The following is a 53,727-nucleotide window of genomic DNA, read 5'->3' as shown; positions in this document are numbered from 1 at the left end:
GCAGACCGCCTGGCTGAACACCGGCGTCCTCGCCGAGATCAACAGCTCGGCGACCGTGCAGGGCACGAAGGCCGTGCAGTACGCCACCGCGCAGATGGGCAAGCCGTATGTGTGGGGCGCCGAGGGCCCGGACTCCTTCGACTGCTCCGGGCTCACCTCCGAGGCCTGGAAGAGCGCCGGCCTGGTGATACCGCGCACCTCGCAGGAGCAGTGGAACCAGTTGCCGCACATCGCCGTCGCGGACATGCGCCCCGGCGACCTGATCATCTACTTCGACGACGCCAGCCACGTGGCGATGTACGTGGGCGACGGCCTGATCGTCCACGCCCCGCGCCCGGGCCGGACGGTCACCCTCGCGGGAGCGGGCTCGATGCCGATACTCGGGGTGGTACGACCGGACGCGTGACCTCGCCCACGTGACCCAAGGCACCCCGCCCGGCCTCCCAAACCCCGGGCGGACGTGACGTTCGTCATCCTCGCTCCGCTCCCGCCCTGCCCAACTGCGGTACGGAACGCGGCATATGACAGTGGCGAGAGATCAAGCCGCATGCTTCACGCCATTCCGTTGCGACGCCTTCTGCCGCTATGGTCCCGGTCGGTGGGTCGAGGTCCCTCGTCCCCGCCATGCCCTCGGGGGGAGGGAAGGAACCCAAGACGATGCCCGTACCCGTGCCGCGGCAGAGAGCGATCCCGGCCGTGGAGTGTGGTCAGGCGCAGGCCTCGCCCGCAGTCGACGGCCCCTCCAAGGACGAGACCGGTCGCAAGCAAGAAGCCAGTCGCCAGGAAGAAGCCGGTCGCAACGAGGCGACGACGGCCGAGAACGACACCACGCTCAACGCCACGCCCGCCGACGGCGTCCACCATGGCGTGAGCAGCACAGGCATGAGCGCCACCGCCACCGCCACCGGCACCGTCGGTGTGGGCGCGGGCGCGGGCGGTGTGAGCGCCACCGGTGTGGGCAATGCGCACATCACCCTCACCCTGCTGCTGATCGAGGACGACCCCACGGCCGCGCCGATCGTGCGTGACCTGCTCGACGCGGACGGCAAGCCGATCCGCGTGCGCACCGCGCGCAACCTCACCGAGGCCGAGCGGCTGCTCACCGACGACGTCCACTGCATCCTGCTGGACCTCGCGCTGCCCGCCCCGGGCCGGTCCTCGGCCACCGCCACCTCCGGTGACGAGCTCGCCGTCCTGCGGCATGTGCTCCGCCTCGCGCCCCGGCACGCCGTGCTCGCGCTCACCGCGTCCGGCGACGCCGAGCGCGGCGCCGAAGCGGTGCGCGTCGGCGCCCAGGACTACCTCTACAAGGACGAGCTGGACAGCCGGCTGCTGAGCCGCGCGATCCGTTACGCGGTGGAGCGGAAACGTTCCGACACGGCCGAACGGCGGCTCGCCGAGGGCAAGCTGCGCGCGCAGGAGAACGCCCGCCTGGAGCGCGGGCTGCTGCCCACGCCCCTTCTGGAGGGCTCCCCGCTGCGCTTCGCCGCCCGCTACCGCCCGGGCCGCTCGCGTGCGCTGCTCGGCGGCGACTTCTACGACACCGTCCGCACGCCCGACGGCACCGTGCACGCCATGATCGGCGACGTCTGCGGCCACGGCCCGGACGAGGCGGCGCTCGGCGTGGAGCTGCGCATCGCCTGGCGGGCGCTGACCCTGGCGGGGCTGTGCGGGGACGAACTGCTGAACACGCTCCAGCAGGTGCTGGAGCATGAGCGCGACGACGACGAGATCTTCGCGACGCTGTGCACGGTGGACATCGCGCCCGACGGCCGCCGGGCCGGCCTGTGCCTGGCCGGCCACCCGGCGCCGCTGATCGCCCGCCCGGACCGGCCCGCCAGGCTGCTGCCGTACGACAACAACGGCCCCGCCCTCGGCCTGCTGCCGGGCGCCCGCTGGCCGCGGATGCAGGTCGAGCTGGGCGCGGAGTGGAGCCTGATGCTGTACACCGACGGCCTGATCGAGGGGCGGATCGGCGAGGGCCGGGAGCGGCTGGGTCAGGACGGCATGCTGGAGATGATCCGTCGCCAGCTCTCCGAGGGGCTGGGCGGAGAGGCGTTGCTGCGGGCCGCGGTGAACGAGGTGCGGCAGCTGAACGGGGGCGAGCTGACGGACGACGTGGCGGTGGTGTTGCTGGATCGGGTTCCGTAGCGGTAGGCGTCTCTCGTCGCGCCCCTGCGGCCACCCGGCGTGGGGCATGCGTGGTCGGCCGACTGCGGGACCGCTGTGGCCGGTCGCGCAGTTCCCCGCGCCCCTGGGGGCTGCGCCCCAGGGGCAGTCGCGTTACTGGGAAAGTCGCGTTACTGGGCTCTGCCGGGAAGGCGCTAGCGGCCGCCGTTGTACGGGCCGTAGGGGCCGTCGCTGCTGCTGCCGCCTCGGCGGCCGGGCCAGCCTCCGCCGCCGCCCGAGACCTGCCTGAGGGCGGGGCGTACGTCCACGAAGAAGACGATCGTGGCGACGAGGCCCGCGAGCTGCAGGAAGAGCATCGGCACCAGCAGGTTCACCGCGACCGTGATGCCGAGGATGATCAGCCAGAAGCCCTTGTTCTTCTTGTCGGCGGCCCGGTAAGCGTCGTCACGGAACAGAGCGGCCATCACCAGCGCCGCCACGGCAAGGACCAGCATGGCTAGGTAGAGCAGCCACACCAGGCCCGCGAAGCCTTCCATCAGCACAACGTCCACCACCCGACTCGACGTGTCTCGACTCGCTCTTGCTTACGCGGTCACCGTACCCGCAACCGCGCTCCCCCTACCCGAACAACGGGCCGGGCACCCGATCAGTGCCCGGCCCGTGACTTTATGTCGCTGTCTGCCGTGTCCGTCCCGGCGGTCGATATCACTTGGCGGGCGGCGTCGGCTTCTTCGCGGTCGCGGTGCCGGTGCCGGTGCTGGTACCGGTGCTCTTGCGGGCGGCCGGCGCCTTCTTCGCGACGGGCTTCTTCGCCGCGGCGGGCTCGGACTTGGCCTCGGCCGCGGCGGGCTTCGGCGCCTCGGTCTCCTTGACCTCGACCGGCTCGGCCTTCGGCTCGACCGCGACCGCCAGCTCCTGGATCTCCTCGGCGGCCTCGCCGCGCCAGGTCTTCACGGCCTGCTCGCCGTGCTCGGCGACCTTCTCGTAGGTCTCACGGGCCTTGACGGCGTACTCGGCGGCGACGCCGACACCGCGCAGGGCGAGGTCCTGGGCGGACTCGCCGAGCTTCTTCAGGTCGGCGTCGAGGGTGCTGCCGAGCTTCTTGATGTCCCCGTCGAGGGTGCCGATGAAGTCGGTGACCTTGGCCTGGAGAGCTTCCTGCGCCTCCTTGGCCTTGGCGCTCGCCTCCTTGGCACGGGCGCCGGCCTTCTCCTGCACGGCCTTGGGGTCGGTGTTGCGGACGGCCTCGAAGCGGGCCGGGGCCTCGGTGCGCAGCTGCTCCACCAGACCCGGCACCTTCTTCGCCTGCTGGAGGGCCAGATCGGCGGTGCCTGCGGCGAAGTAGAAAGGAGTCGGGTCGCTGAAGGTCTTGCGCAGGTCGTCGGTGATGGCCATGGTGAAGGTCCTCCCGGATTCACGTTCGTCGTATGGGTCGTATGGGTCGTGTGAGTCGTACAGGTCGTGCGGTTCCTGTGCGCCGAGCACGTCGGCTTCGGCTGAGGGTCCTGCAGGTCCGCAGCGGGGCGGTCGGTCCCCTGGTCCGGTCAACCGGCCGTCTGCTGCGGATCGGCGTCGCTCTCCTGAGCCGTCTGCCGCGGATCGGCGTCGTTCCCGATCTCGATCCCGTTCTCCTTGCGGAAGGACTCGTAGATCTGGAGCAGCGCCGTCTTCTGCGCCTCGGTCAGCGTGGGATCGGCGAGGATGACCGCTCGGGTCTCGACCTCGTCCCGGTCCCGCTCCGCGTCGAGGATGCCGGCCCGCACGTACAGCGTCTCGGCGGAGATCCGCAGCGCCTTGGCGACCTGCTGCAGCACCTCCGCGCTCGGCTTGCGCAGCCCGCGCTCGATCTGACTGAGATACGGGTTGGACACGCCGGCGGCTTCGGCGAGCTGCCGGAGCGACAGCTGCGCGTTGCGCCGCTGCTCTCGCAGGTACTCACCGAGGTTGCCGACGTTGAGCGATGCCATGCCTTCACCATGCACCACCGCCGCTAACTATTGCAAGCACCTGCTTGCAATAGTGTGTCGCGCCACTCGCGACCGACGATGAGCCTGAGCACGATAGGTGTCCGTTCCCGGCCTATCTGCGATTTCCCACCGGGTCTGCAGTGTGAAGTGAACGGGTCCCGGACGACCTGCGCAGCGACCAGCCCACCAGAGCCGCCTGCCCGCGAGGGCAGTGCCCACCGCTCCGGCTGTCGGATGGCCTGGGAGATCACGACGGCCAGCGGGCGGACGCCCCACCTTGCCCGAATTGCCAGGAAGGTAGGGCGCCAGGCGCGCCCATTGGTTCGCCGGTTCAGCAGGCCTCTCCGCCCGCTCGTGGTTACCGAGGCTGGTAGGAGGTGGCCAGCACGGAGACGGTCACCCGACTGGGCAGGGAGCCGTGGCCGCTCAGGTCCGCGGGGGTCAGGTGGCGTGCGCTCGGTGTCATCCCCACCAGGTCGATGGCTTCTTGCCTGGTCAGGGGCGCGGTGTATTCGACGTGCTGGGTGCAGGCGGCCTCGAAGTAGGGGTCCAGCGCCTGGTGCAGGCGCTGTTCCTTGTCCGGGTCGATCGCGACCATCGCGGGGACCTGGCCCCGTAGCTCAGCCAGGTGCCGCTCGACGGGGCGCACCACGATCAACCGGCCGGTCGGACGGAGTACCCGGTGGAACTCAGCCGGGTTGCGCGGGGCGAACACGTCCAGCATCACGTCGACCGTCTGGTCGACCAAGGGGAAGGGGCGGAAGACATCCCAGCTCGCCGCAGCGGCTCGCGGATGGGCTCGGGCCGCCGAGCGCAAGGCGCGTACTGACGCGTCCAGCCCCAGGCCGCGGGCGCCGGGCAGTTGATCGAGTACGCCGGCCAGGTAGTAGCCGGTGCCGCATCCGATGTCCACGACCGTGCCTTGACCAGGCAGGACGTCGGCTGTCATACGGGTCAGGGTCCGGCGAATAGGGGCGTACCTGCCAGTGGACAAGAACTGGTTTCGGGCCTGAACCATGGCTGCGTCGTCACCGCTGGTGGCGCGGGCGCCCGTCAGGAGGCTGACGTAACCCTGACGGGCGATGTCGAAGGTGTGGCCCGACGGGCAGCGCAGTGAGCCACGATCGGATCGGAGACTGGTGCGGCACACCGGGCAGCGCAGCGAGTCGAGGAACGGTTCGAGGGCAGGGGGAAGCAACGCAGGCACAAGGCACTCCTGGCAACGGTGAAGGAAAGGGACCGTGCCTGTACGCGCTCTCAGAGGCCGCCGTCGTAAGAAGACGAGGCCCGGTAACCCGCCGCCTCGGTGCGGGCGGCGCAAGGAAGATGGATCACGTAGCAGGCACGCCAAGGAGGGCGACGCCCTACGGCATCGCCCTCAATACCTCGTGATCACAGAGCCTGGGTGTGCTGGGTCCACATGCCTACACCTTACGAGGCCTACCGAAAGCCTACGGATCGCGGCCACCTTCGTGCTTGCTGGTCTCCACGTCGAGACCAGCAGCCTGTTCCAGGGCACCCGCGGACAGCAGATCGCCGGCCGCTACACGGTCATCCCCTCCCGGCCCTTCAGCCACAAGAACCGCGCGGACAAGGAGCACTGGCAGGCCCTGGTAGTGACCATGGAAGACTCCCTGCGACTGCACGCACATCGTCCCGGCACCTTGGTCGCCATGACCGATTACCTCCACGACCGCACCGGCGGACTGATCGGCAGCCTCTCCCAGCTCATCCGAGAAGCCGTAGTCGACGCCATCGACACCGGCGCAGAAAAGATCACCAAGCGCATGCTCGACGCGATCGAGCTCGACCACGCCGTCCAGCAGCCCCAACCTGATCACCGCCGCGCCAAGCGCGCCCGCAAGCCGAAGGCAGCCTGAGCGATGGAGCCCTGGGAAGCTCCGGTCCGGCTCCTGCCGCTTCCTCTGCCACCGGTCCGCGGAGAAGTCTTCGGCTGGTATCTGCACCGCCCCGCCGATCTCCAGCTCTGCCGCCGACACGGCATCTGGGTCGACGGCAATCGCCACTACCGCGTCGGCCACCTCCCAGAGCTCATCACCGCTGAGCTCCGACACCGACGGATCGCCCGCCGTTTCCCCGACACCCTGGAAGCAGCGACGAAGGAAGCGCAGCACTTGGTCCGCTCCTGGCTCCTGAACAAGAACCAGCCTCATCTGCTCTCACGCTGGAATGACCGCCTCGCCCAGCTCCCTCCCAAGGAAGCCATCTACGGGAACATCATCAGGCGACGCGTCGACGAGCGGGAGTACATCGCCACCTACCCAGAGTTCGTCACGCTGCTGGGCATGGTGGCCGATCCTGCTTGGCGGGCCCTACGGGCACCTCGCCGATGGGCGAACCTCAGCCAGCACCGGCGCACCATCAACGCCGGGTACACAGAGGCCGAGCACCGGCTGAGCGTCCCCACCCTTCGCGAAAGGATCCACTCCCACACCTTCTCCAACGACGCCCTCTTCCGCTGGACCGACTCCTTGGGAAGGTCTCTGATGCTCGTAATGACACCGGAGGACCACGACGCCCTGCGGGATGAGTCCCAGCAGAACTGACAAGGCCCAGCTCAGAGACACCTCGCCCATTCAGATCATTTGGGAACGGACATCGGCAGAGGCTGTTCAGGGCCGGCTGATGCAGAAGGGGTGGCCCGCCGGATCGGTGAGAACCCTCGCCCTGTCCCCGTGCGGCTGGTGCTCCGGCTTGCCCGCGCCCAGCTCCAGCAGCCGGGCCTCGGCCACCTCCAGGTCCTCGTCGACCTTGAAGCAGATATGAAGCTGCTGGGGAACGGTCTGGCCGGGCCAGCTCGGAGCCCGGTAGTCGTCGACCCGCTGAAAACCGATGACGAGGCCGTGCTCACCGTTGAGAGCCGCGAAGTCGGCGTCCGACTTCGGGTGCGGTTCAAGGCCGGTGACCTGCTGGTAGAACGCTGCCAGAGCCGGCGGATCACCGCAGTCGAGGGTTATCGCAACCAGTTTCATCTGCAGGGACATGGCACCTCCGGGCCGACCAGTGGGACTTCCGCGAGAACACCCTAGAGACAGCTGCGGGTCAGAACCTCTCGCACGGCGCTAGCGTTGGGGCGCATGATCGTATGGCTCAACGGCACCCACGGCGCGGGCAAGACGACGACCAGTGCGCTCGTGCAGCAGCTGATCCCGGATTCACGGGTGTTCGACGCCGAGAAGGTCGGCGAGACGCTCATGGACATCACGCCGGGGCTGCCCACGACGGACAACTTCCAGCACTGGCCGCCGTGGCGGCCGCTCGTCGTCGAGACCGCCCGCCGCGTGCTCGACTACACCGGCGGCACTCTGGTGATCCCCATGACCGTCCTGGTCGAGCAGTACTGGCGCGAGATCAGCGCGGGCCTGGCCGAACACGCCGTCCCGGTACGGCACTTCGTCCTCCACGCCGACCAGGACACCCTCCGCGGACGCATCGCGGGCGACACCGTCCTCGGTCCCGACTCCCCGTTCCGGCTCAGATACCTCGAGCCCTACGCCGAAGCGGCCCGCACCTGGCTGCACGACGAGGCCGAGGTCGTCGACACCACGCATCTCACGCCCGCCCAGGCCGCCCAGCAGATCGCGGAGGCCGTCAGGAGCCGCGCGGGCGGGCCAGCGCGCCGCGGAGTTTGTTCCGGGAGTTGACGTCGAGCTTGGTGAACACCTTGTGCAGGTGCCATTCGACCGTGCGGGGGCTGATGAACAGCTCCGCGCCGATCTCGGAGTTCGTCTTGCCGTCGGCGGCCAGTCGGGCGATCTGCGCCTCCTGCGCGGTCAGGACCTCCCGTACGTCGACGGCGCGTTGCCGTACCGACTCGCCGGTGGCCAGGAGCTCGCGACGGGCGCGCTCGGCGAAGGCGCTCGCTCCGAAGCCGCGCAGCCGCTCGTAGGCGGTGCGCAGGTGCTCGCGCGCCTCGACGCGCCGGTTCTCGCGGCGGAGCCACTCGCCGTACACGAGGTGGGTGCGCGCGAGGTGGACGGCGATCCGGCTGCGTTCGAGGCGCTCGATGGCCTCGCGGTACAGGAGGTCGGCGGCCGGACCGTCGCTGAGCAGCGCTCTCGACCGGGCCACGACGCCCAGGCTCCAGTCGGTGCCGCTGGCCTCGGCCTGTTCCTCGAGCCGGCGCAGGGCCGCCGCGGCCGCCTCGGGGGCATCACTGCGAGCACCCGCCTCGACCAGCTCGAAGAGGGTGAACCCGAAACCCGCCAGCTCCTCGTGCTCCCATGCCCGTTCGGCCCTGGCCAGGGCCTCCTGGTAGCGGCCCAGGCCGTTGTACAGCACCGCGATCAGGTAATTGCCCTGCCCGATCGCCCGCCCCTCGCCCCAGGACGTCGCGTCCCGGACCCGGCCGTCGATCCACTCCGCCACCTGGACGTCGTCGCCACGCCAGACCAGGAGGAACGCCGTGGCGTACCCGAGGGGCGAGTTGCCGGTCACCTCCGTCATGGTGTCGGACTCGTCGATCAACGCCGAGGCGAGGTCGAACTCCCCGGCATGTACATGCTGGACGGCGCGGTAGCAGAGGGCCAGGGGAAGGAAATTGAGCGCGCCGGTCTCGCGAGCCGTCCGGACCGCGCCCGTGGCCAGTTCCTGGCATGCCTCGTCGTCCCACATGTCACCGGCGACCAGCCATGTCAGCCAGAGCCAGCGCATGACGTCGTCCTCGCCCCGTCCGGCGGCATTCCGGAACGCCCGCAGCGCGAGCTTCAACGGCGGCGCACCCTGGACGTAGCCTTCGGTGAACCGGGTCGCCAGGCCGTCCAGAAGGAGGTCTGTCAGCCGCGGAGGCTGCGGTGCGCGCGGTGCTGCACGGGCGGCCTCGGCCACCTCCCGCAATCCGGCGCGGCCGCTGAGCCGACCGGCGACGACCGCTGCTCCGATCGCCTCGAGATACGCCTCGCGCGCCTGCCCCGCGTCGACGCGTTCCAGTCGGCCGGCCGCGTCGAGCAGCAGCGGCAGGGCCTGACCGCCGCGTCTGCGCGCGAAGACGATCTGGCCGCGGAGCCGGATCAGCCGGGCCTGCTGGACTTCGTTCAGCGGGCCCAGCTCCGCGGCGGAGAGGAGTTCGAGCGCCGTGTCGGGGGCCCCTGCCTCGAAGGATGCCTGCGCCGCGGCCGCCGCCCTCGTTCCGCGTCTGGCCGGATCGGGCGTCAGCTCGGTCGCGCGTCTCAGGAACGCGGCCGCCGCCGCGAGACCGCCGCGCGCCTGGGCCCGGCCGGCCGAGCGCTCCAGCTCGCCCGCCACGGCCTCATCGGGCTCGACCGCCGCGTGGGCGCGATGCCAGGCCCGGCGGTCCGAGTCGAACTCGGGATCGGTCGCCTCGGCCAGCGCACGGTGCACATCCCGGCGGCCTCCGGGGTCGGCCGCTCGATAGGCCGCCGAACGCACCAGCGGATGACGGAACCGCACCTGCGCGCCGAACTCGATCAGCCCCGCCGCCTCGGCCTCCCCCGCGGCGTCCGGCGCGATGTCGAGCCGCTCGGCCACCCGCCGCAGCAACGGCACGTCCCCCACCGGCTCGGCGGCCGCCGCCAGCAGCAGCCGTTGCGCCGCATCCGGCAGCGAAACGATTCGCCGCAGAAAGCTCTGCTCGATCTGACTCGCCAGCGGCCGTGCGTCCGGCCGCCCGAACCCGCCGGCCAGCTCCGCCGCGGTCGCCCCGCGCGTCAGTTCCAGCAGGGCCAGCGGATTGCCGCGGGTCTCGGCGACGATCCGGTCCCGGACCCGCTCGTCCAGCCGCCCGGGGACCACCGAGTCCAGCAGCGCACACGCGTCGTCCTCGCGCAGTCCCCGGATCACGAGCTGCCGCAGCGGCACCCACTGGTCGTCCACCGCGGCAGGCGTCGACGTACGCACCGCGAACAGCAGCACCACCCGCTCCGCGAGCAGCCGACGCGCGACGAAGGCCAGCGTCTGCGCGGAGACCCGGTCGAGCCACTGGGCGTCGTCCACCACGCAGACGAGGGGCCGGCCCTCCGCCACCTCGGCCAGCAGGCTGAGCACGGCCAGTCCGACCATGAAACGGTCCGGCGCGCTCCCGGCACTCAGACCGAACGCGATGGCCAGGGCGTCACGCTGCGGCCCGGGCAGGCGCTCGAGCTGTCCCATCATCGGCATGCACAGCTGGTGCAGCCCGGCGAACGGCAGCTCCATCTCGGACTCGACACCGGCGGCCCGCAGGATCTGACATCCCGCCGCGCGCTCCACCAGGTACTCCACCAAGGCGGACTTGCCGACCCCGGGCTCGCCGCGCAGCACCAGCACCTGGCTCCGACCGGCCCTGGCGCCGGCCAGCATCTGATCGAGCGCCCCGCACTCGTCGATTCGGCCACGCAGCCCGCGCCGAGGAGCGCTGCTCGACATCCACCACCACCGCGCAGGTCAAGGGGCAGAACCAGACCCTGATCAACTCGGGTCGTCCCCATCATGCCCCGCGCGTGCGGCCCGGACAATCACCGGCCCATCAGCCGGACGGCCGGACGGCCAGGCAGCCGGACGGGGGACCATCAGGTCTGCGGCAGGGCGTGAGGTGCCCGCAGCCGATCGATGAGGTGCGGCATGTCGCCGGCCCGCGCCGCGTCGAGGAAGGCTTCGAGCAGACCGTCCCGCTGCGTCGGGTCGACCGGGTTGCGCCGTTGCCCGGCGAGATGCCTGCGCGCCCGGAACGCCAGTTGCCGGGCGTTGACCTCGCTGAGCTCGAGCAGTTCGGCGATCTCCCGGAACGGATACTCGAACGCCTCGCGAAGTACGTAGACGGCGCGTTCGACGGGCGTCAGCCGCTCCATCAGCAGCCCGACCGCGGACTCGATCGCCTCCCCGCGTTCGGCCTCCCCCTCCGGATCGACGGACGCGAGATCGTGTTCGCGACTCCATCCGCCGGCGCAGACCTCGCGCCGGGCATGGGCCGAGGTCGCCGCGTTCAGCGCGACCCGGGTGGTGACGGTCACGAGGAACGCGACCCGGTTGCGCACCTGTGCGCGGTCCGCGCCCTGCCAGCGCAGCCACACGTCCTGGACGACGTCCTCGGCGTCCACGGCGCGACCCAGCGTCTGGTAGGCGATCCTGAACAGCAGACAGCGGAGGCTCTCGAACTCCGCTGCCGCCTCGGGCCCGGAGCGAACGGCGGTCGCCGTCGCGCTCCCGGTCGTACCCGCTCCCGACGAGTCTCGCTCCGACCCGACGTCGATGCTGGACAAGCGCATGACGATCTTCCCCGATCCCGGTGGTCCGGATCGCCGGGGCCGGCTCATCGTGCGCCAGGACCCGGCTCAGTGACCCAGCCACCGTCGTCCGGCCCGGGCCCCGGGCGCGCCCGTGGAAACCCGGGTGTACCCCCGGGGTCGAGCGTGGCGCCACCGTGGCCCCGGGGCTTTCCACGGGGCGACCGACGCCTCAAGATCGTCTGATGGGCGGGCGTGGGACCATACCGGCCCAGCCGGTACATCGAGGGAGCCCATCAGTGTCGTCGCCGCCGCAGTCGCCTGCCGTGGGCCTGGTCCTGTCCAGCGGGGCGGCCCTCGGCGCCGCGCACGCGGGTGTGCTGCGGGCCCTCGAGGAGGCCGGGATCGAGATCTCCGTGGTGACCGGGGCCAGTGCGGGGGCGCTGATCGGCGGGGCCTGGGCGGCCGGGGCCGGCAGCGAGCGGATCACCTCGCGACTGCTGCGGGCGCAGTGGGCGGACTTCGGGTCCGCCGCGATCACCCCGCGCCTCGGGCTGCTGGACACCACGCCCATGGTCCGCAGCATCGAACAGATGCTCGGCGACCTGCTGATAGAGGAGCTGCCGACCCGGTTCGGCGCGGTGGTCACGGAGCTGCGTTCCACGACGCCCCGGCTGGTCTCCTCCGGCTCGCTGACCGCTGCCGTGCGGGCCAGCACCGCCGTGCCCGGCCTGTTCCCGCCGGTCCGGCTGGAGGAGGGCGGCGCGCTGTGCGTGGACGGCGCCGTGCTGTCGCCGTCCCCGGTCTGGGCCGCGCACCGGCTCGGCGCCGAACGGGTCATCGCCGTCGGCTTCGGACGCGGCAACACCCGCTGGCGCCGCTGGTTCGAGTCCCGTCCCGATCACCCGGGCCAGGGCCGACACGCCGACCTGGTCGTCACCATCGACACCGCCGGACACTCCTCCTGGTCGGCCGCCGGCGTCCCGGACCTGATCGACCGGGGGTATCTGGCGGCCCGGGAGGCGCTGGAGAGCTGGAACTGACCGGACCCCAGACGCCTTCTAGACCCAGACCCGCCCGATCCAGTCCTCGACCACCGCGAAGTCCCGCTCGGTGAGGCCGCGCCGCTGGTCGACGCGGTGCAGGAGAGCACGGCCGGGGTGATGGACGGTGACCCAGTCGCGGTCGGCGCGGCTGATCTCGTCGTCGAGCCAGACGAACGGGCGACCCGCGGCCCAGGCGACCAGAGCCGGCGTCTTCCAGTGCACACCACCGCCCGGCGGATCCCCCTCAGCCCCCTCCGTCTCATCCGTCTCATCCGTCTCCTCCGGCCACTCCACCACCGGCAGCGCGGGCAGGCCGAGCCATGGCGTGAGGACGGTGTTCGCGTCGTCCAGCCAGGTCGTCGCCCACACCAACTCGCAGCCCAGGGCGAGCAGTCGGGGGCCGAACGCCGGGTCGAGGCGGGGCAGCAGGGGGTGCGGGAGCGAGTGCGGGGGCGACGGTGGTCCGTACTGCGGGTAGGGGTCCGTGGCTCCGAACGGGATCAGCGTTCCGTCGACGTCGAGGAAGAGCAGCATCGCCGTACAGAATGCCCTGGCGGAAAGCGGCTCACCCCTCCCAGGGCAACTCCCGCTCGTGGACCACCTCCAGGGTCGACACCGCGCGGGTCAGCACCACGTAGAGGCGGTTCAGGCCGCGGTGCTCCGATTCCGCGACGGCCGCCGGTTCGACGGCGACGACGTGGTCGTACTCGAGGCCCTTGGCGAGGGTCGCGGGGACCAGTGTCACGCGGGCGGCCGGGTCGTCCGGGCCGGAGGTCGGGATGCCGGCCGTGGTCAGGGCCTCGCGGACGCCGTCGACCTGCGCGTCCGCGGCGATGACGCCGATCGAGCCCTCGCGGGTGAGGGCGTCGAGGACGGCGGCGGCGACCGCGGCACGGAGATCGCCGTCCGCCCGCCGGATGCGCAGTTCGCCGTCCCGGCGCAGGGAGTCGGCGCGTGGGACGTCGGCGTCGAGGCGGTCGAGGAGGCGGCCCGCGAGGGTGAGCACGGCGGCCGGGACGCGGAAGCCCATGGTCAGGGGGACGATCGTCGCCTCCGGCTTGCCCAGGTGGGTCAGCTGGACCGGCCAGGAGGCGGCCGCCCAGGGGGTGGTGCCCTGGGCCAGGTCTCCGAGGACCGTGAGCGAGCCGAAGGGGACCTGGCGGGCGACGGCCCGGCACTCCATCGGGGAGAGGTCCTGGGCCTCGTCGACGACGACATGACCGTATCCCCGGGGATGGCCGAGGAGGCCGGCCAGCTCGTCGAGGAGGACGAGGTCGGCGGCCGACCAGCGGGCCGACTTGAAGGAGCGGGGCGGGCACGGCCAGTGCAGAACGCGCTGTTCGTCGGGGTCCAGGACGCCGTCCGCCGAGCGCGCCAGCTCCTGCGGGTCCGTGAGGAGGCGGGCCAGCACCTCCTCCGGGCCGGTCTTCGGCCACACCGCTTCCACGCACGCGCTCACCGGCCGCGCGTGTGCGATCCGGCGGGTCCAGGCGGCGGGACGCGGCCCGCTCCGGCGTTCGGCCTGCTCCTGGATCCGGCGCACGATCCGGCTGCGCACCCGCTCCCGCCCGGTCTCGTACGGCAGTTCGTCGGCGAGCACTCCGGCGACGATCCGCGTCAGCTCATCGCCGGTGACGCGCCAGCGGTACGAGCCCTCCGGGACGGCGAGCGCCTCGACGCCCTCGGCGGTCACCCGGCGGTACAGCGCGCGGCGCAGCACCTCGGCCATCCGGGCGTCGTGCTTGAGGGCGGCGGTGCGGTCGGGGTCCGTTCCGGTGACCGGGTGGCGGCCGATCTCGTCGTGGAGGGTCGACTGCCGTACGCCGGTCTCGCCGAGGGAGGGCAGCACCTCCGCGATGTAGGAGAGGAAGGCGCGGTTGGGGCCGAGGATCAGCAGTCCGCCGCGTTGGATGCGCCGGGGGTGGGTGTAGAGGAGGTAGGCGGCCCGGTGCAGGCCCACGGCCGTCTTGCCGGTGCCGGGGGCGCCCTGCACGCACACGGACTCGGCGAGGCCCCCGCGTACGAGGTCGTCCTGCTCGGGCTGGATGGTGGCCGCGATGTCCCGCATGGGGCCGACGCGGGGGCGTTCGAGCTCACGGACGAGGAAGCCGCCGTCGCCGCTCTCGGACCGGCCGTCCGCCAGGGGTTCGTCCTCCATGCCGGTGAGGTCGGCGGAGTCGCCCCGGCTGCCGGGCGCCCAGCCGAACCGGCGCCGTACGGCCACGCCCTGGGGGTCGCGGGCGCTGGCCTGGTAGAAGGCGCGGGAGACGGGGGCGCGCCAGTCGACGACGAGGGGTGGGGCGGCCGGGTGCTCGCTGATGCGGAGCCGGCCGATGTGGTGGCCGGGTTCTCCGGTCAGGAAGTCCAGCCGGCCGAAGAACAGCGGGCCCTCGGGCAGTTCGTGCAGGGCCTTGGCGTGGCTGCGGAACTGGTATCCGAGGACCTCGGCGTCGGCGCCGGAGGCGGAGACGTCCTCGCCGGTGGCCACCTGGAGGTCGGCGCCCTCGACCATCGCGGCGAAGGCGGCTCGGCAGGCGTCGTGGTGGGCGCGTTCGTGGCGGAGGGCGGTGGCGAGGTCATCGCCTGCGGCGGGGTCGGCGGAGGGCGGCATGGGTCCAGGGTAACGAAAAATGCAACTGAGTCACATCTTTTACCGAGCCTCAAAGATCAGGTGAGCTGCGGCAGCCCGGCCCCCAGTACCGCGAAGGCCCGCTCCGCCGCCGCCACCGCGTCCGCCCGTACGTCCGCCACCGGCTCGCCCGCCGCGATCCGCCGCCAGTTCTCCTCGGCGAGGATCCGCCGGACGGCGACGATCTGGCCGGCCGCCAGCCGGGCGTCGAGCCCGCCGCCGAGGACTTCGGCGAGGGCCTCCTCCGAGCGTTCCAGGTAGCCGTACAGCCGGGCGACCAGCGAGGGCGTGCCGTAGAGGAGGTCGTAGAAGGCGCGGACCGCCGGGTGGTCGTTGAGGCCGGTGACGGGATCGTCGGCGGCCAGTCCGTCGAGGAAGTGCCGGCGCAGGGCGGGCAGCGGCGCGAGCCCCTCGGCCCGCCCCGCGGCGACGACCCGCGCCGCCTCCCCCTCGTGATCGGCGATCCGGTGCAGGACCAGGTCCTCCTTGGCCGGGAAGTACCGGAAGAGGGTCGGCTTGGAGATCTCGGCCGCGGCGGCGATCTCGGCGACGGACACCGCGTCGAAGCCGCGCTCCAGGAAGAGCCGGATGGCGACTTCCGACACGGCCTGGTACATCCGCTGCCGCTTGCGCTCACGCAGCCCGGTCTCACTCATGGGGCGAGCCTACGACCGAACCCGGTACCGGTTTCCTGAGCTAGGCCAGGGCGCGGGCGAGACAGGGGGTTGCCGTTGCCGGGACGGAGAGGCCCAGGGAGGCGGTGGCGGCTACGAGGGTTTCGGCGTAGGAGTCCACGGCACGGCGGACGTTGGGGGCGTCCAGGCCCGCCCCGGTCGTCAGGCGGTCGAGATCGATGTACGCGGAGCGGACGATCTCGATGCCGCGGTAGACGGTCCAGTCCTCCCGCCAGTTCCTCGTGTACTTCGGGGCCAGGCGCCGCTGCCACCGCAGGAACATCCGCTCCCTGATCTCGGGCTTCGTCTCCGTCAGGTGCATGTGCCGGACCAGGTCGTAGAGGGGATCGCCGACGAGGGCCATCTCCCAGTCGATGATCGTCAGGGCCAGCGTGTCGTTGCGGCGCACCAGGTTCCACGGGTTGAGGTCACCGTGCAGCAGGGCCGACGCCCGGTGGCTCACCCGGTGCCGGGACAGGATCTTCCACAGCCGTCGCTCGTCGGGCAGCCCCAGCAGGCGGGCCAGTTGCAACGACTCCTTGGGCAGGTCCCGCACCAGACCGACGAGCTGCTCCTTCAGCCACTCGTAGAAGTCGACGTCCCCGGCCTGTGGATCGATCCGCGTGTGGTTCACCCGGGTCAGTTCGCACAACTGGTCGACGAGCGCGTCCGCCTCGTGCGGGAGCAGTCCGTGCACCGGGTGGCTGGGCGGCTCGTCGATGTCCGTGCCCACGTAGGTGTGGATGCTGAAGCTGTCGTCCGGGTGGCTCACCCCCAGCGCGAGGACCTCCGGCGCCGCGACCCGGACGCGCGACTCCTGGATCGCCCGCAGGACGACGTGCTCGCTGAGGTACTTGGGCTCCCGGCGCGAGACGTCGGGCAGCTTGCGGCGCACGACCACGGGAGTCGCCACGTCCGGGAGCCGGACCACCGAGTTGAGGTGCGCGGTTCCCTTGAAGACCCGGTGCGCCGGGGCGGCTCCCTCCGCGAGGAGTGCGTCCCGCACGGCGGACGCCGGGAAGCCGGGGTTCTCGGGAAGACGCGGATCCGGCTCCCAGCCGAAGGCCTTCGCGATCCGGTCCCGGCCGCTGGTCTCCCCGTCGCCACGCGATGCCAGCCACCGGAAGAGAGCCCGCTCGATCTCGTCGTTCGCCGGAACGTTCCTGAGCCGCAGGGGCTCCGCCGCCGCCTGCAGAGCCCGGCTCACCTCGACCGTCGCCTCGTCCAGGCTCTTCTGCGTGAACGACTCCTGCACCGACCGCGCGGCCCGCATGACGTCGGGGTAGACGGACTGCGCCCGCTCGAAGTCCAGGTAGTGGGCCAGATCCTCGCCCAGGCCCTTGACCGCGCCGGGCCGAAAGCCCCGCATGGCCGTCTCCCACGCATCGATCACCTCGCTCCACTGGTGGTCCGGGTACCGCATGCGCACCAGGTGGGTGGCGAGGTCGTGCAGGGGGTCGCCGTAGGTCGCCAGTTCCCAGTCGACACAGCCGAGCGACGGGTCGCCGTCGTACGAGACGATCAGGTTGTCCCGGTGCAGGTCCGCGTGGAGCAGGCTGTACGGCCGCCGGTTCATCGCGGGCACCCGCTCGGCCAGCTGGACCAAGGCGTCGTCGGAGATGCCCAGCGCCTTGAACAGGCCCCCGAACTCACGCCAGTTGGGCTTGCGGATCTGTTCGTCGGCGAGATGCGCCAGGGTCTTCAGGAAGGCCTGGCTGTCGCTGTGGCAGGCGGGCCAGGAACTCGGCAGATCCGGCAGCGCCGCCCGGCGCACCTGCGTCATCTGCGCCAGCAGCCCGGTCAGCGCCTTCATCAGCAGGGTGTCGACAGGCTTGCCGTTTCCGCAGATGGCGGAGAGCGGTACGCCTTCCACGAAGCTGTGGATGGCGTAGTCCGGCGTCCGGACCAGGCACGCGGGCGCGTGGGGCAGCGCGCCCTGCACGGCGTCGAGGATCGCCGCCTCGTTCTGCCAGGTCCTGATCACCACGGGCAGCGCGTCCCGGCGCCGGATGCGCACGGTCACGGCCGTGCCGGCCTCGCGGCCCACCAGACGTGCCACCTCCGGCGTCAGCGGCAGCACATGGTTGCGATGGTGGTGGCCGCTGGACGCCTGCGTCGACTCGGCGGCCCCGACAAAGGCGCGCAGGACGTCGGACGTGTCCTCGGCGGCTCGTTCCCCGAGATGACGAAGGGGAACAAGGTGGTCGACCACTGGCCGCTCCGGATAGTCGCGCTGGGCTGGTTAGGGCAAACGGTAAGGGCCGCACGACCGGAGCGATGATCGAGTGAGCCAATGGGTGGTATGCCACTCGTCCACGTCAGGCCGTCCGAGACTGGCTGGTTCGCCGTCTCATACGTATGGACGGGAGCGATTGCTCGCGCGATTGGGGGGAATGCTAGCGCAGCCGCACCGGCTGTTCGGCGCGATCGGTCCGCTCGGCCTGCGGCCGGATGTGCGCGTCCGGCGACCCCGACGTGCTCAGAGCGTCCTGGCCGCCCACAGCACCGGCTCCAGCGAGTTCACGACCCGCGACGCGCCCGCGCCCCTCAGTACCTTCTCCTTGCGCTCGTTACGCGCGTAGCCCAGGAAAGGAACGCCGGCTGCCTGGGCGGCCAGGAAGTCCGAGGGGGTGTCGCCGATCATCAGGGCGGTGTCGGGCGCCGAGCCCATGGCGCGCAGGGCGCGGTTCAGGCAGTGCGGGTGGGGCTTGAGCTGGCGCAGTTCCTGTGTGCGGCCGTAGATGTGGGGGGCGAAGCAGGTGGTGAGGCCCCGGGTGCGCAGGTAGGTGTCGACGACCCGGGGGGAGTTGTTCGTGGTGATCGCCAGGCGCCGGTCGAGGGCCTTCAGGGTGCGTATCAGCGGGTCGGCGTAGGGCGTGGGCATCGCCGAGGCCGTGGCCTTCAGCTCCTCCTGGGTGAGACGTTCCTCCAGCTCCGCGACCAGGTCGCTGCCGGGGCGCCGACGGTCCACGGCGCGCAGCACGACGTGCGGGTCGAGCGACGCCCGCTCGGACTCCGTCAGCAGGTGGTGCAGGCCCCGCCCTTCGAGCCACTCCACCAGGCCGTCGGCCACCCCCTCCGCCGAGTGGCCGGCGAAGAGGCGACAGATCGGCCCGTCGAAGTCCCACAGGACGACCCGCGCGCGCGTGATCGCCTCCCGTAGCTCCGCGGTCCCGTTTCCCGTCTCGTTCTCGGTGTTGGCTGCCACCTGTTCAGTCTGCGTCGTCTCAGAGGTCACTAGGAGAGTGTCAGGTCCGTCGTGATGGTTTCCCAGAGGGCGTCGAACCACTTCTGGGATTCCTCCACGAACGCGGCATCGCGTTGACCGGCCGCCTTCTCGAAGGAGAAGAGCAGCGACTCGGTGCCGAGAACGTCGTACATGTCGAGGATTCCGGTGTCGGTGGGCTCCTCGCGGCGGGTCACCATGTAGTACGCGATCAGCGCCTCCTGCTCGTTGAGGAGGTACAGCTTCACCGGCGGGGTGAACGGCAGCGCGCGGAACGTGATGCTGACGTCGATGCCGTGCGAGCGCAGCGTCTGGAGGTTGTGCCGCAGCACATGCCCCTGCGCGTTGCGCATCGCCAGCCAGCGCCCATGGACGGCGTCGTCCTCGCCGCTCCCCTCGACCGGGACCGGGAAGGCGAGGCTGATGTCCCGGGAGGGCAGCAGGATGCGGACGTCGATCTTCTGGGGGCGCAGCCTGCCGCCGTAGATCAGCCGAAGGGGCTCGGCCAGGGCCGGGATGAGGCTCTCGGCGGTGAGACAGGCCGCGTCGATGCGCACGTGCGGGGCGGCGAAGGCCGCGGTCAGTCGTGGGGCGAGGCCGACCATCGTGGGCTGCGGCTCGTCACGGCCCGGCTCGGGCGGCTGTGCGATCCGGGGCGGGCTGCCCTTGCTCACGTTGGTGAGCAGTCCGTCCTCCTGCAGGATCCGCAGGGCCTGGCGTACGGTGCCGCGCTCCACGCCGAACTCGTCGGCGAGCTCGGCCTGGGTGGGCAGCCGGTCGCCCGCCTTGAGGTCCCCGGCGCGGATGCGCTCGCGCAGGACGTCGGCGATCTCCTGGGGCGAGGCCCTTCTGCTGCCGTTCACTACCACGTTCTCCGCCACGCTCTCCTGGGTCACAACCAAAACGCTACAACTTCCATCCATCTGACGGCAGTTGTTTGAAAGTTGTTTAGCAGTTGCTGCCAACTGGGGACAACATAATCATAGTTGGTTGCCAACTTAAGCGAGTTGGCGGAAGGTTTGCTTCCCACTACCAGCCTCCGAAGGGGGGAACCGCCATGCCCGTCCTCGTCCTTCTCAGTGCCGTGTTCGTCGTCGGCGTAGAGCAGACCATCCAGTGGAAGTACGGCACCGCCGGCGCCGTCGGTCTGCTTCTGCTCAGCATCGGCATCAAGGCCAAGAGCCCGGCCATCAGCTCGGTCGGCGCCGTGATCCTCGCCCTTCTCGCGACCGGGCCCGCCGTCAACTCGTGAGCACCAGCTCCGAGCTGATGGTCTCCCACAGTGCGTTGAACCACAGGTGGGACTGTTCCACGAACGTCGTGTCACGCGGTCCGGCGCCCTGTTCGAAGGCGAACAGCACCGACCGCGTGCCCTCGGCGTCGTACATCTCCAGGAGCTCCTGGTCGATCGTCTGCTCGCCCCGCATGACCGTGTAGTACGCGAACAGGGCTTCCGTCCCGTTGAGGAGATACAGCTTGACGGGCGGGGTGAAGGGCAGCGCGCGGAAGGTGACGCGCACATCGATGCCGTGCGTGGAGCGCAGGGTGAGCAGGTTGTGCCGCAGCACCTGACCCTGGGCGTTGCGATGGGCCAGCCAACGGCGCTGCAGCCGCCCGGTGGCCGAGACGTCCACCGGCGCCGGGAAAGCGAGGTCGATGTCCCGGGACGGCAACAGGACGCGGACGTCGATCTTGGCCGGTTTCAGATGCCCCGCGTGAATCTGCCGCAGGGGTTCGCCGATCGCGAGTGTCAGCGAGACCGCGGTGAGACAGAGCGCGTCGACCTCCACATGATCGGCCGCGAAGGCCTCGGTGACACGCGGCGGAAGCGCGACCATGGACGCCTGCGGCGTCGCCGCCGGTCCTGTCGAGGGGCCGCCCGCGCCCGGCTGCGCGGCGACCGTCGCCGGACTTCCCTTGGAGACGTTGGTGAGGAGCCGTTCCGACTGCAGAATGCGAAGCGCCTGGCGCACCGCACCCCGCTCGACGCCGAACTCGTCCGCCAGCCTGGCCTGCGTGGGCATGCGCTCCCCCGGCCGCAGCACCCCGGTTCTGATCCGGGTGCGCAGTTCGTCGGCCACCTCGCGGTGTGACCGCTGCGGCCGCTCCGCCCTCCTCCGCGCATTGACGGAGGCATGTTCCGGCTCCACGTTCGCACAGTACAACTTCCCGCCATCTTGCGTCAGTTCAAAGAGAGATGGTTATAGGACGCTTCCAAGCGGACATAAGTACAGTGAAGTTGGCTGCCAACTTCAACAACATGGTCAAACTTCCAGACGGTTGGCCGGTCGGGCTCCCTTCCGGAGGGGAGCCGGGAGCCCGAGCAGTCGGCACCGACGTACAGCCACAACTGAACATCTCCCGCACAGCCACAACTTCAGAGCGACAAGAGCACAGCCACAACTGAACAGCTACGGATAGACGGAAGAACAGAACCTCGGCAAGTGAGTGCACGGCCAGAAAGGCAACTGCACGGCGAAGGGAGCTCTCAGAACATGTCCGGGCACCAAGGACGCCCGGACGTACGCAGCAGGGCGTCGGCCCCACGGGCGGCGCCCGCTCGTTCTTCCCCGAGCCGGCCCAGCGCCGCCAGCCGCCCCGCGGACTCGTCGCCCAGCCACAGCGTCGCCAACTCGGACACGTCCAGAGTGAGGTCGGCGCTGCGGGTGGTCGGCGTGCAGGTGGCGCCGTCGGGGGTCGCGTCCAGCAGGAAGCGGCCTCCGGCCAGGCCGGCCCGGTCCACGACCTCCAGGACCAGCGTGCCCGCCGCGTCGTACGTACGCGCCTCCAGGGCCGCCACGACGTCCAGGATCCGCACCCACAGCCAGTCCGCCTGCGTGGTGATGCTCGCCGCGCGCGGGTCCGGCAGATAGTGCGGGAGCAGGTCGTCCGGGGAGCGCCAGCCCGACTTCACCCGCGTGATCCAGTCGATGGAGCAGAGGAAGTGCCACAGGGAGCGCTCCGCGGCCGGGGTCACCGCGATCAGCCAGTTCACCGAGGCCGTGTTCAGCGGCTGCTTGGCGTCGCTCCACTCGTCGTCCGCCTGGTAGGAGGCCATGCCCTCCACCACGCCCTCCGCCGAGCGGTAGACCACGAAGAACGGCTCGACCCACGCACTGCCGTGCAGCCACATCTGCCCGGTGCGCGCCGCCCACCAGTACTCGTCCCGGTTGATCGCGCCCGGCTGGACGCGGCGCAGCCGCTCATGCAGCCCGGGACCGATCCGGCGGACCTCCTCGCCGTCGGCGAAGTCGATCCGGCCGCCGTCCTGCGGGACCCGCCGGTTCGGGTCGAGGCCGGCGCGCGGCACGTCGATCGACCACTCGGTCATCGTGGTCCCCGGACCGAAGCCGTACCGGCCGTAGATCCGGTACTCGGCGGCTATCAGGGTGGCCACGACGTCCCCGCGGTCCTTCGCCGCCGCCAGGTCGTCGGCCATCAGCCGGCTGAGCAGTCCGCGGCGGCGGTGCGTGGGGGCGACGGTGACGTTCGAGATGGCGTCGGCGGGGACGGAGGCGCCGCCGACCGCCGTGAGCTGCTGGTCGAACGAGCGGAACGTCGCCACGCACCGGCCCGCGTCGAAGGCGCCGGAGACCCGGGAGTCCGCGAACGCGACACGGCGGTCGGCGAGCATCTGGTCGGGGACGGTGGGCGAACGCAGAAAGCCCACGTTCACGGCCCGGGTCCACGCGGGAAGCTCCGCGTCGGTGATCGGCCGGACGTCGTGCTCGAACGGGTGGCCCGACGGGCGGTCGACAGGCCGGTCGACGGGGTGTTCGGTGGAATGGTCGGTGGAGTGGTCGGTGGCTCGGCTGGTCATGGAGCCACCGTAGGCAGGCCGGGGCGGGCGCCGCGGGGATTTTTCGCCCGCCTCCGGGACATCCCAGCCTCCGGGACATCCCCGCTTCCGGGACATGCCCGCCTCCGGGACACCGCCCCGGGGACACCCGCCCCACCCTCGCGCATGACCGTTACACCAGCAGGTCCTCCACCTGCGCCTCCCCCTCCCGATACCTCCTGCTGATCTCCACGCCCGAGTCGTCGGCCGTGCGCTGGAGGTGCTGGCGGCGGCTCGAGACCTGCTGTTCGTAGCGGACCAGGCGGGCCATCGCCTCATGGAGTTCGGGGTCGGTGCGAGCGTCGAGGTCGGAGAGCTCGACGTCGGCGAGCATGTCGGCGGCCAGCCGACGGTACTCCTCGCTGTGCGGGGTGCCCAGGGTGACGTGCCGGGCCGAGGAACGATGGCGGGCCGGGGCGTCGGTGAGGATCTCCGACAGCCGCTCGACCACAGAGGCCGCGCCCGTCGGAGAACGCCGGGCCAGTTCCGCGCGCAGGATGTCGATACGGCCCTGGAGCAGCCGTCGTACGTAGCTGAGATCGGCCTCGTCGCGCTGGGCGTCCCGGCGCAGGGTGCGCAGTTCGGGCAGGGTCAGCCGGGCCAGGTCGGGCTCCGGAGGCGGCGCGGACAGCACAGGGCTGTCGCCTCGCTGTGTCGGCGGCCGGTGTGTCGCCGGCCGCCCGGTACTCGGTGTGCTCATGTCCTTCTACCGTCCCCTCGACCGGCGTGTGGAAAGCATCGTGCCACCCCAAGTGGCCGCTTTGTGACCGAGTCCCCCCGAACGGCCCCAGATAGGGGCTTAAGGATCAAAAATGGGCCCCTCGCGGGTTCGCGCGGAGCACCCGGCATCATGGTCCGCATGCGAGCGGTGGTGCAGAGGGTGGACGGCGCGAGCGTCGTCGTGGACGGCGAGACGGTCGGGGAGATCAGCGGCGAGGGACTGTGCGTCCTGGTCGGCGTGACCCATGAGGACACCGAGGAGAAGGCGGCCCAGCTCGCCCGCAAACTCTGGTCGGTGCGCATGCTGCACGACGAGCGGTCGTGCAGCGACATCGACGCCCCGCTGCTGGTGATCAGCCAGTTCACGCTCTACGGGGACGCGCGCAAAGGCCGCCGCCCCACCTGGAACGCGGCGGCCCCCGGCCCGGTCGCCGAGCCTCTCGTCGACGAGGTCGTCGCCCGGCTGCGCGCCCTGGGCGCGACGGTGGCGACGGGCCGGTTCGGCGCGCAGATGCGCGTGTCACTGACGAACGACGGCCCGTTCACGGTCCTGCTCGAGATCTAGCGGGCACCGGGAAGGGAACCGGAAGGAACCTGGAAGGGAACTAGGGTTCTACGACGACTTCCTGGGCCGCCGCCGTCGTCCCGGCCACCAGCGGGGCGTCCAGCGGCACATTGCGCTTCACCAGGGCCAGGGCCACGGGGCCGAGTTCGTGGTGGCGCGCGGACGTGGTGATGAAGCCGATCTTGCGGCCGTCGGGGTCCTCGTCGGCGACGCGGAGTTCGGTGCCGGCGGCCGGCAGGTACACCTCGCTGCCGTCGAGGTGGAGGAAGACCAGGCGCCGGGGCGGCTTGCCGAGGTTCTGGACCCGGGCGACCGTCTCCTGGCCGCGGTAGCAGCCCTTCTGGAGGTGCACGGCGGCGCCGATCCAGCCGAGCTCGTGCGGGATCGTGCGGTGGTCGGTCTCGAAGCCGAGGCGCGGCCGGTGCTGCTCGACCCGGAGAGCCTCATGGGCCAGGATCCCGACCGGCGGACCCGCCTGCCCGGCGTACGCCTCCAGATCGGCGCGGGGCAGGAAGAGGTCACGGCCGTAGGCGGTCTCCCGGACGACGACACCGGTCGGGACGGGGGCGATCGACCCCGCCGGGAGATGGACGACCGCGGTGTCCGCCGTCCGGTCGGCGACCTCGACCCGGTAGAAGAACTTCATCGACTCCAGGTACGCGATCAGCGCCTCCTGGGTGTCGGGTTCGACGTGCGCCCAGACCGTCTCACCGTCGTCCACCAGGTAGAGCGCGTGCTCGATATGGCCGTGCGCGGAGAGGATCAGCGCTTCGGTGGCCTGGCCGACGGGGAGGTCCGTGAGGTGTTGGGTGAGCAGCAGGTGCAGCCAGCTCAGCCGGTCCTCGCCGGACACGGTGACCACTCCGCGGTGCGAGAGGTCGACGAAACCGGTGCCGTCGGCGAGGGCGCGCTGCTCGCGGAACAGGTCGCCGTAGTGACCGGCGACGCCTTCGTCCACGCCCTCGGCGGGGACGGCGCCGGGCAGGGACAGCAGAGGGCTCTTCATACGCCTAAGCCTACGACTCGGTAATTGAACTCTTGGCAGTCGAGCTCTCGGCGGCTGCGCTCTCGGCAGCTGAGCCCTTGGCGGCAGCGCTCTTGGCGGCTGCGCTCTTGCGTGCGCAGTCCTTGCAACGGCCGAAGATCGCGAAGTGCTTCATGTCGGTCTCGAAGCCGAAGGTCTCGCGCAGCTTGGCCGTGAACTCGGCGGCGACCTTCACATCCGTCTCGATGACGTTCTCGCAGTCCCGGCAGACCAGGTGGATGTGATGGTGGCGGTCGGCGAGATGGTACGTGGGCGCGCCGTGCCCCAGATGGGCATGGCTGACCAGCCCGAGCTCCTCCAGGAGCTCCAGCGTCCGGTAGACCGTCGAGATGTTGACCCCCGACGCCGTCTTCCTCACTTCCACGAGGATGTCGTCGGGGGTCGCGTGCTCCAGGGTGTCCACTGCTTCGAGGACAAGCTGTCGCTGCGGCGTCAGCCGATAGCCGCGCTGCCTGAGGTCGCTCTTCCAGTCGGTGCTCACCACACCAAGAGTCTAGGTCTACTTGAAGAAGGCGATCCCGTCGTCCGGCATGTCGTCGGGCAGGGCCTTCGCCCAGCGCTCGACGTCCTCCGGGGTGACGACCTTCTTCAGGTGGGCCGACATGTAGGGGCGCAGCTCGACCTCGGGGGTCTGCTTCTCGCCGACCCACATGAGGTCGCTCTTGACGTAGCCGTACAGCCGCTTGCCGCCGGTGTAGGGGCCGGAGGCCGCCGTACGGGCCACCGCGTCCGTGACCAGGTCGATCTGCGGCTTCTTGGCGGCCAGTTCGCCGTACCAGATCTCGACCACGCCGTCGTCGCGGACCATGGTCACCTCGACCTTGCGGTCGGCGTCGATCCGCCAGAAGCCGGACTCCGACTCCAGCGGCCGGACCTTCTCGCCGTCGTTGTCGAGCACCCAGGTGTGGGAGTGGTACTCCAGGAAGTCCCGGCCGTCGTGGCCGAAGGTGACCTCCTGCCCGAAGTTGCACTTCTGCGAACCGGGGAAGTCGTGCACGCCCGCGCCCGCCCAGTTGCCCAGCAGAAAGGCGAGGGGGACGAGGTCCTTGTGGAGGTCGGACGGAATCTCGATCATGAGTGGCAGTTCCTGAACGTGGTGGTCAGCGCTGGCCCTGGTACAGCTTCTTCACGGCCAGACCGGCGAAGGCGAGAACGCCGACGCAGACCAGGACCAGCAGGGCTTCGAAGAAGATCTCCACGGGTTGCTCCTCGGATGAGCGTGCTTCTGGGACGTGCAAAAGGGCCGGGCCCCAGCTTACGCGGCCGGGGCCCGGCCCTCCTTGTGAGGTAGGCCCTCAGCCCAGCAGCTGGCTCTGCAGGGTGACGGTCTGCTGGAAGGGGACGGCCGCGGCGGTTCCCTTGCGGGACTGGAGGACCACGGCGATGACGTCGCCCGCGCGGAGATACGCCTGCCGCAGCTGCTCTGCGCCGTACGGCTTCACCTCGTCGTAGGAGTACCGCATGACGCTCATGCTGTCGAAGTCGGCGGCGGTGGGGTACTCCTCGTCGAACTCCGCCACGGGGGCGCCCCGCACGGCGTGCAGCGGAGCGCCGTAGGTCGTGAGCTCGCCGTAGAGGGTGTCGGCCACCGTTCCCGTGTCGAACTGGAGCAGGTAGACGCGGGTGCCGGTGCCGTCCGGGGTGGTCCAGCCACGGGCCGCGATGTGCCGCAGCCCGTTGTCGGTGAGCAGCTGACCGACCTCGTCCCGGTCCTCCTTCGCCTCGAACACCGTCAGGAAGTCCTTCGTCGGCAGCCAGCCGTCGGCGCCGTGCAGCGTCTTGTCGTCCGTCGCCCCTTCGGGCGCGGGCAGCAGCAGCGTGCGCAGGTCCGCGTAGTGGGACCGCGCCCAGTTCTTGGTGTCGAACGGCCCCGGGCTGCCGGAGGGCAGCGGCGGCCTGGTGATCTGCGGGTACGCCCAGCGGCCGTCCGACTCGGTGGCGAGCCCCGGCACGTCCGTGCGCTCCATGCGCGTGATCCCGTACGCCGTCCCCGCCCCGAGCGCCGCGAACACCGTGACGACGGCGGTCCAGCGCAGGACGGCCCGCAGGACACGACGGTCCTTGGCGACGGGAACGGACGCCTCGGCGACGGGAGCCGGCTCGGGAGCCTGTTCAGGAACCTGGTCCGGTACCGGCTCCGATACCGGCTCCGGTCCTTGCTCCGGACCTTGCTCCGGTACTTGCTCCGGTACTTGCTCGGATTCCTGCTGGTCGGTCATACGGCCTGTCCAGGGTCGTCGATGCGGTCGAGCTGGGCGGTGAAGAACTTGGCGACGAACTTCGCGTCGAGCGTGCCGGGGGCGTCCGCGACAACGCTGACCAGCACGTCTCCCACATAGGCGGTGCAGAGTGCGAAGCCCAGCTCCTCGTCCTTGTCCTTGGGCGTCAGGAAGCACTGGGCGTCCTTGTTGCCCGCGATCTTCGGACCCTTGCGGAAGACGTCCATGGCGGCGAGCAAGCCGTTGAAGGACGTCGCCGACTCACGCACGGCGGTGCGGTTCTCCAGCCGCGACAACGTGACGTCGAACGCGATCGAGTCCGTCGTGTTGTAGTCCAGATGGCCGACGACATAGCTGCGCATCGCCATGCCCTTGATGCGCTCCTTGTCGATCAGCTTCTCCAGCTGCCGGCGCGACTTGGCGGGCAGGTCCTTGATCGACTCCTTGCGCAGGGCAGTGGCCTGCGCGCCGCTGAACTCGGCGTCCGGGCCGAACTCGGCGAGGTCGGGACCGCGTTCGAAGCCGTCGGTGCCGTAGGGCACCAGCAGGGCGCTCAGCCCGGACTTCGACGCGCCGTCCTTCTTCGCCTTGTCGCCCTCCTCGGCGGCCGCCGGGAACTTCCACGTCGGCGCGCCGGGATCGCGGTCGGCGTCCTGGACGGTCACGACGGTGTGGCCGACACCGCCGACGAGCGCACAGGCCAGCAGCACGGCTCCCGCCACGGCGGCGATCCGGCCCGGGCGGAGGCCCTTGCGGGCGGGGCTCTCGGCGTTCTCGGGGGTCCCGGGGCTCTCGGCGTTCTCAGGGCCCTCGGGGGTCCCGGGGATCTCAGGGCTCTCGGGGCTCTCGGGGATCTCGGGGATCTCGGGGATCTCGGGGATCTCGGGGATCTCGGGGATCTCGGGGATCTCGGGGATCTCGCTCACAGGTTTCCCACCTGCCGCTGGGCCAGGTCCATGATCTTCGCCTTGGAGATCGGCTTCGTGTCGCTGATGTAGATCTCCACGTAGATGTCACCCCGCCAGGCATGCGCCTCCGCCGTGTACAGCGGCAGGTAGCCCGGCTCCCGGTCGGGTGTGTCGTGCACGTAGGCCGTCCCGTTGCCCTCCCCGGTGCCGGGGACGGGCCAACTGCGGGTGTCGTCCTCCTTCTCGGCCCAGTACTGGCCGTTGTCCGCCCACTCCGACGCGGCCGGCTTGCTCAGCTGGCGGAACTGCACGAGCCCGACCTGGACGTGGTACGTCTCGCCCACCTGCCACGAGGTCTCGGCCGCACGGCGGAACTCGTCGTCGGCGAGGTTGTTGAACGTGACGCCCGGCCTCTCGTACCGGTCCGCGTAGGCGGCCAGATCGACCCAGCCGTCGCTGCCCGCAGCGGTGTCCTTGGCCCCCTTGGGGCGCGCGATCAGCAGCTTGCGCAGATCGCCGTCCGTCTTCACCCGCCGGTCCTGCGCCGCCGACAGCGGCTCGACCTCGCCCTGGGCCTGTCCGACCACGGGCTGGGAGAGCGGCGGCAGCGCGGTGGGCTCGCGATCGGCTTGGACGAGGTAGCCCGTGCACGCGCCGGCGACGACTCCGAGCACGGCGGCCGCGGCGATCATCGCCGTCGTCCGGCCACGGCGGCGCGGCCGAGGCGGATCGCCCTCGGCCGCCTCCCCCACTTCTTCTTCGGCCCTTTCCGGACCTTCCACGACATCCCCCTCGGAAAGCTTTGGAGCGCGTGTTCGACAACGCGCTCCACAGGAGACTCATGGCCTGAGCGGGGAGTTGCAAGCGAGTTGATTACGATTCACGTATGGCGAAGAAGCTCGTGATCAAGGTGACGGCGGGGGCCGATGCCCCCGAGCGGTGCTCTCAGGCGTTCACCGTCGCGGCGGTGGCCGTGGCCAGCGGGGTCGAGGTGTCGCTGTGGCTGACCGGGGAGTCCGCCTGGTTCGCGCTGCCGGGCCGGGCCGCCGAGTTCGAGCTTCCGCACGCGGCCCCGCTGCCCGATCTGATCGACTCGATCCTCGCCGCCGGCCGCCTCACCCTGTGCACGCAGTGCGCGGCCCGCCGGGACATCACGGAGAAGGACGTCATCGAGGGCGTCCGGATCGCGGGCGCACAGGTGTTCGTACAGGAAGCGCTGGCCGACGACACCCAGGCCCTCGTGTACTAGGGCCTGTCCGGCCGCCGGCTACAGGGGCACGGCTGCGCGGGGCGGCTACTGGGAGCGGCGTTTCTTTCCGTCCAGCTCGTCCCACCACTCGTCGGACTTCGGGTCGCCCGAGGGGTCGTCCCACCAGCGGTCCTCGGGGCCGCGCCGGTTGGCGACCATCGCGGCCAGCGGCGGGATGACCATGGCCACCACACACATCCCGACGGCCACCGGCACCGACCAGATCCGCACGACTCCCCAGGCCAGGACGAACAGCGTGATGCACGTCCCCATCATGGCGAAATACGCGTGGCGCCGGCGTGCGTACATGACTCCAGGGTAGGTCCGGACATGCCGAAGGGCCGCACCCTGTGCAGGGGTGCGGCCCTCGGGTCGAGCGGGTGCTTCTCAGACCGCGATCGCGACCTCGGCGAGGCCGCCCTGCTGGGCGACGACCGTGCGGTCGGCGGTGGCGCCGGGGACGAGGGCACGCAGTGTCCAGGTGCCCTCGGCCGCGTAGAAGCGGAACTGTCCGGTCGCGGAGGTCGGAACCTCCGCGGTGAACTCGCCGGTCGAGTCCAGCAGGCGGACGTATCCGACCACCGGCTCGCCGTCGCGGGTCACCTGACCCTGGATCGTGGTCTCACCGGGCTTGATCGTCGAGGCGTCCGGGCCGCCGGCCTTCGCTCCGCACATGTCTTTCTCCAAGAGGGGTCTGACCGGAAGGAAGGCCGGTCGGGATCGGGATGCTTCGCTTACTTGTTGGCGCCGAGCTCGATCGGGACGCCGACCAGGCTGCCGTACTCGGTCCAGGAGCCGTCGTAGTTCTTGACGTTCTCCACGCCCAGCAGCTCGTGCAGCACGAACCAGGTCAGGGCCGAGCGCTCGCCGATGCGGCAGTACGCGATGGTGTCCTTGGCCAGGTCGACCTGCTCGTCGGCGTACAGCTCCTTGAGCTGGTCGTCCGACTTGAAGGTGCCGTCGTCGTTGGCGTTCTTCGACCACGGGATGTTGCGGGCGGACGGGACGTGGCCCGGACGCTGCGACTGCTCCTGCGGCAGGTGCGCGGGGGCGAGCAGCTTGCCGCTGAACTCGTCGGGCGAGCGGACGTCGACCAGGTTCTGCGAGCCGATCGCGGCGACGACGTCGTCACGGAAGGCGCGGATCGCGGTGTTCTGCGGCTTGGCCTTGTAGGACGTCTCGGCGCGCACCGGGACCTCCTCGACCAGCTCGCGGGCGTCCAGCTCCCACTTCTTGCGGCCACCGTCGAGAAGCTTGACGTTGTCGTGGCCGTACAGCTTGAAGTACCAGTAGGCGTAGGACGCGAACCAGTTGTTGTTGCCGCCGTAGAGGATCACCAGCGTGTCGTTGGCGATGCCCTTCGCGGACAGGAGCTTCTCGAAGCCCTCCTGGTCGACGAAGTCACGGCGGACCGGGTCCTGGAGGTCCTTGGTCCAGTCGATCCGGATCGCGTTGCGGATGTGGTTCTTCTCGTACGCGGACGTGTCCTCGTCGACCTCGACGATGGCGATGTCGGCGCTGTCGAGGTTGGCCTCGACCCAGTCGGCGTCGACCAGGACGTCGCTGCGGCTCATGCTCGTTCTCCTCCGGGGCAGTTGCGGCGGGGGTGTGCAAGAAAAGAAGGGTGCGGGGCCGGGTCTCGCCGGCGGCCGGCGCACGGATGCCCTCGGGTGAGGGCGCCGGGAGGGCGCGGAGGGCCGGCGGCGCCTCCGCTCAGAAGGGGCGACAGAGCATGGCGGCGACGCGGCACAGGTCTACTGCCCGCCGCTTCGTGAGATCCGCCTGTCGCTGCATCATGTCGTCGATCGTAGGGATGGAGAGGCGGGCATGTCACCAGCTCTCCGAATGGTGAGATGCGATCGTCCGGATACTGGGACGAGGAAAGCGCCCGGGCCGTGGGCACACGGCTTCCGGGCGCTTGTATCCGTCGTCACATCTGCGGTGCGGACGGCCCTGTCTCGCCTGTCGGACATCTGCCGTCCACCGCCGGTGGGTACTACCCGGCCAGGTTGACGTTCGAACCCTTCACCGAGATCTCCACCCCGTTCGTCCCCGCCTGGACCTTGTCGAGCTGGATCCCGCCGGGCAGGTCGTCGATCTTCTGCTGGAAGTCGGTGATCGACCGCACCTCGTTCTCGGCGGCCTGGACCCCGCCGAAGCTGGGCAGCGAGTCGGCGTGCACCCGGACGGTGTCGCCCTCGACGGTGACCGTGCTCAGCACGTAGACGGGCTGCGGCAGCTTGGTGCCGAGGACGGTGGCCTCGACGGCGACCTTGATCTTGCCGTTGCCGCCGTCGGAGAGACCGACCACGTTGGCGGTGACGCCCTGCACCACCTGCGTGGGCTCGGACTTCGCCGTCTTCAGCAGTTCGGCGTAGGTGATGGACGCGGTGCCGGTGGCGCTCGAGGCGGTGGCGGAGCTGAAGTCGCTGGAGAAGTCGACGCCCTTCATGTCCGCGTTGAGGTCGTCGAGGCGGATCGTCTGGCCGCTGGTGCCGGTCGCCGCCTCGTAGTCCTTGATGCCGACCTCGACGTCGTCCAGCGAGCCGCCGACGACCTGGGTGAGGAACGGGAAGCCCTTGATGGACACGTCCGGGGTGGTGGCGAGGCCCTCGTTGGTCTTCAGCTTGTCGGCGACCTCGCCCTCCGCGAAGTTCACGGCGAGGCGGTCCGCGAGCACGAACAGGCCGCCCAGGACCACGACGACGACCAGCAGTATTCGAAGCGCACGCATGCGGTAGTTCCCCCACCCGGATGGCCAAAAGTCAATGAGGCCTCACGGTAACCCTCGGTGCGGACGGCACCGCCGGTTTGTCGATCAGCTGTGACAGTCTTTACCGCTCGCCCCCGGCCCCTTCCAGGTCTCCCCGGCGCCTACCCCAGCGCCCGTCCCAGCACGTAGACCGCGGGTGCGGCCGCGGCCAGCGGCAGGGCCACGCCCGCCGTGAAGTGGACGAAGCGGGAGGGGTAGTCGTAGCTAGCGACCCGGTGGCCGATGAGCGCGCAGCCCGCCGCGCCCGCGCCGAGCAGCGCGCCCCCGACGCCCAGTCCGGTCATCTCGCCGACCGCGATGCCCGCGCCCGCCGCGGCGAGCAGGGCCACCAGGACGGAGGCCGGGGTGGGCAGCGGCAGCGCGCGGGCCGGCATGGCGACCGCGACCGCGGCCGCCCCGACCGACACCGCGTCCGGCTCGGCGGCGAGGTGCCCGGTGGCGAGGATGGCCAGCGCGGCGGAGGCGACGGTCGCCATCAGGCCGTACATGCGCTCGTCGGGGTCGGCGTGCGAGCGCAGCTGGAGCACCAGGACGAGCAGGACCCACACGCCCAGGGTGCCGAGGATCGCGGCGGGCGCGTTCTCCCGGCCGGCCACCAGCAGGGCGACGTCCGAGACCAGCGCGCCCAGGAAGGCGAGCGCGATGCCCTGCCGGGCCGGCCACATGCCGTTCAGCCGGAACCAGCCCGCGGCCGTGACGGCCTGGAGCACGACGAGCGGGACGAGCAGGGCGTACGAGCCGATCGCCGCCGAACCGGAGAGCAGCAGGCCGAGGAGCGCGGTGAGCGCGGCGGGCTGCATGCCCGGCTCGATGATCGGCGACCGCCCCTCCAGCCGGGCCCGCTGGGCGTCGGTGATGCGGGCGTTGCCGGCGAGGGTGGCGGGGCCGTAGGTCGAGCCGGGGCCGCTGGAGTCGGGCGCCGGGACGGGCCGAGGCGCGGGCGCGGGTGCGGAGGGCACGGGTGCGGCGGCGGCCTGGCCGTACCCGGCCTGGGCGTACGCGTCGGAGCGGCCGTACCCGGCCTGCGGGTCGCCGTAGGCCGGGGCCTCGCCCGTCTGCGGCGGCAGGTAGGAGGTCTGGGCCGGGTCGGCCGGGGTGACCGGCGCCTGGACGCTGGTCTCCCAGGTCTGGCCCTGCCACTGCTGCGTGTACTGGAGGTGGGCCTGCGGGTCTTCGTACCCCTGCTGCTGCCCGGGCCACGCCTGCTGAGCCTGCTGGGCGTGCTGAGCCTGCTGGGCCTGGGGGTCGTACCCCTCGTAGCCCTCGTACGGCGGGTACTGCTGATACGGCTGGTCATACGGCTGGTCATACGGCTGGTCGGTCATCTCACCCTCCTGCGAACGGCGGGAGCACCTCGACCGTGCCGCCGTCGGCCAGCCGTACCGTCTCATGTGCGCGGGTGCCCACGGGGTCACCGTCGACGAGGAACGAGCATCGCTGCAGGACACGCACGAGTTCGCCGGGGTGTCGCGCACGGGCGGCGTCGAGGGCCTCGGCGAGGGTGTCCGCGTCGTGCGGCTCCTCGGCGACCCCGGCCGCGGCCTTCGCGGCCGCCCAGTAGCGCACCGTGACCTTTGGCATCGGTTCCTTCAATCGATCGGCTGTGTACACGGTCAGGCTAGCCGCCCTGTGCGACCGCCCAGTCCCCGATGCGGGCCAGCAGTCCGTCGTCGGCCGCGTGCTCGGCGTGGCCCATGCCGTGCTCCACCCAGAGTTCGCCGTGACCGGCGGCGGCCTCGGCCAGCATCCGGGGGTGGTCGAGCGGGAAGTAGCCGTCCTGGTCGCCGTGCACGATCAGCAGCGGAGTCGGCGCGATCCTCGGGACCGCCTCGACCGGCGACAGCGGCACCGGGTCCCAGTCGCCGTGGATACGGGTGCGGAAGCCGTAGCGCGCGACCAGCCGGCCCTCGGGTCGGGTGACCAGCCAGTGCACCCGGCGCATCGGAGGCGTGCCGCGGTAGTACCAGCGGGCGGGGGCGCTCACGGAGACGACGGCGTCCACCGTCCCCGGGTGCAGCGCCGCGTGCCGCAGGACCACGGAGCCGCCCATGGAGAAGCCGACGGTCGCCACGCGCGCGTGCCCGAGCGAGCGCGCCCACTCCACGACGGCGGCGAGGTCGTGCACCTCGCGGTCGCCGACCGTGGAGTGCCCGCCGGAGCGGCCGTGCCCGCGGAAGGAGAAGGTGACGACGGCCCCGTGCCGGGCGAGCGCGGACGCCACGCGCCGCACATGCGGGCGGTCCACATCGCCCGTGAACCCGTGCGCGACGACGAACACCGGATGACCGGTGGATGGCGCGGAGGCGTCGTATACAACGCCACCCGGTTCGTATACGGAATCGATGGAAATCCCGTCGGCGGCGGTCAGAAACGTCCGCAATGGTGTGCGACTGCCCGTCTCGGAATACGGACGAACGGCGGAACGTGCCACATGACCTGCCGGACTGCTGCTCATGTGGGCTATTCTGCTGGACAGAGGACTCGGGCAGCGAAGCCCCCGGGTCCTTTTGTGCTTTCGGAACCGTTGTATACGAAGTGGGAACAGGGCGGGAAACGCCAGGTGACCGCAGGTGTACTGCCCCCGGGAACGCAGTGCAGTGCCGCAAGCAAGCGCAGTGCCGAAAACGTCCTCGCAGGGACCGAGGAGGAACCAGACGTATGAGTTCTCTGCTGCTCCTGACCAACGCCCTCCAGCCGTCGACGGAGGTGCTTCCCGCCCTCGGCCTTCTGCTGCACAACGTGCGCGTGGCACCGGCCGAAGGCCCCGCTCTCGTCGACACCCCCGGTGCCGACGTCATCCTGATCGACGGCCGCCGCGATCTGCCCCAGGTCCGCAGCCTCTGCCAGCTGCTGCGCTCCACCGGCCCCGGCTGTCCGCTCATCCTCGTCGTCACCGAGGGCGGCCTCGCGGCCGTCACCGCCGACTGGGGCATCGACGACGTGCTCCTCGACACGGCCGGGCCGGCCGAGGTCGAGGCGAGACTGCGGCTGGCCATGGGCCGCCAGCAGATCGTCAACGACGACTCCCCGATGGAGATCCGCAACGGCGACCTGTCGGTCGATGAGGCGACCTACAGCGCGAAGCTGAAGGGACGGGTCCTGGACCTCACCTTCAAGGAGTTCGAGCTTCTGAAGTATCTGGCCCAGCACCCGGGCCGGGTGTTCACTCGTGCACAGCTGCTCCAGGAGGTCTGGGGCTACGACTACTTCGGCGGCACCCGCACGGTCGACGTCCACGTACGGCGGCTGCGGGCCAAGCTCGGCCCGGAGCACGAATCGCTGATCGGAACCGTCCGGAACGTCGGTTATCGATTCGTTACCCCTGAGAAGGGGGAGCGCGGTGGCGAGGACGCGAAGGCCAAGGCGGACCGGTCGGAGCAGGCAAAGGCGGAGGATGCGGACAACGCGACCGCCCTGGACGCCCACGAGGTCCCGGCGGAGGCGTAGTACCCGTCAGTAGGCCCCGTACCTGCTCGGGGAGGGCGTTGCTTGCGCACAGACAAGCTGCAGTACGCCCTGCCCAGAGCGGGTCCATCCGCGTAGACTCCGCGCGTGGCCAAGGTGACTCGGGATGATGTGGCGCGACTGGCGGGGACCTCTACCGCGGTCGTCAGCTATGTCATCAACAACGGACCCCGGCCGGTCGCCCCGGCCACGCGCGAGCGTGTCCTCGCCGCCATCAAGGAACTGGGGTACCGGCCCGACCGGGTCGCCCAGGCGATGGCGTCCCGGCGCACCGACCTCATAGGCCTGATCATCCCGGACGCCCGTCAGCCGTTCTTCGGCGAGATGGCGCACGCGGTCGAGCAGGCCGCCTCCGAGCGCGGAAAGATGGTGCTGGTCGGCAACACCGACTACGTCGCCGAGCGCGAGGTCCACTATCTGCGCGCCTTCCTCGGGATGCGCGTCTCGGGTCTGATCCTGGTCAGCCACGCGCTGAACGATCTGGCGGCCGCGGAGATCGACGCCTGGGACGCGCGCGTGGTGCTGCTGCACGAGCGCCCCGAGGCCATCGACGACGTCGCCGTCGTCACCGACGACCTGGGCGGCGCCCAGCTCGCCGTCCGCCACCTGCTGGAGCACGGCTACGAGTACGTGGCCTGTGTCGGCGGCACCGCGGAGACCCCCTCCGTCGGCGACCCGGTCTCCGACCACGTCGAGGGCTGGCGGCGCGCGATGGACGAGGCCGGGATCTCCACGGAGGGCCGGCTCTTCGAGGCCCCCTACAACCGCTACGACGCCTACCGGGTCTCCCTGGAGCTGCTGGCGGGCCCGGACCGGCCGCCGGCCGTCTTCTGCTCCACCGACGACCAGGCGATCGGTCTGCTGCGCGCGGCGCGCGAGCTGCGCATCGACGTGCCCGGCGAGCTGGCGGTGGCCGGCTTCGACGACATCAAGGAAGCGGCGCTCACCGACCCGCCGCTGACGACGATCGCCTCGGACCGCTCGGCGATGGCCCGCGCGGCCGTCGACCTCGTCCTGGACGACGGTCTGCGCGTCGCGGGGTCCCGTCGCGAACGGCTGAAGGTGTTCCCGTCCCGGCTGCTGGCGCGACGGTCCTGCGGCTGCGAGTAGGAGCTCCACCGGGCGCGGAGCCCCCGGCCGAGGGGCTTGCGGGGGCTTCCATGAAGCTTCTCTGAGAGTCTCCCCCGAGCTGCGAGAGACTTCCTTATATCGGGCATACGAGGTTCTGGCGGGCTTCTCAGGGAGCACTCAGGGAGCTCTCATGGTCGGGCGCGAAGCTTCTTTCCATGACCGAGAGCATCCGCCGCAGCGGCGAGTACGAGAACTTCGAGAACCCGTACCAGGCCCAGAGCTCCGCCCCGGTGAACCCGGAGTGGCCGCCCCCGCCGGCGTACCAGCCGGTACCGCAGCAGCCCGTGCAGCAGCAGCCCATGCCCATGCAGCAGGTGCAGCAGCCCGTCGTCGAGCCCACCACCGTGTGGCAGACGCAGGCGGCCGCGGGCGGCAACGGGCACGGCGACGGCAACGGCGGCGGAACCGCTCTCCTCACCGCCGAGCCCGCCCCCGCCAAGAAGAAGCGCGCCCGCGGCCCGCTCGCCCTGCTCGCCGCGGTGGCGATCGTCGCGGCCGCCATAGGCGGCGGCACGGCCTACGGCATCCAGGAGCTGACCGGCAAGGACGAGGTCGTCTCCTCGTCCACCACCACCAGCGTGGTGCCCTCCAGCAAGACGGGTGACGTGGCCAGCATCGCGGCGGCGGTCAGCCCGAGCGTCGTCGAGGTCAGCGCCACGCTGAGCAACGGGACGTCCACCGGCTCCGGTGTGATCATCACCAGCGGCGGCGAGATCGTCACCAACAACCACGTCATCTCGGGCGCGGACTCGATCAAGGTGACGACCAGCGACGGCAAGTCGTACACCGCCAAGGTCGTCGGCACCGACAGCAAGAAGGACCTCGCGCTCATCAAGCTGGAGAACGCGTCCGGGCTGACGGCGGCGACCCTCGGCGACTCCGACGGCGTCAAGGTCGGCGACACGGTCGTGGCGATCGGCTCCCCCGAGGGCCTGACCGGCACCGTCACCAGCGGCATCGTCTCCGCCCTGAACCGGGACGTGACCGTCTCGACGGACGAGAGCCAGAGCCAGGGCCAGGGCCAGCAGGGCGGCGGCGACGGCAGCTGGCCGTTCCAGTTCGGCGGCCAGGAGTTCAACGGCGACACGGGCTCGTCCACGACGACCTACAAGGCCCTCCAGACGGACGCCTCCCTGAACCCCGGCAACTCCGGCGGCGCGCTCATCGACGCCAGCGGCAACATCATCGGCATCAACTCCGCGATGTACTCCGCCGCGACGGACTCTTCCTCCTCCTCCGACGCCGGCAGCGTCGGCCTCGGCTTCGCCATCCCGATCAACACCGTCAAGGCAGACCTGGCCGGCCTCCGCGCCGGCGGCTCCGACAGCTGAACCCACCGCACTGCACCGAGCTAGGGAGTACGTCATGATCAAGCAGATTTCGCACACGGTGACCGGTTTCGGCGCGGCCGACATCGCCCTGGCCCTCGACGTGGCGTACGAGCTGCACGAGCCGGTGGCCCCGACCCGGGCGCCCGAGGTCGCGGCCCCGCAGCTGATGGGCCTGCGCACCTCGGCGGCCCGCCCGCACCTGCGCAAGGTTCCGCTGAACCGGCTCGCGGCGATGCGCGGCTGATCCCGCCCCGTTCCGGCCTTTACGCACCTGCAGGGAAGCATGCGAGGCTGAAGGCGTTCAGCAACGCCCGCACGTCAGGCCTCCCACCCGTCCCACCGCACCCGAGGAATCCACGCCCATGAGCCCCGCCGAAGGCGACCGTGACACCCAGCGCATCCTGATCGTCGACGACGAGCCGGCGGTGCGTGAAGCACTCCAGCGCAGTCTCGCCTTCGAGGGCTACGACACGCAGACGGCGGTGGACGGCGCCGACGCGCTGGAGAAGGCGACGGCCTACCGCCCCGACCTGGTGGTGCTGGACATCCAGATGCCGCGCATGGACGGCCTCACCGCCGCACGCCGCATCCGCGGGGCCGGCGACACCACGCCCATCCTGATGCTGACGGCCCGCGACACGGTCGGCGACCGCGTCACCGGACTCGACGCGGGCGCCGACGACTACCTGGTCAAGCCGTTCGAACTCGACGAACTCTTCGCCCGGGTCCGTGCGTTGCTGCGGCGCAGCTCCTACGCGGCGGCGGCCGGAGCGGGCACGGTGGAGGAGGACGAGGCACTCACCTTCGCCGACCTGCGCATGGACCTCGCGACCCGCGAGGTCACGCGGGGCGGACGCCCCGTGGAACTGACCCGCACGGAGTTCACGCTCCTGGAGATGTTCATGGCCCACCCGCGCCAGGTCCTCACCCGTGAGCAGATCCTGAAGGCGGTCTGGGGCTTCGACTTCGAGCCGTCGTCCAACTCGCTGGACGTGTACGTGATGTACCTGCGCCGTAAGACGGAGGCGGGCGGCGAACCGCGCCTCGTGCACACCGTGCGGGGCGTGGGGTATGTGCTGCGACAGGGCGGCGCGGAGTGAAAAAGCTCGTACGACGGTTCCGGACCCTGCCCATCCGGGCCCGGCTGTCGATGCTGGTGGCTGCCGCCGTGGCCTTCGCGGTGGCGGCGGTCTCGGTGACGTGTTGGTTCATCGTCCAGGGGAAGCTGTACGACCAGGTCGACAACCAGCTCGACGGTGCCAACGTGCGGCTGGGGCAGCAGGAGATCACGGCTCTGCTGGCCGCCTGTCCCAAGGAGGCGAGCGATTCGTCCGACAGCATGCGCCCCAGGGACTACTACGTGCAGGTGGTGAAGTCGGACGGCACCGTCTGCGTGTTCAGCGACTCGGCCGGCGTTGTCAAGGTCACGGGTCACGACAAGAGCGTGGCCGCAGACCCCGACCCGGGTGTGAACACCTTCCACAACAGCACCGACTCCGATGGCAACGACGTACGAGTACGGACCACTCCCCTCCTGGTGGGGGGATTCGGACCCTCCACTCAGCTCTACCCCGACTACGCGCTGGTCCTCGGCGTGTCCCTCAAGGAAACCCAGAACACCCTCAACGACCTGGCACTCATCCTCCTGCTCGTCTCCGGCATCGGAGTGCTCGGCGCGGGAGCTGCCGGTCTGGCGGTCGCCCGTGCGGGCCTGCGTCCGGTCGACAAGCTCACGGAAGCCGTGGAGCACGTCGCCCGCACCGAAGACCTGGGCGTCCGCATCCCCGTCGAGGACGACAGCGACGACGAAGTGGCCCGCCTCTCCCGGTCCTTCAACTCGATGACCGCCTCCCTCGCCAACTCCCGTGAGTTGCAACAGCAGTTGATCGCCGATGCCGGGCATGAACTGCGCACCCCCCTCACCTCCCTGCGTACCAACATCGAGCTCCTCACCCGCAGTGAGGAGACCGGCCGGCCGCTCCCCCCGGCGGACCGCAAGGCGCTGCTCGCCTCGGTGAAGGCGCAGATGACCGAGCTGGCGGCGCTGATCGGCGACCTTCAGGAGCTGTCCCGCTCGGAGGGCCAGCGCGGCGAACGCGTACAGGTGGTCTCGCTGGAGGACACCGTCGAGTCGGCGCTGCGCCGGGCCCGGCTGCGCGGCCCGGAGCTGACCATCAACGCGTCCATCGACCCCTGGTACACCCGGGCGGAGCCGGCCGCGCTGGAGCGCGCGGTGGTCAACATCCTGGACAACGCGGTGAAGTTCAGCCCCGAGGGCGGTGTCATCGACGTCCGGCTGACCCGCGGTGTGCTGACCGTCCGCGACCACGGCCCCGGCATCCCCACCGACGAACTCCCGCACGTCTTCGACCGCTTCTGGCGCTCCCCCAGCGCACGCGCCCTGCCCGGCTCCGGCCTCGGCCTCTCGATCGTCGCCCGCACCGTGGAACAGGCCGGCGGCCAGGTCACCCTGGCCCACGCGGACGGCGGCGGCACGGTGGCGACGGTCCGCCTGCCGGGGGCGGCTACGCCTCCGCCGGAGGCACTGGAAGCGCCTTAGAAGGGTGTCGCGGCTGTGGCGGCGGGCTCAGAGAAATCGCAGCTTCTGCAGCGCCGCGTGGAAATCCCCCGCCCAGCGGGCGTAGGCCGGAACCTGTCGTAGCACGTCCAGGGACATCCTCTGGCCAAGCCGGTCAAAGTCGTACTCGGGCCGGTGCCGCGGGCCGAACGCCTGGGCCAGGGCCCTCTTGGGATCCGGGACCTTCTCGACGTCACGAGGTGACCTGATCAGGTCACGTACGGCAGCGGCAGGCGCGTTCGGAAGGGCCGCTGGATCGGCGAGCATCCAGGCTTCCGTCTCTCGAACGGGAACCATGCCAATGACCCGCTCGGCGTCCTCGTCCTTGCGTAAGGCTGCCCGTACCGCTTCGACCTTGCTCCGTTCGTTGTGATCGTGATGAAGGATCACAAGGTCCATGTGCTCGAGGAGCGTCTCGACCTCCTCGCTGACCCGCTCACGCGGGGCCACGGTGAAGCGGCTGCCAGGCGCGGTACCCGGGAAGTCGAAGCCACGCGGCGACGCCGACTCCATGCTCTCCACCTGACGGTCGACCAAAGGCAGCAGGAACCACTGGTCGCTGAGCCCTTCGGTGAGCAGAGCGATGCTCAGATATCTACGCGCCATGGGCGTACCCCACCGGGTCCAGGTACTGGCGAACCTCCATGGGGGTGACGTAGGTGCCGCGATCGCCCGTCTCTGCCACCTTTCGAGCCCGGGTCAGCCTGGTCGGGGGAGTACCGCCGCCGAGTCGGGTGACGGTGTCCAGGAAGACCACGTCGTGCGGGGACTTGTCGAGCAGCGAGGCGAGGACGACGGGGGAATGGGACGTCACCAGGATCTGCCGGAGTGCCGGTGCCGTCCCGTGGGGCTCGTGAGGGTCCGGCGAATCGTAGAGCCGAAGATCCGTCGTGCACTCCTTGAGTCGTTCCATAAGCCTGGGGGCCCTGCTGGGGTGCAGTCCGTTCTCTGGCTCCTCGACCATGAGCACACCAGGGTGTCTCGGATCGTGTGCCGCCGCGAGCAGAGAGATCGTCCGGAGCGTGCCCGCGGAGACGACACGCGGTGACACCCTCGGCTCGTTCTTGTGCCGGATCCAGACGTCCCACAGGGCCCGGTCCTCATCCCGTACGACGTCGATCTCCCGTACGTCGGGTAGAACTGCGGCGAGGTCCGCCTCGAACGCCGTCTTCTCCCCCGGGTCCCCTTCCCAGAGGTGTCCGAGCACCGCGCCGACGTTGCGGCCGTCCTCTGTCAACGGATCAGAGTCATACGCGTCGGCCGGCTGCCGCATGGTGCTGGGGACCGGGTCGAGGATGCGCCAACCGGCCACTGCCTCGTTCAGCGCCACGGTCAGCGCTCTGTCCAGCCCGCGCATTGCCTCGACGTCGTACAAGAGGTGAGAGTAGTAGTCGCTGTTCTCCCTGACCCTCGGGCTCAGACCCGGAACCCGGTTCGGAACCCCCTTCACGGACAGTTCCACGGCCAGCGGTTCCGGCGCATCTCGATAGCCGACGGTCGCGTCGACCCGTACGTGGAGGAGTCCGAACCGGTGGGTCTCGACGAGAACCGTCGCGCCGATCCGGATCTCGTCCACGAGCTCGCCATCGGGTCCTTGCCGGAAGAGCTCACGCGGTCCGCCCCGCCGCGCATGGCGGACCAGGGTCTGGCTGCTCGGCTTCACGATCAGCCGCCCGAGCAGGTCCACCGCTTCCAGCAGGTTCGACTTGCCCGAGGCGTTCGCGCCCAGAAGGACCAGGAACGGGGGAACATCCAGCGAGAAGTCGTCGAACGTCTTGAAGCCGTCGATCTCGATCCGGGTGATCACCGCTGCTCCTCCCGCACCACCGGCCCGCCAGGTGGGTACAGCGTCACACTAACCGGCGGCACCCTTGGTCCCCCGGACGAACGCGGACCAGGAGACCGCCGAGAAGACCAGCGGACGGGCCGTCGGGGCCTTGCTGTCCCGGACGGGGACTATGCCGGGGTAGCCGTCGGCGACCTCGACGCAGTTGTTGTCTCCCCCGTCGCTGTAGGACGACTTGCGCCAGGCAGCGATGCTGAGATCAGGAGTGTGCGTCATCGTGTCTGTGCCCTTCCAATACGTCCCTGATGAACGCGAGCGAGTCCGACGGGGACAGCGCCAGGTCGCGGAGCCGATCGTAGGACAATCGCTGCCGCAGAACCTCGTCCGGATCCTCGATCAGCAGACCGCTGCTGTTGCCTTCCGTGTAGGCAACAGCGCTCCCGTCCCTCTGCCAGAGCAGGGTCAACGACCCGTTCATATGGTGGTGCGCGCCTGCTGAAAGCGGGAGTACCTGCAACGCCACATTGGGCCACATTGCAGCCGCTTCAAGATGAAGCAGTTGGTCGCGCCACGTCTTCCCCTGTGCGGCGGGACGTCGAAGCGCGAACTCGTCCATGATGACGCGGACGTCAGGCTGGGGTTTCTGCCGCAGGAGATACTGCCGTCCGAGCCGTGCCGCCACCTGCTCCTCGACGGCCTCGTCGCCGTCAGGTGTTGTCTGGGCCCCAGACAACACCCCCCGCGCGAAGTCCTCGGTCTGTAGAAGCCCGGGAATCCCCAGCGTGAACTTCCACATGATCCGAGCCGTCGCCTCCAGCTCCATGAACCGCTTGTACTGGTCTCTGAACGCGTCCAACCGCGCCGCGCGCCAGTGCCGGACCAGCAGGTCACCAGCCTCGTAGTACCCGTCCAGATCCTCCATGACGGTCACCTTGGACAGCCGCACCCCCGACTCCAGCCGGCTCAGGTAGCTCTTGTCGTATCCGGTGTCGTCAGCGAGCTGGCCCAGCGACTTGCCCGCTTTCTCCCGGAGGAACTTCAGCGTGCGGCCCAGCACGGCCCGCCCCGACTCCCGTTCCCCGTCAACCACTTCGGCCACATCACCCCTCCCCGTTGCCTGGCGCTCCAGACAACACCGAACCTCTTCCGCAGGGTACGTCGGAGCTGTGACGATCAGGGCACGAACGGTAATCACCGCTCGTCATGACCCCACGCCGTGAAACCCCCGCGACCGATGCTGCTCGGCCCGGGGGCGTGGCCGACGCTTCGAAGGAGCGCCGACATGCGTGAACGTACCGCCCGATTCGCCGAATGGCTACTGCTCGTACTCGTGCGAACACTGCTGCCCGCCAGCGGATGTCATCGCGCGACACCACCCCAACTTGCCGTCGACGACGAGCCGTTGACCGCCCGTCCGCACAGCGCGGCATGCCCCTTCGTGTACGACACCCCCCTCGTGCGCCCCTACCTCCTCACCCCTGACGAGCGCCACGAACGGAAACTGCAACGGCAGCGCCGCCGCGCCCTCTGGCTCACCGCCCACGGCATCGAGGTCGGCCCGCGCCGTATTCACGGAGTGGAGGTGCACGCGTGAACGCCGGTCAAGAGCACCAGCTCCGTCTGCTGCCCTGGACCACCCCCGAAGGCAGACCGTGCTACCTCAGCACGGACAGCGAGCACAGCAGGCTCTCCCTGCTCGCCGATGACATGGAAGCCGCTCAGCTCGACTCAGGCGAACAGGTGCTCGCGGGAGCCAGGGCCGTGCTCGCCGACACCAAGGCGGGTGAGCGAGCGGTGCGCTTCGCGCTCACCAGAGCGGTGGAATCCCTGGGAGATGTCCTCCGCGTCGCGGTCAGCCGGGGCGAACGCATCCCCGGGAGCGGATGGTGACCATCGGACTCACTCCGCCGTCAGCCGCATCCTCCAGCACCCACCACCTCGCACGCTCTACCGTGGAACTCCGGTCACCGCATACAGCCCCTGCCGGAGAAGAGAAACCGATCATCATGGCCCACAAGGTGGATCCCCACTCCTGCGAGAGAACTCCCGAGGCGATCCGCGCGGCCCTGCAGCGGCGACCCGACTGGCTGCAGGCCTTCGAACAGGACTGGCTCAGCGCGGCCGCGGACTTCGATCAGGCCGCGCTCGACGCCGTGACCGACAAGTGGTTCCCCTTCGCCTGCGCCTGCGCGACGCCCGGCTATCTGGACGAAGTGGAGCAGACGGTCAAGCGGGTGACCGAGGGCGACACCGACGGCATGGTCTTCCGCGACACGGACGGCAACGCCTACAACGCCGACAACCGCCCCGTGGACCCCGTGGACCCCATCGACGCGGGCAGGTGTGGGTGAGCGCGTACGCGATCAGGTATGCCGACCGCGCGGCTCGGTGCAAGGCCACGCTGAGCACGCCCCAGCGCGCGTCACTGGAAGATCTGGAGAAGCGGCTCAGCCTCAACCCGTTCGGTGCGCCCGCGATCAGCAACCGGGACAACAGCTGGTCCGCCGCCTTCACAGGCGGCTTCATCACCTACGTCGTGTCCAATCGCCATGTCGTCATCAACGTCGTCGACCTGGTGGCCCTCTGATCGCTCCGGAGTGACGAACTCCCGTACAGCGGCAACCTTTCCCTCCCGGGTGGCGACTCACGGTCAGTCAAACCCCCCGCACGGAAAGGTTCGCCGCATGAGCGAGCAGCGCCGCAAGTCGCCCGAGTCCGCCAAGGCGACGGCCAAGCCCCGCCACCGCAGAAGGAGGACGGCGCTGGCGGTCGGCGTGCCGCTGGCCCTCACCGCCGCCGGATCCCTCGCCTACGGCACGGACCTCGGCCTGTTCGGCGCGGACGCGCAGGCGCAGGCCTCGGCCGCGACCGCCGCCGCGCCCGCCTGGGCCACCGCCTCCGCCGACGGCTTCGCCTCGGTCGACGCCCTCGGCCAGAAGGGCACCTACGGCGGCCGGGACGGCAAGACCGTCACCGTGAAGACCCTCGCCGACCTGGAGAAGTACGCGACGGCGAGCGAGCCGTACGTCATCGTCGTCGCGGCGACGATCACCATGGACCCGGTCGGGAAAGAGATCAAGGTCCAGTCGAACAAGACGATCGTGGGCTCCGGGACCTCCGGGCACATCGTCGGCGGCGGCTTCTTCCTCGGCCAGGGCGTCCACAACGTCATCATCAGGAACCTGACGATCCGGGACGCCTACCAGGGCGTCTGGAACGACAAGGAGCACGACTTCGACGCGATCCAGATGGACGGCGCCCACCACGTCTGGATCGACCACAACGACCTGCGGCACATGGCCGACGGGCTCATCGACAGCCGCAAGGACACGACCTATCTGACCGTGTCCTGGAACAAGCTCAGCCAGGAGAACAAGGCGTTCGGCATCGGCTGGACCGAGAACACCACCGCCGACATCACGATCCACCACAACTGGATCCGCGAGACCGAGCAGCGCAACCCGTCCACGGACAACGTCGCCCACGCGCACCTGTACAACAACTTCCTGGAGGACGCGGCCGGGACGGACATCAAGTCCTCCTACGGCAACTACGCGCGCGGCAAGACGAACATGCTGCTGGAGAACTCCTACTTCCAGGGCCTGACCAACCCCGTCGTACGGGACGCCACCGCCACCCTCGTGCAGCGCGGCAACGTGTTCTCCGGGACGACCGGCAAGAACGAGAGCGGCGGCACGGGCTCGGCCTGGGACCCGAAGACGTACTACGCGTACACCCTCGACAAGGCCGCGGACGTGCCCGCCCTCCTCAAGGCGGGCGTGGGCCCCCGGACCTCGATCGGCACGACGGCCGCCACCGCGAGCACCACCGCCGCCGCGGCCACCACCCTCACCGTCGCCGCCGACGGCTCAGGTCAGTACAGGACCGTCCAGGCCGCCGTGGACGCCGTGCCCGCGAACAACCCCTCCCGGGTCGTGATCTCCGTGAAGCCGGGGACGTACCGCGAGGTCGTGAAGGTCCCGGCCAACAAGCCGCACGTCACCATCCAGGGCTCGGGCGCCAGCCGCAAGGACACGACGATCGTCTACGGCAACGCGGCCGGCATGACCAAGCCCGACGGATCCGGGACCTACGGCACCCCGGGCAGCGCCACCGTCTCCGTCCAGTCGGACGACTCCCAGGTGCGCAACCTCACCGTCACCAACGACTTCGACGAGTCGAAGCACCAGGACATCGCCAACCAGGCAGTGGCGCTGCTGACGCAGGCCGACAGGATCGTCCTGGACGGGGTCATCGTCAACGGCGACCAGGACACCCTGGAGCTGGAGACCGCCGCCAAGGACAAGCCCGGCCGGGTCTACATCGCCAACTCCTACATCACCGGCAACGTGGACTTCATCTTCGGCCGGGCGACGGTCGTGGTCGACAAGTCCGTCATCACGCTGAAGAAGCGCTGGAACGGCACCTCGGCCGGCTATGTCACCGCCCCCAGCACACCGGGCGGCCGCAAGGGCATCCTCATCAACCGGTCGTCGATCGGCGGAGACGTCACGGCCGCCTCCTTCTACCTCGGCCGCAACTGGCACCCGAGCGGCGACACGACCGTCGACCCGCAGACCACCGTCCGGGGCACCACGCTCAGCGCGGCGGTCAGGTCCACCCCGTGGTCGGACATGGGCGGCTTCTCCTGGAAGGAGGACCGGTTCGCCGAGTACCAGAACACCGGCGCGGGCGCGGGCGGCGCGAGCGGCGACCGTCCGCAGCTGACCGCGGCCCAGGCCGCCGACCAGGAGGTCGCGGACTGGCTCGGCGACTGGACCCCCACGGCTTCCTGACATCCCCCTGCCAGCCCCGCCACAGCCCCTCGCCGCACCGTGAGGGGATGGCGATGCGAACTGTGAGGGGACCAGAGACAAGGGCGCCGGAGACAAGGGCGGCAGGGACAAGGGCGGCAGAGACAGGGGCCGCGGGGAGGATACTGCTGGCCGACGACGACGCGGACATCCGCGAAGGACTCGGCCGGCTCCTCCGCTTCGAGGGCTACGAGACCCTTCTCGCCGAGAACGGACGGCTCGCCCTCGACCTCGTCGGGGCGCCCGGCACCACCCCCGACCTGATCCTGATGGACGTCACCATGCCCGGCCTCGACGGCCTGGCCGCGACCCGCCGGATCCGGGCCTCCGGCTGCACCGTCCCGATCCTGATGCTCACCGGCCGGGGCGCCGTCGGCGACCGGATCGTCGCGCTCGACAACGGCGCGGACGACTACCTGATGAAGCCGTTCGCCGTGGAGGAACTCCTCGCCCGGGTACGGGCCCTGCTGCGCCGCGGCACCGGACGGCGCACACCCCCGCCGCCCCGCGCCCCCTCCGCCCGGCTGACCTTCCATGACATCGCCATGGACCTGTCCTCCCGCACGGTCACCCGGGCCGCCCGCCCCCTCGACCTCACCCGCACCGAGTACTCCCTCCTGGAGTACTTCCTGCGCCACCCGGCCAAGGTGCTCAGCCGCTCCCAGATCCACAAGGACGTCTGGGGCTTCGACTTCGAGCCCAACTCCAACACCCTCGACGTGTACGTCATGTACCTGCGCCGCAAGCTGGAGCAGTACGGCGAGCCGCGGCTGATCCAGACGGTCCGGGGGTTGGGGTACATGCTTCGGACGGGGTGAGCCCCCGCTCAGCGCCACAGCTCAGCGGGGGCAGGCCCGGGGCGCGCGCGTCAGAGGCGCAGTACCAGGGTGTCGTCCATGGCCTTCGCCTTCCGCTCCGTCGCCGACCACGGCTCCACCAGCCTGATGTACGCGTCGCAGCGGGTCATCAGCTCGTCGTGCGTGCCCGCGTCCACGAGCCGTCCCTCGTCCACGACCAGGATGCGGTCGGCGTCGGGGGCGAGGCTCAGATCGTGGGTGATCATGATGGTCGTGCGGCCCGACATCAGTCGGCGCAGCGGCTGGACGATCTGCCGGGCGGCCACCGAGTCGAGGCCGGCGGTGGGTTCGTCGAGGACCAGGACCGGGGCCGCGCGGAGCATGGCGCGGGCGATGGCGATGCGCTGGAGCTGACCGCCCGAGAGCGCGGCCGTGCCGGGGGCGATGTGTGTGTCGTAGCCGTCGGGGAGGGCCATGACGAAGTCATGGGCGGCGGCGGACCGGGCCGCCCGCTCGATCTCCTCGTCCGTCGCGCCCGGTCGGCCGCACCCGATGTTCTCGCGGATCGTGCCGTTCAGGACGAGCGTCTGCTGGGGGAGCAGCGCCATGTTCTCGCGCACGAACTCCAGCGGGACGTCCGTCAGCGGGACTCCGTCCAGGCAGATGACTCCCGTGTCCGGGTCGTAGAACCGGGTGAGGAGTTTGGAGAGGGTGGACTTGCCGGCCCCGCTCGCGCCCGTGACCAGGACCAGTTCGCCGGGGCCCGCCGTGAAGCTCACCTCCTGCAACGACCTGCGGGCGGCCTCGGGGTAGCGGAAGGTGACGCCGTGGAAGCTGACCCAGCCGCGGACCGGCCACGCGGGGACGGGGGTCTCCGGGTCCCGCACCGCCGGCTCCGCGTCCAGGATCTCGGCGATGCGTTCCGCGCCCGCCGTGGCCGCGGTGACCGTCAGACCCAGTTGGCCGAGGTTGCGGACCGGCGGGTAGAGGTAGCCGATGAACGCGGCGAACGCGAGCAGCGCGCCGAGGGTCATCCGGCCGGCCGAGATCTCCCAGACGCCCAGGCCGATCACCGACAGGACGCAGAGCGTTTCGACGACCTCCACGAACTGCTCGTACATCTCGCTCAGCCGCGCCCCGCGCACGCTGGCCCGCATCCACGCGCGGGCCTCCTTGTCGAGGCGCCGTTCCTCGTCGCGGCGGCGGTTGTACGCCTGGGTCAGCACGACGTTGCCCAGCGACTCCTCCACCACCGAGGTGATCGCGCCGTCGGCGGCCCGCTCGTCCTGCGAGGCCTGCTTGATACGGCCGGAGAAGCGACGGGCGGCGAGGAGGAAGAGCGGGGCGAGGACGAAGGTGGCCAGCGCCAGGTCCCAGCGGAGCCAGAGGGCCGCCGCCGAGTAGAAGACCGCGGAGAAGAGCGCCGAGACCGTGCCCACCACGCCCGACACGACCAACTGCTCGATCGCCTCGACGTCTCCGGTGAGGCGTTCCACCAGGTCGCCCCGGCGGTGCTGCTGGAAGAAGTGCGGTGGAAGCTCCTGGACGTGGGCGAACACCTTCGCGCGCAGTCGCAGGACGAAGCGCTCCGCCGTCCAGGTCGCGAGTGAGTTACCGAGGTAGCCGACGAGCGCGCCGAGCGCGGCCACGCCGAGCCAGGCACCGGCCGGCCCCCAGAACTCGGCGAGCAAGCCTGCCGCCAGGGCGTTGTCGGTGAGTTCGGCGAACAGCAGGATGGAGGCCGTCTCGGCGAGCGCGGACACCACCACGCACGCGACGATCGCCAGCATCCATCTGCGGTCGCCGCGGGTCAGCGGCCAGAAGCGGCGGAAGGCCGCACGGGCTTCCCTCATCGTCGACGACTCCCTCTTTCGTGTGCCGGCTGGCGTGTGGCGGCTGTCGTGTGCCGGCTGTCGTGTGGCGGACATGGCCGAGGCGGGGCCACCGGATCGGTGGCCCCGCCTCGTGGCGTCCGGTCAGCCCTTGTGCGCGACCGGGCGACGCTTCGGAGCGGCCTTCGGAGCGGTCTTCTTCCGGGCGACCGGCTTCGGAGCGGGCTTGGCGGACTTGGCGGCCTTCTTGACGGGGACGATCTTGTGGAAGCTCATGGGAATTACCTCTCCGTTTATCAGCTGCTGAATATGTTCGTTTTACGCGTGGCTTATTTGTCGCAGGTTTGCAACAGACCCTGCTGCAACTCAGTTCTTATGGGAGACCGGGCGACGCTTCGGCGCAGGCTTCGGAGCGGCCTTCTTCTTGGCGGCAGGCTTCGGAGCGGGCTTGGTGGACTTCTTCACCGGGACGATCTTGTGGAAGCTCATGACGTTCTCCGTTCGATCAGTTTGCGATCTTCGCTTTCGCGTCGTTCGCTTTCGATATGGAAAACACTACGGGACACCGCGAGAAGAAAAAGCCAATTCCGCTTAGACCTCGATGAATTGCGGCTGAGATGAGTTTTCAGGCGGATACGGGAACCAATCGGGAACTCACACAGGTTTTAATACGGAGAGGCGGCCACGTCGGTGACGTGGCCGCCTCTGCGTCTTGCTTCGGTGGGAACTACCGCACGATCGTGATCCGGTTCGCCGTCGGCGGGGCGAGCGGGGCCGTGGCCGAGGAGCCGGCGAGCAGGTACTGCTCCAGCGCGCTCAGGTCGTCGGCGCCGACGACGTCGTCCGTGCCCTGGCCCAGCGTGGTGAAGCCGTCGCCGCCGCCCGCGAGGAAGCTGTTCGTCGAGACGCGGTAGGTGGCGGCCGGGTCGATCGCCGCGCCGTTCAGCTTGATGGAGTCCGTGACGACGCGGTCGGCGCCGCTCTTCGTCAGGTCCAGCGTGTACGTCAGGTTGGCGGACGGCTGCAGGATCTTCGGCGCGCTCGCGTTCGTCCCGCTCACCTGCTCCTTCAGCACCTGGATCAGCTGGGCGCCGGTGAAGTTCTGCAGGTTGACGGTGTTGGAGAACGGCTGCACGGTGAAGCCCTCGGCGTAGGTGACCACGCCGTCGCCCTCACTGCCCTTGGCCGTGTAGGTGAGGCCCGCCCGGACGCCGCCCGGGTTCATCAGCGCGAGGTCCGTCTCCGCGTCGAGCTGCTTGCCGTACCAGAGCTGGGCGTCCGCGATCAGGTCGCCCATCGGGGACTCGGTGCCCGTGTTGGGGACGTCCGCGGAGATGTAGCCGATCGCACGGTTGCCGACCGGCGCCGCCAGCGTGTTCCACTTGCTGATCAGCTCGGTCATGTCGGGCGCCTTGGCGACGGTCCGGGTGACCACGTGGTTCGCCGACTTGACCGCGGTACGCGCGATGTCACCGGTGAAGCGGTCGTACGTCAGCGTGGTGTCCGTGTAGAGACGACCGAAGGACGCGGCCGAGGTGACCGTGCGCGGCTTGCCCGACGGGTCGGGGATCGTGCAGGCGTACGCGGCGTGCGTGTGCCCCGTCACCAGCGCGTCCACCGCCGGCGTGATGTTCTTGGCTATGTCGACGATCGGGCCGGAGATGCCGTCGCCCGCGCCCGGGGAGTCGCAGTTGTAGTTGTACGAGGAGGACGCCGGCAGGCCGCCCTCGTGGATGAGCGCCACGATCGACTTCACGCCCTGCTTCTGCAGCTCCTTGGCGTACTTGTTGATCGTCTCGACCTCGTCCTTGAACTTCAGGCCCTTGACGCCCTCGGCGGAGACGACACCGGGGGTGTCCTCCAGCGTCACGCCGATGAAGCCGATCTTGACGTCCTTCTTCTTCCAGACCCAGTACGGCTTCAGGATCGGCTTGCCGGTCTTCTCGTTCAGCACGTTCGCCGCGAGGTACGGGAAGTCGGCGCCCTTGAACTTCTTGTCCGTGTAGCAGCCGGCCGTCGGGTGACAGCCGCCCTTCTGCAGCCGGGCCAGTTCCTGGGCGCCCTCGTCGAACTCGTGGTTGCCGACGGTCGTGACGTCCAGGTCGAGCTTGTTCAGCGCCTCGATGGTCGGCTCGTCGTGGAACAGGCCCGAGATCAGCGGGGAGGCACCGACCATGTCGCCGCCGGCCGCGGTGACCGAGTACTTGTTGCCCTCGCGGGCCTCGCGCAGGTGCGTGGCGAGGTACTCCACACCGCCCGCGTCGATCGTCTTCGTCGTGCCGTCCGCCTGGAGTTCCGTGACACGGCCGGAGGAGCCGGACGGGGGCTCGAGGTTGCCGTGCAGGTCGTTGAAGGACAGCAGCTGCACATCCTGGTAGCGGCTGGGCAGCGGCTTGGAGTGCTTGGTGTCGTGCGCGTCCGCCGGAAGCGCGGCGGCCATCGCACCGGCGGTGGCGAGACCCGCGGCGGCCGCGAGAAGGCGGTACGTACGACGTCTGCCGTTCGGATGCGGCTGGGAAGTGGCTGGCATGCGCCCCCCTGAGGTGTCTGCCTGAGGTGTCTGCGTCCCCCCGGCCGGGCCGACCTGAGAGACGTATGAGGAAGTGGCCCCGTCCGGCGCAGCCTAGGGTCAACGCGCGTAGCGCGACAGGGGGTTCTTGGTTACATCCTGGTTTCCCTTTACCCTCCGCTTGCCCTCTGGTTTGCCGATTCGGACCGCACCTTTCCGCCTTTCCCCTTACCGCCACTTTGTGCGGCCCGCCCTTTACCCTCGTACGCATGACCAGCGACGACACCGCACGGATCCCCGGCTCCCGATCGATCGAGACCCACTCCGAGCTCTCCCCCGAACAGACCGAGGCCGTCCTCGACCTGCTCACGGAGGCCGCCCGGGCGGACGGCCAGCAGGCGGTGTCCGAACAGGGCCGACTGCAGCTGCGCGGAGGCGCCCGCGAAGGGGTCTCCCATCTGGTTCTCACCGTCGGTGACACCCTCGTCGGCTACGCCCAACTGGAGGACACCGACCCGGTCGAGGCCCCCGCCGCCGAGCTGGTCGTCCACCCCTCCCACCGCGGCCACGGGCATGGCCGGGCGCTCGGCTCCGCCCTGCTCGCCGCCTCCGGCAAGCGGCTTCGGGTGTGGGCCCACGGTGGCCACGCCGCCGCCCGGCACCTCGCCCAGGTCCTGGGCCTGAGCCTGTTCCGCGAACTGCGGCAGATGCGGCGGTCGTTGACCGACCTCGAACTGCCCCAGCCGGTGCTGCCCGCGGGCGTGAGCGTCCGTCCCTTCGTCCCCGGACAGGACGACTCCGCCTGGCTCGCCGTCAACTCCGCCTCCTTCGCCCACCATCCCGAACAGGGCTCCCTCGCCCAGCGCGACCTCGACGACCGCAAGTCCGAGCCCTGGTTCGACCCCGCCGGCTTCTTCCTCGCCTTCCAGGGCGAGCGACTCGTCGGCTTCCACTGGACGAAGGTCCACGCTGCGGAGCAGCTCGGCGAGGTGTACGTCCTCGGCGTCGCCCCCGGTGCGCAGGGCGGCGGCCTCGGCAAGGCCCTCACCACGATCGGCCTGCGGCATCTCGCGGCTCAGGGGTTGCCGACGGCGATGCTGTATGTCGATGCCGACAACAAGGCGGCGGTGTCGGTGTACGAGCGGTTGGGCTTCGTCACCCACGAGACGGATCTCATGTACCGGACGGAGACGTGAGGTGAGGTTGCAGGTGAGGTTGCTTGTCGGGTGGGCGGGGTCGGGGTCGCCGTCCCTGGGGGCGGCGACGGCACGGCGGGTGCCTGAGGGGGCGGGGGCAGTGTGGTGGGTGCAGCCG

The 53,727-nt window shown here is 70.3% G+C and carries 60 protein-coding genes (1 of these 60 only partly in view); 22 read left to right on the top strand and 38 right to left on the bottom strand.

Going from position 1 to position 53,727, the window contains the following annotated elements; translation table 11 throughout:
- Both ACWD4O_RS14550 and ACWD4O_RS14545 read left to right on the top strand, forming a co-directional pair.
- Positions 1-406 carry the 3' end of an NlpC/P60 family protein gene (locus ACWD4O_RS14550; RefSeq protein WP_451280037.1) on the top strand. The gene continues 692 nt to the left of window position 1, outside the view, so only the last 406 of its 1,098 coding nucleotides appear in the window; its start codon lies off the left edge, out of view; its stop codon occupies positions 404-406.
- Between the two features lie 251 nt (positions 407-657).
- A complete protein-coding gene (locus ACWD4O_RS14545; RefSeq protein WP_451280036.1) occupies positions 658-2,151 on the top strand; it encodes a PP2C family protein-serine/threonine phosphatase in 1,494 nt (497 codons plus the stop codon).
- Positions 2,152-2,324: 173 nt separating this feature from the next.
- Here the strand turns inward: ACWD4O_RS14545 and ACWD4O_RS14540 are convergent, their stop codons facing one another.
- The 4 genes from ACWD4O_RS14540 to ACWD4O_RS14525 form a co-directional block, all read right to left on the bottom strand.
- Positions 2,325-2,672, bottom strand: a complete 348-nt coding sequence (locus tag ACWD4O_RS14540) for a DUF2516 family protein (RefSeq protein WP_358803763.1) — start codon at positions 2,670-2,672, stop codon at positions 2,325-2,327.
- Between the two features lie 163 nt (positions 2,673-2,835).
- Positions 2,836-3,525 carry a hypothetical protein gene (locus ACWD4O_RS14535; protein ID WP_451280035.1) on the bottom strand — a complete coding sequence of 230 codons (690 nt, stop codon included), beginning with the start codon at positions 3,523-3,525 and terminating at the stop codon, positions 2,836-2,838.
- 149 nt (positions 3,526-3,674) lie between these two features.
- Positions 3,675-4,097 (bottom strand): helix-turn-helix domain-containing protein, encoded by a 423-nt coding sequence (locus ACWD4O_RS14530; protein ID WP_451280034.1) that lies wholly within the window; start codon positions 4,095-4,097, stop codon positions 3,675-3,677.
- Positions 4,098-4,455: 358 nt separating this feature from the next.
- Positions 4,456-5,304 (bottom strand): putative RNA methyltransferase, encoded by an 849-nt coding sequence (locus ACWD4O_RS14525; RefSeq protein ID WP_451280033.1) that lies wholly within the window; start codon positions 5,302-5,304, stop codon positions 4,456-4,458.
- Between the two features lie 265 nt (positions 5,305-5,569).
- Here ACWD4O_RS14525 and ACWD4O_RS14520 point away from each other — a divergent pair, with 265 nt between their 5' ends.
- Entirely contained in the window at positions 5,570-5,977 is a 408-nt protein-coding gene (locus ACWD4O_RS14520; RefSeq protein WP_451280032.1) for a hypothetical protein, read from the top strand.
- Between the two features lie 3 nt (positions 5,978-5,980).
- Positions 5,981-6,664: a hypothetical protein gene (locus ACWD4O_RS14515; protein WP_451280031.1), complete on the top strand. Its 684-nt coding sequence runs from the start codon at positions 5,981-5,983 to the stop codon at positions 6,662-6,664.
- 66 nt (positions 6,665-6,730) lie between these two features.
- On the opposite strand, the gene ACWD4O_RS14510 is transcribed toward ACWD4O_RS14515, so the two are convergent.
- Complete coding sequence (locus tag ACWD4O_RS14510) at positions 6,731-7,102, bottom strand: VOC family protein (protein WP_451280030.1); 372 nt, start codon at positions 7,100-7,102, stop codon at positions 6,731-6,733.
- A gap of 93 nt (positions 7,103-7,195) precedes the next feature.
- Here ACWD4O_RS14510 and ACWD4O_RS14505 point away from each other — a divergent pair, with 93 nt between their 5' ends.
- A complete protein-coding gene (locus tag ACWD4O_RS14505) occupies positions 7,196-7,762 on the top strand; it encodes an AAA family ATPase (protein ID WP_451280029.1) in 567 nt (188 codons plus the stop codon).
- Here ACWD4O_RS14505 and ACWD4O_RS14500 read toward each other — a convergent pair.
- Entirely contained in the window at positions 7,710-10,481 is a 2,772-nt protein-coding gene (locus ACWD4O_RS14500) for an AAA family ATPase (protein WP_451280028.1), read from the bottom strand. The genes ACWD4O_RS14505 and ACWD4O_RS14500 overlap by 53 nt on opposite strands.
- Positions 10,482-10,624: 143 nt before the next feature.
- Positions 10,625-11,320 (bottom strand): sigma-70 family RNA polymerase sigma factor, encoded by a 696-nt coding sequence (locus tag ACWD4O_RS14495; RefSeq protein WP_451280027.1) that lies wholly within the window; start codon positions 11,318-11,320, stop codon positions 10,625-10,627.
- A gap of 257 nt (positions 11,321-11,577) precedes the next feature.
- Between ACWD4O_RS14495 and ACWD4O_RS14490 the strand changes: the two genes are divergently transcribed.
- Positions 11,578-12,321: a patatin-like phospholipase family protein gene (locus tag ACWD4O_RS14490; RefSeq protein ID WP_451280026.1), complete on the top strand. Its 744-nt coding sequence runs from the start codon at positions 11,578-11,580 to the stop codon at positions 12,319-12,321.
- 18 nt (positions 12,322-12,339) lie between these two features.
- Here ACWD4O_RS14490 and ACWD4O_RS14485 read toward each other — a convergent pair whose 3' ends face one another.
- From ACWD4O_RS14485 to ACWD4O_RS14460, 6 genes are all read right to left on the bottom strand, one after another.
- Positions 12,340-12,858, bottom strand: a complete 519-nt coding sequence (locus tag ACWD4O_RS14485) for an HAD domain-containing protein (protein ID WP_451280025.1) — start codon at positions 12,856-12,858, stop codon at positions 12,340-12,342.
- Positions 12,859-12,889: 31 nt separating this feature from the next.
- Positions 12,890-14,935, bottom strand: a complete 2,046-nt coding sequence (locus tag ACWD4O_RS14480; RefSeq protein ID WP_451280024.1) for a HelD family protein — start codon at positions 14,933-14,935, stop codon at positions 12,890-12,892.
- 56 nt (positions 14,936-14,991) lie between these two features.
- Positions 14,992-15,609, bottom strand: a complete 618-nt coding sequence (locus ACWD4O_RS14475; protein WP_451280023.1) for a TetR/AcrR family transcriptional regulator — start codon at positions 15,607-15,609, stop codon at positions 14,992-14,994.
- Positions 15,610-15,649: 40 nt separating this feature from the next.
- Positions 15,650-17,839: a phosphotransferase gene (locus tag ACWD4O_RS14470; RefSeq protein WP_451280022.1), complete on the bottom strand. Its 2,190-nt coding sequence runs from the start codon at positions 17,837-17,839 to the stop codon at positions 15,650-15,652.
- 267 nt (positions 17,840-18,106) lie between these two features.
- Positions 18,107-18,835: an HAD family hydrolase gene (locus tag ACWD4O_RS14465; RefSeq protein WP_451280021.1), complete on the bottom strand. Its 729-nt coding sequence runs from the start codon at positions 18,833-18,835 to the stop codon at positions 18,107-18,109.
- Between the two features lie 29 nt (positions 18,836-18,864).
- Complete coding sequence (locus ACWD4O_RS14460; protein WP_451280020.1) at positions 18,865-19,755, bottom strand: GntR family transcriptional regulator; 891 nt, start codon at positions 19,753-19,755, stop codon at positions 18,865-18,867.
- A gap of 155 nt (positions 19,756-19,910) precedes the next feature.
- Here ACWD4O_RS14460 and ACWD4O_RS14455 point away from each other — a divergent pair, with 155 nt between their 5' ends.
- Positions 19,911-20,105 (top strand): hypothetical protein, encoded by a 195-nt coding sequence (locus ACWD4O_RS14455; protein ID WP_450948448.1) that lies wholly within the window; start codon positions 19,911-19,913, stop codon positions 20,103-20,105.
- Here ACWD4O_RS14455 and ACWD4O_RS14450 read toward each other — a convergent pair.
- The 3 genes from ACWD4O_RS14450 to ACWD4O_RS14440 all read right to left on the bottom strand — a co-directional run bounded on the left by ACWD4O_RS14450 (position 20,095) and on the right by ACWD4O_RS14440 (position 23,391).
- On the bottom strand, positions 20,095-21,003 hold the full coding sequence (locus ACWD4O_RS14450; protein WP_451280019.1) for a winged helix-turn-helix domain-containing protein: 909 nt from the start codon (positions 21,001-21,003) through the stop codon (positions 20,095-20,097). The genes ACWD4O_RS14455 and ACWD4O_RS14450 overlap by 11 nt on opposite strands.
- Before the next feature lie 338 nt (positions 21,004-21,341).
- Positions 21,342-22,673, bottom strand: coding sequence for a GNAT family N-acetyltransferase (locus ACWD4O_RS14445; RefSeq protein ID WP_451280018.1), 1,332 nt, complete (start codon positions 22,671-22,673; stop codon positions 21,342-21,344).
- Between the two features lie 151 nt (positions 22,674-22,824).
- Entirely contained in the window at positions 22,825-23,391 is a 567-nt protein-coding gene (locus ACWD4O_RS14440) for an RsiG family protein (protein WP_451280017.1), read from the bottom strand.
- A gap of 159 nt (positions 23,392-23,550) precedes the next feature.
- Here ACWD4O_RS14440 and dtd point away from each other — a divergent pair, with 159 nt between their 5' ends.
- A complete protein-coding gene (dtd, locus tag ACWD4O_RS14435) occupies positions 23,551-23,976 on the top strand; it encodes a D-aminoacyl-tRNA deacylase (RefSeq protein ID WP_451280016.1) in 426 nt (141 codons plus the stop codon).
- Between the two features lie 40 nt (positions 23,977-24,016).
- Here dtd and ygfZ read toward each other — a convergent pair whose 3' ends face one another.
- From ygfZ to ACWD4O_RS14405, 6 genes are all read right to left on the bottom strand, one after another.
- Entirely contained in the window at positions 24,017-24,982 is a 966-nt protein-coding gene (ygfZ, locus tag ACWD4O_RS14430) for a CAF17-like 4Fe-4S cluster assembly/insertion protein YgfZ (RefSeq protein ID WP_451280015.1), read from the bottom strand.
- Positions 24,983-24,992: 10 nt separating this feature from the next.
- On the bottom strand, positions 24,993-25,505 hold the full coding sequence (locus ACWD4O_RS14425) for a Fur family transcriptional regulator (RefSeq protein WP_451280014.1): 513 nt from the start codon (positions 25,503-25,505) through the stop codon (positions 24,993-24,995).
- Positions 25,506-25,520: 15 nt separating this feature from the next.
- Positions 25,521-26,096 carry an FABP family protein gene (locus tag ACWD4O_RS14420; RefSeq protein WP_451280013.1) on the bottom strand — a complete coding sequence of 192 codons (576 nt, stop codon included), beginning with the start codon at positions 26,094-26,096 and terminating at the stop codon, positions 25,521-25,523.
- A 220-nt stretch (positions 26,097-26,316) separates the two neighbouring features.
- Positions 26,317-27,240 (bottom strand): hypothetical protein, encoded by a 924-nt coding sequence (locus ACWD4O_RS14415; protein WP_451280012.1) that lies wholly within the window; start codon positions 27,238-27,240, stop codon positions 26,317-26,319.
- A complete protein-coding gene (locus ACWD4O_RS14410) occupies positions 27,237-28,166 on the bottom strand; it encodes a hypothetical protein (protein WP_451280011.1) in 930 nt (309 codons plus the stop codon). Before ACWD4O_RS14410 ends, ACWD4O_RS14415 begins: the two co-directional genes overlap by 4 nt.
- Entirely contained in the window at positions 28,163-28,930 is a 768-nt protein-coding gene (locus tag ACWD4O_RS14405; RefSeq protein ID WP_451280010.1) for a hypothetical protein, read from the bottom strand. Before ACWD4O_RS14405 ends, ACWD4O_RS14410 begins: the two co-directional genes overlap by 4 nt.
- Positions 28,931-29,034: 104 nt before the next feature.
- On the opposite strand from ACWD4O_RS14405, the gene ACWD4O_RS14400 reads away from it, so the two are divergent.
- A complete protein-coding gene (locus ACWD4O_RS14400; RefSeq protein WP_351911374.1) occupies positions 29,035-29,397 on the top strand; it encodes a DsrE family protein in 363 nt (120 codons plus the stop codon).
- Positions 29,398-29,442: 45 nt separating this feature from the next.
- Here the strand turns inward: ACWD4O_RS14400 and ACWD4O_RS14395 are convergent, their stop codons facing one another.
- The 8 genes from ACWD4O_RS14395 to ACWD4O_RS14360 all read right to left on the bottom strand — a co-directional run bounded on the left by ACWD4O_RS14395 (position 29,443) and on the right by ACWD4O_RS14360 (position 34,625).
- On the bottom strand, positions 29,443-29,706 hold the full coding sequence (locus ACWD4O_RS14395; RefSeq protein ID WP_351911373.1) for a DUF3099 domain-containing protein: 264 nt from the start codon (positions 29,704-29,706) through the stop codon (positions 29,443-29,445).
- A gap of 78 nt (positions 29,707-29,784) precedes the next feature.
- The gene (locus ACWD4O_RS14390) at positions 29,785-30,072 is read right to left on the bottom strand and encodes a DUF1416 domain-containing protein (protein ID WP_046591460.1); all 288 of its coding nucleotides are present in this window, start codon (positions 30,070-30,072) and stop codon (positions 29,785-29,787) included.
- 59 nt (positions 30,073-30,131) lie between these two features.
- The gene (locus tag ACWD4O_RS14385) at positions 30,132-30,971 is read right to left on the bottom strand and encodes a sulfurtransferase (RefSeq protein ID WP_351911372.1); all 840 of its coding nucleotides are present in this window, start codon (positions 30,969-30,971) and stop codon (positions 30,132-30,134) included.
- Positions 30,972-31,110: 139 nt separating this feature from the next.
- Positions 31,111-31,191, bottom strand: coding sequence for an Ms5788A family Cys-rich leader peptide (locus tag ACWD4O_RS14380; protein ID WP_351335063.1), 81 nt, complete (start codon positions 31,189-31,191; stop codon positions 31,111-31,113).
- 202 nt (positions 31,192-31,393) lie between these two features.
- Complete coding sequence (locus tag ACWD4O_RS14375) at positions 31,394-32,131, bottom strand: LmeA family phospholipid-binding protein (RefSeq protein ID WP_450948460.1); 738 nt, start codon at positions 32,129-32,131, stop codon at positions 31,394-31,396.
- A 140-nt stretch (positions 32,132-32,271) separates the two neighbouring features.
- The gene (locus tag ACWD4O_RS14370; RefSeq protein WP_451280009.1) at positions 32,272-33,495 is read right to left on the bottom strand and encodes a hypothetical protein; all 1,224 of its coding nucleotides are present in this window, start codon (positions 33,493-33,495) and stop codon (positions 32,272-32,274) included.
- A gap of 1 nt (position 33,496) precedes the next feature.
- The gene (locus ACWD4O_RS14365) at positions 33,497-33,751 is read right to left on the bottom strand and encodes a MoaD/ThiS family protein (protein ID WP_351911369.1); all 255 of its coding nucleotides are present in this window, start codon (positions 33,749-33,751) and stop codon (positions 33,497-33,499) included.
- 37 nt (positions 33,752-33,788) lie between these two features.
- Positions 33,789-34,625 (bottom strand): alpha/beta hydrolase family protein, encoded by an 837-nt coding sequence (locus ACWD4O_RS14360; RefSeq protein ID WP_451280008.1) that lies wholly within the window; start codon positions 34,623-34,625, stop codon positions 33,789-33,791.
- 203 nt (positions 34,626-34,828) lie between these two features.
- Here ACWD4O_RS14360 and ACWD4O_RS14355 point away from each other — a divergent pair, with 203 nt between their 5' ends.
- The 6 genes from ACWD4O_RS14355 to ACWD4O_RS14330 all read left to right on the top strand — a co-directional run bounded on the left by ACWD4O_RS14355 (position 34,829) and on the right by ACWD4O_RS14330 (position 40,657).
- Positions 34,829-35,617 carry a response regulator transcription factor gene (locus tag ACWD4O_RS14355; protein WP_451280007.1) on the top strand — a complete coding sequence of 263 codons (789 nt, stop codon included), beginning with the start codon at positions 34,829-34,831 and terminating at the stop codon, positions 35,615-35,617.
- Positions 35,618-35,722: 105 nt separating this feature from the next.
- Positions 35,723-36,745, top strand: a complete 1,023-nt coding sequence (locus tag ACWD4O_RS14350) for a LacI family DNA-binding transcriptional regulator (protein ID WP_451280006.1) — start codon at positions 35,723-35,725, stop codon at positions 36,743-36,745.
- Between the two features lie 176 nt (positions 36,746-36,921).
- Entirely contained in the window at positions 36,922-38,097 is a 1,176-nt protein-coding gene (locus tag ACWD4O_RS14345; protein ID WP_451280005.1) for a S1C family serine protease, read from the top strand.
- 34 nt (positions 38,098-38,131) lie between these two features.
- The gene (locus ACWD4O_RS14340) at positions 38,132-38,341 is read left to right on the top strand and encodes a hypothetical protein (protein ID WP_451280004.1); all 210 of its coding nucleotides are present in this window, start codon (positions 38,132-38,134) and stop codon (positions 38,339-38,341) included.
- 118 nt (positions 38,342-38,459) lie between these two features.
- Positions 38,460-39,197 (top strand): response regulator transcription factor, encoded by a 738-nt coding sequence (locus tag ACWD4O_RS14335; protein WP_351911363.1) that lies wholly within the window; start codon positions 38,460-38,462, stop codon positions 39,195-39,197.
- Positions 39,194-40,657 carry a HAMP domain-containing sensor histidine kinase gene (locus ACWD4O_RS14330; RefSeq protein WP_451280003.1) on the top strand — a complete coding sequence of 488 codons (1,464 nt, stop codon included), beginning with the start codon at positions 39,194-39,196 and terminating at the stop codon, positions 40,655-40,657. The genes ACWD4O_RS14335 and ACWD4O_RS14330 overlap by 4 nt, the downstream gene beginning before the upstream one ends.
- Before the next feature lie 27 nt (positions 40,658-40,684).
- Here ACWD4O_RS14330 and ACWD4O_RS14325 read toward each other — a convergent pair whose 3' ends face one another.
- The 4 genes from ACWD4O_RS14325 to ACWD4O_RS14310 are packed head-to-tail and all read right to left on the bottom strand — an operon-like array spanning position 40,685 to position 43,560.
- Positions 40,685-41,281, bottom strand: coding sequence for a DUF4276 family protein (locus ACWD4O_RS14325; protein WP_451280002.1), 597 nt, complete (start codon positions 41,279-41,281; stop codon positions 40,685-40,687).
- Positions 41,271-42,482 (bottom strand): AAA family ATPase, encoded by a 1,212-nt coding sequence (locus ACWD4O_RS14320; protein ID WP_451280001.1) that lies wholly within the window; start codon positions 42,480-42,482, stop codon positions 41,271-41,273. Before ACWD4O_RS14320 ends, ACWD4O_RS14325 begins: the two co-directional genes overlap by 11 nt.
- A 48-nt stretch (positions 42,483-42,530) precedes the next feature.
- Positions 42,531-42,737 carry a DUF397 domain-containing protein gene (locus tag ACWD4O_RS14315; protein WP_451280000.1) on the bottom strand — a complete coding sequence of 69 codons (207 nt, stop codon included), beginning with the start codon at positions 42,735-42,737 and terminating at the stop codon, positions 42,531-42,533.
- A complete protein-coding gene (locus ACWD4O_RS14310) occupies positions 42,721-43,560 on the bottom strand; it encodes a helix-turn-helix domain-containing protein (RefSeq protein WP_451279999.1) in 840 nt (279 codons plus the stop codon). The genes ACWD4O_RS14315 and ACWD4O_RS14310 overlap by 17 nt, the downstream gene beginning before the upstream one ends.
- A 183-nt stretch (positions 43,561-43,743) precedes the next feature.
- On the opposite strand from ACWD4O_RS14310, the gene ACWD4O_RS14305 reads away from it, so the two are divergent.
- The 6 genes from ACWD4O_RS14305 to ACWD4O_RS14280 all read left to right on the top strand — a co-directional run bounded on the left by ACWD4O_RS14305 (position 43,744) and on the right by ACWD4O_RS14280 (position 48,093).
- A complete protein-coding gene (locus tag ACWD4O_RS14305; protein WP_451279998.1) occupies positions 43,744-44,055 on the top strand; it encodes a hypothetical protein in 312 nt (103 codons plus the stop codon).
- Entirely contained in the window at positions 44,052-44,351 is a 300-nt protein-coding gene (locus tag ACWD4O_RS14300; protein WP_451279997.1) for a hypothetical protein, read from the top strand. Before ACWD4O_RS14305 ends, ACWD4O_RS14300 begins: the two co-directional genes overlap by 4 nt.
- 116 nt (positions 44,352-44,467) lie before the next feature.
- Positions 44,468-44,812 (top strand): DUF6247 family protein, encoded by a 345-nt coding sequence (locus ACWD4O_RS14295; protein ID WP_451279996.1) that lies wholly within the window; start codon positions 44,468-44,470, stop codon positions 44,810-44,812.
- Positions 44,809-45,048, top strand: coding sequence for a hypothetical protein (locus ACWD4O_RS14290; RefSeq protein ID WP_451279995.1), 240 nt, complete (start codon positions 44,809-44,811; stop codon positions 45,046-45,048). The genes ACWD4O_RS14295 and ACWD4O_RS14290 overlap by 4 nt, the downstream gene beginning before the upstream one ends.
- A gap of 97 nt (positions 45,049-45,145) precedes the next feature.
- Positions 45,146-47,257, top strand: a complete 2,112-nt coding sequence (locus ACWD4O_RS14285) for a pectinesterase family protein (RefSeq protein WP_451279994.1) — start codon at positions 45,146-45,148, stop codon at positions 47,255-47,257.
- Between the two features lie 47 nt (positions 47,258-47,304).
- Positions 47,305-48,093: a response regulator transcription factor gene (locus tag ACWD4O_RS14280; protein WP_451279993.1), complete on the top strand. Its 789-nt coding sequence runs from the start codon at positions 47,305-47,307 to the stop codon at positions 48,091-48,093.
- A 50-nt stretch (positions 48,094-48,143) separates the two neighbouring features.
- Here the strand turns inward: ACWD4O_RS14280 and ACWD4O_RS14275 are convergent, their stop codons facing one another.
- From ACWD4O_RS14275 to ACWD4O_RS14260, 4 genes are all read right to left on the bottom strand, one after another.
- On the bottom strand, positions 48,144-49,925 hold the full coding sequence (locus tag ACWD4O_RS14275) for an ABC transporter ATP-binding protein (RefSeq protein WP_451279992.1): 1,782 nt from the start codon (positions 49,923-49,925) through the stop codon (positions 48,144-48,146).
- Positions 49,926-50,048: 123 nt separating this feature from the next.
- Entirely contained in the window at positions 50,049-50,180 is a 132-nt protein-coding gene (locus ACWD4O_RS14270; protein WP_451279991.1) for a hypothetical protein, read from the bottom strand.
- 90 nt (positions 50,181-50,270) lie between these two features.
- Positions 50,271-50,393 (bottom strand): hypothetical protein, encoded by a 123-nt coding sequence (locus ACWD4O_RS14265; protein WP_451279990.1) that lies wholly within the window; start codon positions 50,391-50,393, stop codon positions 50,271-50,273.
- A gap of 238 nt (positions 50,394-50,631) precedes the next feature.
- Positions 50,632-52,434: a bifunctional metallophosphatase/5'-nucleotidase gene (locus ACWD4O_RS14260; RefSeq protein WP_451279989.1), complete on the bottom strand. Its 1,803-nt coding sequence runs from the start codon at positions 52,432-52,434 to the stop codon at positions 50,632-50,634.
- 248 nt (positions 52,435-52,682) lie between these two features.
- Here ACWD4O_RS14260 and mshD point away from each other — a divergent pair, with 248 nt between their 5' ends.
- Positions 52,683-53,609 (top strand): mycothiol synthase, encoded by a 927-nt coding sequence (gene mshD, locus ACWD4O_RS14255; RefSeq protein WP_451279988.1) that lies wholly within the window; start codon positions 52,683-52,685, stop codon positions 53,607-53,609.
- Positions 53,610-53,727: the final 118 nt, after the last annotated feature.

The sequence above is a fragment of the Streptomyces sp. NPDC002623 genome (assembly GCF_053592635.1).
The sequence above is the reverse complement of the archived record's forward strand: the minus strand, read 5'-3'. Positions and strand labels throughout refer to the sequence as shown.

Excerpts from the sequence above, each read along its gene's own strand:
- ACWD4O_RS14370 (WP_451280009.1), bottom strand. The coding sequence starts at position 33,495 with ATGACCGACCAGCCGTATGACCAGCCGTATGACCAGCCGTATCAGCAG.
- ACWD4O_RS14360 (WP_451280008.1), bottom strand. The coding sequence starts at position 34,625 with ATGAGCAGCAGTCCGGCAGGTCATGTGGCACGTTCCGCCGTTCGTCCG.
- ACWD4O_RS14400 (WP_351911374.1), top strand. The coding sequence starts at position 29,035 with ATGGCGAAGAAGCTCGTGATCAAGGTGACGGCGGGGGCCGATGCCCCC.
- ACWD4O_RS14395 (WP_351911373.1), bottom strand. The coding sequence starts at position 29,706 with ATGTACGCACGCCGGCGCCACGCGTATTTCGCCATGATGGGGACGTGC.
- ACWD4O_RS14275 (WP_451279992.1), bottom strand. The coding sequence starts at position 49,925 with ATGAGGGAAGCCCGTGCGGCCTTCCGCCGCTTCTGGCCGCTGACCCGC.
- ACWD4O_RS14390 (WP_046591460.1), bottom strand. The coding sequence starts at position 30,072 with ATGTGCGGAGCGAAGGCCGGCGGCCCGGACGCCTCGACGATCAAGCCC.
- ACWD4O_RS14260 (WP_451279989.1), bottom strand. The coding sequence starts at position 52,434 with ATGCCAGCCACTTCCCAGCCGCATCCGAACGGCAGACGTCGTACGTAC.
- ACWD4O_RS14535 (WP_451280035.1), bottom strand. The coding sequence starts at position 3,525 with ATGGCCATCACCGACGACCTGCGCAAGACCTTCAGCGACCCGACTCCT.
- ACWD4O_RS14280 (WP_451279993.1), top strand. The coding sequence starts at position 47,305 with ATGGCGATGCGAACTGTGAGGGGACCAGAGACAAGGGCGCCGGAGACA.
- ACWD4O_RS14480 (WP_451280024.1), bottom strand. The coding sequence starts at position 14,935 with ATGCCGCCCTCCGCCGACCCCGCCGCAGGCGATGACCTCGCCACCGCC.
- ACWD4O_RS14365 (WP_351911369.1), bottom strand. The coding sequence starts at position 33,751 with ATGCCAAAGGTCACGGTGCGCTACTGGGCGGCCGCGAAGGCCGCGGCC.
- ACWD4O_RS14285 (WP_451279994.1), top strand. The coding sequence starts at position 45,146 with ATGAGCGAGCAGCGCCGCAAGTCGCCCGAGTCCGCCAAGGCGACGGCC.
- ACWD4O_RS14385 (WP_351911372.1), bottom strand. The coding sequence starts at position 30,971 with ATGAGCCGCAGCGACGTCCTGGTCGACGCCGACTGGGTCGAGGCCAAC.
- ACWD4O_RS14315 (WP_451280000.1), bottom strand. The coding sequence starts at position 42,737 with ATGACGCACACTCCTGATCTCAGCATCGCTGCCTGGCGCAAGTCGTCC.
- ACWD4O_RS14455 (WP_450948448.1), top strand. The coding sequence starts at position 19,911 with ATGCCCGTCCTCGTCCTTCTCAGTGCCGTGTTCGTCGTCGGCGTAGAG.
- ACWD4O_RS14335 (WP_351911363.1), top strand. The coding sequence starts at position 38,460 with ATGAGCCCCGCCGAAGGCGACCGTGACACCCAGCGCATCCTGATCGTC.
- ACWD4O_RS14305 (WP_451279998.1), top strand. The coding sequence starts at position 43,744 with ATGCGTGAACGTACCGCCCGATTCGCCGAATGGCTACTGCTCGTACTC.
- ACWD4O_RS14295 (WP_451279996.1), top strand. The coding sequence starts at position 44,468 with ATGGCCCACAAGGTGGATCCCCACTCCTGCGAGAGAACTCCCGAGGCG.
- ACWD4O_RS14440 (WP_451280017.1), bottom strand. The coding sequence starts at position 23,391 with ATGAGCACACCGAGTACCGGGCGGCCGGCGACACACCGGCCGCCGACA.
- ACWD4O_RS14380 (WP_351335063.1), bottom strand. The coding sequence starts at position 31,191 with ATGCAGCGACAGGCGGATCTCACGAAGCGGCGGGCAGTAGACCTGTGC.
- ACWD4O_RS14475 (WP_451280023.1), bottom strand. The coding sequence starts at position 15,609 with ATGAGTGAGACCGGGCTGCGTGAGCGCAAGCGGCAGCGGATGTACCAG.
- ACWD4O_RS14485 (WP_451280025.1), bottom strand. The coding sequence starts at position 12,858 with ATGCTGCTCTTCCTCGACGTCGACGGAACGCTGATCCCGTTCGGAGCC.
- ygfZ (WP_451280015.1), bottom strand. The coding sequence starts at position 24,982 with ATGAAGAGCCCTCTGCTGTCCCTGCCCGGCGCCGTCCCCGCCGAGGGC.
- ACWD4O_RS14505 (WP_451280029.1), top strand. The coding sequence starts at position 7,196 with ATGATCGTATGGCTCAACGGCACCCACGGCGCGGGCAAGACGACGACC.
- dtd (WP_451280016.1), top strand. The coding sequence starts at position 23,551 with ATGCGAGCGGTGGTGCAGAGGGTGGACGGCGCGAGCGTCGTCGTGGAC.
- ACWD4O_RS14325 (WP_451280002.1), bottom strand. The coding sequence starts at position 41,281 with ATGGCGCGTAGATATCTGAGCATCGCTCTGCTCACCGAAGGGCTCAGC.
- ACWD4O_RS14415 (WP_451280012.1), bottom strand. The coding sequence starts at position 27,240 with ATGACCGACCAGCAGGAATCCGAGCAAGTACCGGAGCAAGTACCGGAG.
- ACWD4O_RS14500 (WP_451280028.1), bottom strand. The coding sequence starts at position 10,481 with ATGTCGAGCAGCGCTCCTCGGCGCGGGCTGCGTGGCCGAATCGACGAG.
- ACWD4O_RS14265 (WP_451279990.1), bottom strand. The coding sequence starts at position 50,393 with ATGAGCTTCCACAAGATCGTCCCGGTGAAGAAGTCCACCAAGCCCGCT.
- ACWD4O_RS14355 (WP_451280007.1), top strand. The coding sequence starts at position 34,829 with ATGAGTTCTCTGCTGCTCCTGACCAACGCCCTCCAGCCGTCGACGGAG.
- ACWD4O_RS14530 (WP_451280034.1), bottom strand. The coding sequence starts at position 4,097 with ATGGCATCGCTCAACGTCGGCAACCTCGGTGAGTACCTGCGAGAGCAG.
- ACWD4O_RS14545 (WP_451280036.1), top strand. The coding sequence starts at position 658 with ATGCCCGTACCCGTGCCGCGGCAGAGAGCGATCCCGGCCGTGGAGTGT.
- ACWD4O_RS14445 (WP_451280018.1), bottom strand. The coding sequence starts at position 22,673 with ATGACCAGCCGAGCCACCGACCACTCCACCGACCATTCCACCGAACAC.
- ACWD4O_RS14420 (WP_451280013.1), bottom strand. The coding sequence starts at position 26,096 with ATGATCGAGATTCCGTCCGACCTCCACAAGGACCTCGTCCCCCTCGCC.
- ACWD4O_RS14495 (WP_451280027.1), bottom strand. The coding sequence starts at position 11,320 with ATGCGCTTGTCCAGCATCGACGTCGGGTCGGAGCGAGACTCGTCGGGA.
- mshD (WP_451279988.1), top strand. The coding sequence starts at position 52,683 with ATGACCAGCGACGACACCGCACGGATCCCCGGCTCCCGATCGATCGAG.
- ACWD4O_RS14345 (WP_451280005.1), top strand. The coding sequence starts at position 36,922 with ATGACCGAGAGCATCCGCCGCAGCGGCGAGTACGAGAACTTCGAGAAC.
- ACWD4O_RS14270 (WP_451279991.1), bottom strand. The coding sequence starts at position 50,180 with ATGAGCTTCCACAAGATCGTCCCCGTCAAGAAGGCCGCCAAGTCCGCC.
- ACWD4O_RS14510 (WP_451280030.1), bottom strand. The coding sequence starts at position 7,102 with ATGTCCCTGCAGATGAAACTGGTTGCGATAACCCTCGACTGCGGTGAT.
- ACWD4O_RS14515 (WP_451280031.1), top strand. The coding sequence starts at position 5,981 with ATGGAGCCCTGGGAAGCTCCGGTCCGGCTCCTGCCGCTTCCTCTGCCA.
- ACWD4O_RS14340 (WP_451280004.1), top strand. The coding sequence starts at position 38,132 with ATGATCAAGCAGATTTCGCACACGGTGACCGGTTTCGGCGCGGCCGAC.
- ACWD4O_RS14375 (WP_450948460.1), bottom strand. The coding sequence starts at position 32,131 with ATGCGTGCGCTTCGAATACTGCTGGTCGTCGTCGTGGTCCTGGGCGGC.